This window comes from Brasilonema sennae CENA114 (assembly GCF_006968745.1).
Lineage (GTDB): Bacteria > Cyanobacteriota > Cyanobacteriia > Cyanobacteriales > Nostocaceae > Brasilonema > Brasilonema sennae.
Genome location: NZ_CP030118.1, coordinates 4,507,010 through 4,564,680, shown reverse-complemented (window position 1 = coordinate 4,564,680; position 57,671 = coordinate 4,507,010). Strand labels below are relative to the sequence as shown.

Sequence of the window (57,671 nt, the reverse complement as noted above, 5' to 3'; positions counted from 1 at the left end):
GCCGTAGGTTGAACGATTGGCGGTTTAACTGCTGTTTCAACGCTAGCAGCAGGTTTGAGTATCTTTTGGGACTTAAAAATTAGGGCGAGAATACAAGCCATACCCAAAGTTACAGTTACAACAACGACCACCTTAAGTAACAAGAAGCTGACGGGTCGTCTAGATAGATGCTCGCCTTGGTTTTGACGTTGAGAGTCTTGGTTAGGTGGCTTCTCCATAATGATTTGAATTTCTGAGTAAATTGCACTGCTTCGCCTGAGTCTTTAGGACTGAAATTAATTTTCGACACCGATTGGACAAAGCTATTCGCTTTAAATTGAACAGTTTAAATTGAATGGTCAAGTCTTCGCCACCGCCACTGTTAGGTTGGTGATGTCAAACTAGGGAATTGGATCGGGTAGTAGTTCAGTTAAGTAAAAACCATTGACGCTGACAGAATTTGTGTCCTGATTTTACTTTAGACTGCACACCTTACCTTTTGTATAAGGATCTGAAACAAAAGTGCTTTAGTTTTGAGCGAAAAAATTATAAATTACTGGGTTAATGTCTACAGGACTTACTCAACCAACTGGACAGGCTGAACGCTTGGTACCGTTTCTAATGACATGTCAGCTTAAAGGTTAAGACGGAATTGAGAACTTGGGTTCTATTGCCAAAATGAAACTTACGAATTTCTATTTACTTCTGGCTCCAAAGTCTAAATAATTATATGTGGCTCAAAACAATTTCACATTAATTTGGTGAACGCTCGCAAGTGTGGCTTTTTAGACAATGATGCTGTGACATTGTGCCAAACTCCATCTGCGATCAGAGACATAGCTCAGTTTCAAATTGCAAAATTCAGAGTAGTGAGAGCACCTCAATGGATTTTGTTTTACCATTTTTTACATATGATTTTTCAAAAAAAAACATAAATGCTTGACTTATGCGTAATCAATGAGTTTAAAACCCTTGAATTTGTAAATTAAATCTCAGAGTATTGAAGAAGAAATAGGCAATCTATAAGCCAGCGAATCAAACACAAATCCTGGATAAGTACGATGGCCTTGACAACAACAAATTTCAATTAATTGAAATAGAGGTCAAATGGTTGACCTACATAATCACAATCAAAATAAGGAGAAAAGAAATGTCTCTCGCACGAATTGGCCGCTTAATCTTGACGACGGGTGCAGTCACTGCGGTGGTGGCGGGCATGGGTACTCTGGCCCACGCCCAGAGCTGGGCGTATTGGACGGCTGCGGAGGGCTCCGACTACGCCGGCGTCCGCATCGACAGGAAATACATCGGTGCCTGCGACCTGGAACAAGATGGAAACGGCGTTTACGCTGAGTACAACGTCAGCGGCAGCTCAAGCACCTTCAGGATCGGGGACGGGAACGGGTCGCAGGCTGGGTGCGGCGTCGCCACACCCAGCCGCAGCATCACCAGGTTCCGTGTCTGCGAAGACGATACAGGTTCAGACACCTGCAGCCCATGGGAACCTGTTCCGTGACTGGCGTAACCGCCTGAATTAGCCTCATAAATAACCTCTTACGACACACTTTCACAAGGCATGGTGAAGCTCCGCCGTAAGCACCCTCTTACGGGGAGGACGAATTTTCCAATGTCAGTCTGTTAAGAGGTCTACGCACATCAGGTTCAGGAGTGGCCCCCTGTTATGCAGGGGGTCACTCCGTGTTGACGACCGTCCGTAGCTGCACCGGGCGTTGGGCCTGCTCCGACACTGACTTTTCACGGCAAGTCCTAAAACCCCTTGACAACTGGCTCACAACCTTAACTTGTGACCAATGGCCCCCAATAGCTTGCTATTGGGGGCTTATTAATTTACCGTGATGTTGTAACAAATACTATGTGCTACGTAAAGCTGTAACAGGATTTAGCTGGCTAGCTCGTAGAGCCGGGAGAAAACCAGCGCCCACCCCCACCAATAGCGCTGAACCTAAGGACAAAGCGGCTGTACTGCTTTCAAATTGGTAGGGTAAATCAAAAGTATCGGCAACCACCAACGTTAACCCATGCACTGTAATCAGCGCCACAGTTCCCCCTAACAAGCTCAAAACCGCCGCTTCAAGAATGAACTGCAACATGATGTCCTGCTTTGTTGCCCCAATCGCCAGCTTCAGACCAATTTCAGAAGTACGCTCTGCTACAGTGGCGATAGTAATATTAGCAATGCCAACACCACCCACCAATAAAGAGATGACTCCCACTGCTGCCAGTGCCATTGAAACGGATTCAAGGGTTTTCTGTTGCTCCAGGATGTCTTCCACATTGTTAGCAACATAAAATTTTTGACTTGGAAAGCGCTGCTCCAACAGTTTTTTTGCCTGGTCTTCCAAGTTCTTCAGGTCTTCGAGTTTGCGGGGACGCATCCAAATAGTTCCAATATCGCGACTACCCATTAAAGCGTTGTAAACTGAAATCGGCACTAGTAGCTGACCCTCAGGTGCTTCGTTGTTACCGGAATTAGTCTTTACCACCCCCACAACGATATAGGGTCGGCGATTAGCATAAATGCGCTTACCCGTTGGCTTTTGACCTTTGAAAAGTTTATCCGCCAGAAATTGATCAATGACCACCACAGGTCGATAGCTGGCAGAATCTGCTCTTGTGAAGAACCGTCCCTTCACTAATTGCTTAGCCGATGTGAGCAAGAAGTTTTGGGAAACACCCAACATCAAAGAATTCTTCGCCTCCTGATCTTGAAATACGGTTTGAGAAGAAGTTGGGGAACTGGACGCACTGATTGCTTGTAAGCCCAAGAGCCGTTTTTGCAAGAATTTCATGTCTTCTAGCCGAAGAAATCGCGACTCTGGGTATACTACGACCTGAGGGGCATCTCGCTCTGCCATTTGACGGGCAATCACTGCCCGACTGATGCTGCCGACCTGAAGCGTCGCTGTCACCGCAGCTACACCCATGAAAACGCCTAGGGTGGTTAGGGTAGAACGCAAGGGATTGCCGCTTAAAGAGCGGGAAGTCAGAGCTAGTAGGTCGAAAGGTGTGAGACTCATACTATTCGCTGTTACCTTCTGTCGAATTGTCTTCGGGAACGGTTGGCGTTCCTGGTTCCGATTTGGAATCAGCTGCGGGCAGCACCACTTGATCCCCAGGGCGCAGACCAGAGGTCACTTCCACATTAGTCAACCCCTCTAGCCCTAGAGTGATGTTTTTTTTCTGAGCCTTACCTTGTTTATCCCGCACCAATACAAAGGGCTTTTCTTCAGAGCGCTGAATCGCTTCCGTGTCCAAAACCACCACGTTCTGCCGCTGTTGCAAAACAATCTCGACATTTACCTGGCTGCCAGGAATCAGCTTGCGGGAAGGGGTATTAAGTCGCACTTTAGCAGATACCGTTGCTTGCCCCGCTTGTTGGCTGCTGCTTTGGCTCTCGTTCCCACTAGAGGTTGTTGCTATGGGAGACAAACTTTGCACCCGCCCCTCGAATGTCTGAGCATTGGGACCGATGACACTGATGCGGGCTGATTGGTTGACCCGGACTTTAGCCGCATTCAGGGTGGAAAGCTGGAGCGACACCAGTTCTTGGGTAGAGTCGCCTAGGGTGAGCAGATCAGTACGCACCTGAACCCCTTCCCCATCCTTGACTTTGATGTCAAGAACGTTACCATTAATTGGTGCAGTCACGACGTTGTTCTGGAGTTGCTGCTGGATTTTTTGCAGTTCAAGCTGAAGGCGCTGAAATTCACGGGTATCGTTGTTGACCGCTAACTGAGCATCCTGCACAGCAGATTCAGCCTGCATAATTTTATCCCGCGTTTGCTGTTGCGTATTTTGGATCTCAAGCTGAAGGTTCTGGAGTTCGATGGTATCGCTGCTGACGGTTAACTTCGCCTCCCACAAAGCAGTTTTCGCACGGCGAACCTGTTCCTCCTGCGTCCGAAGTTCATTTTTGGGAATGAAGCCCCTTTGATCCAAAGCTTCAAGCTCTTGGAGTTTCTTTTCCTCAGCTTTGAGTTGTTCCTCAGCTTCGACAACTTTCTGGCGGTTACGTGCTACGGTGAGTTCCTGTTTTTGAATCTGCAACTGCTTGTTTGTCTGGTTTTCCTGTTTAGCTACTTTTAGCTTTTCCTCGGCTTCAACAACTTTCTGGCGGTTACGTGCTAAAGTGAGTTCCTGTTTTTGAATTTGCAACTGCTGATTGGCGAGGATAGTTTGTCGGTCGGGGTTACGCAGTATAATCAGCGGCTGACCGGACTTGACTTGGTCTCCAAGCCGCACTAGCACCTGCTCAACTGCGCCTTCTGCTGGAGACTTGAGGGTCTGTTGACCACGCAGTTCAAGGGTGCCGCTCTCATTGATTGTAGTTTCAATGTTGCCGCGTTCTACGGTGACAACAGGCAGCGCCACCGATTCTGCAGGTCGATTCCGAGTCTGGATGTAGACCAGCCAGCCCCCGGTGCTAACCAGAGCCAAAACTCCTGACCAGGCTAACCATTGAACTCCAGATTTGAATGTCTTTAGAGTTGGCATTGAGATAAGCACGCTGCCAGTCAATGAAGTTACTTGTGATGGAATTAGCTACTTTATTGTCTAATACCTCTTCAATATTTTGATATTAAATCTAGAAATTCAAGGATTTGAAACTTATTTTTTATGCATAACTCAAGTAATTATGTTTTTTATTTTAAGCTTTCATATTTAAAAACAAAGGTACTTTTATCTTGCAAATCACAGTGTAGTGATGCGCTCAACTATTCACACGGGCTATATCTTTGATTGTAGATGCTGCCTTGTCACAGCCTCAACATCTGATAAAGCGACACAGGTGACTGCTACCAAGACTAATGTGAATTTTTGTAACGAGTTGCACAATTCCTGGACTTTTGATTCCGAGAAGTAGGCAGAGGTTCGCTGCGGAGCATTCAAACGAACTTCCAACACCGTCAATTCTACCAGGAGGAATTGCTGTGGAAAACCAAAGTCTTTACCTAACACCTAGAGAGCGCAAGCTGCTGCTGAAAAGCCTAGAAGCCGAGTTACGTCCAGAATATCGCCGTCGTATTGAAATCATGCTACTAACAGATGCGGGTCAATCTCAAGCACAAATCTGTGAAGCACTGTTGTGCGCTCAAGAAACTGCACGGTACTGGATTGCTATGGCACAGACAGGTCAGGCTCATAACTGGGGCGATCGCCCGATGGGACGCCCCAAGACTGTGAATGAGCAATATCTCGCTCGGTTGAAAGAACTGGCGAGCCATAGTCCGCGTGAGTATGGCTATCCATTTAAACGCTGGACAGCGCAATAGTTAAGCAAGCATCTGGTGAAACAATTGGGAATTAAGGTTAGCGCTTGCCACATTAACCGCCTGCTCAAGGAGATGGGGCTTTCCACTTGACTGAAAGACAACACAATTGAGAAAGAAACCTCTAGCCAACACAATTGCGGCAGGGTGTGGTCAAAACCTCTTGCTGAATGTAAATATTTGTAACAAATACTCTGGTTTTGCGTAAAATGTTTAAAACGAGTGCGAGAAGGAGTTAGAGGTTCACTTCAGCTCTTGAACAAGATTTGGAGTCTCAAGTAATGACCAAAGATGAACTTGATTCGTATCTGCTACAGCTTGCTTGTGTTGCACAGCGACACCCGCCGCATTCTCAGGAACGGCAAATCGCCTTAACAAAGCTAATTCACAGCATTGTGCGCTTTGGCAATCTTTGGTATCCATCCAAAAGTCAATTTTTCAGCAATGTTCAAGATATTTACAATGAAGCACGTCAGGAACTTTTTCTTTATATTTGTCAAAATATTGACAAATATAACCCGGAACGCGGTACGGTTTTGGTATGGGTCAATGTTCTTTTGGAACGACGATTTTTTAAAGATACTCTTCGTAAAAACCTCAGTCATAGTTCTGTGACAAAAATGACTCTTACAGACCTAGACAATCTTGCCTTACCTGAAGAATCAAAAGACCTCACAGAAATCGTCAAGGAATGTATAGAATCAGACCCAGAAGACATTTTTAAAAATGAGTATATGGAGCAATGTCCCCAAGCAACGTTTCAAGCATTAGCTATGCTCAGAATGTCTGGGAAATCATGGAAAGAGATTTCAGCAGAATTTGAAATGAAAGTTCCTACAGTCAGCAGCTTCTATTACAGATGTCTAAAAAAGCTTTCTCCTAAGTTAAAAGAATACTGTGAAAATCAGGTATATTAAGGAATAGGTATACAAATGAGAGGAAATTTATCAGAATCTTTAACCTTTACGGTACCGATAAGCTTAGAAGCTCACGCACTTGCAGAACGTTTCCGAAACAAACACAGGAATCCTCAGAAAGCCAAACAGGTTTATCTCAATACTTTGGCAGTATTTGCTGTTCAATTTTATTTGCGTTGTATGGGAATTAAAACTTCTTGGCAAGGAAGTTTAAGTTGGAACCCTCTCATACAAACTCTTATGGATATTGCTGATTTAGAAGTTATCGGTTTAGGGAAAATAGAATGTCTTGCGGTGTTACCTAACGAGCAAGTTCTTCATATTCTTCCAGAAGTTTCCTCAGATAGAATTGGCTATGTAGCTGTACAGTTTGAGCAATCGCTTGAAGAAGCAACACTACTAGGATTTGTTAAAACAGTTCCTGAAAATGGTGAGTTACTTATAAGTCAGTTAAACTCGCTTGAAGATTTGCTTATACACCTGAACAAACCAATTGAAAAAATTGAACAGCCAATTCACTTGAGCCAGTGGTTGATGAATGTTGTTGATGCTGGTTGGCAAACTATAGAATCGCTTTTGAATCCGCAACAATCAGAACTAGTTTTTAGATTTCGAGGAACTGAACACACTTTAGTTCACCCAGAAAATTCAACATCTAGTCTACAGAAAGGCAAACTCCTAGACTTAGGACGAGATTCCAAAAGTCAAATCATCGCTTTAGTGGTAGGACTGATCTCAGTCTCAAGAGAAGAAATAAATGTCGGTGTAAAAGTGTACCCAACAGGTGGTAAAAATTATTTACCAAAAGAACTTGAACTGATAGTATTGGATGAAGCAGGGATACCCGTGATGCAGGCAACCGCGAGAAACACAAAGAGTATTCAATTAAACTTTAGTAGCGAAATTGGAGAACGTTTTAGTGTTAAAGTTGCTTTAGGTGATGTCAGCTTTACAGAGCTTTTTCTAACCTAAAGATCACTAGACAAAATGACTTGTGCTTTTTGGAAGAACTATGTTTAAATTATTAAGGATTTGACGAAGTGTAAAACAAATGACAATTGTTTAATGTTATTTTGACACTTCAAAATCCCAAATTTCAAATGGGTCTATGGCGAAGTTAGTTGTTCTTAAGTTAGATGGTGATTTAGAATACCAGGGATTTCGGGTGACACTAGAGATTGGCTCAGATTTTGCTCCCCCAGAAATAGAAATCTCTGGCAAATTACCACCATGTCTCGACTTGGCTACCTACCTATGCCAGTGGCAACACAAGTATCGCAGTTTAGGAATGCCAAGTCGCATCAAGCCACAAGAAATTATTTACGATGGTTCTATCACAACACGAATTTCAGAATGCCGCCAAAAAACTAAAGTATTAATTGACTACTTACAAAGATGGTTTGATTCTCAGGAATTTCGCTGTATAAACAACACATTACGCGAGGAATTAAAACGAAACGAAGCTATTCGAGTACTCATTCGCACAGATAATCCGGAATTACAGAGAATTCCTTGGCATTTGTGGGATTTCTTTGGTAGATATTCGTTAGCAGAATTTGCCTTAACTACAACAGCATCACAAACCCCTCCAAAACCACCGCGTAAACCCAAAGTAAGAGTTTTGGCGATTTTGGGAAATAGTAATGGAATTGATGTTCAAATAGACCGTCAGTTGTTAGAAAATTTACCAAATGCTGAAACAGTTTTTCTGGTAGAACCACAGCGCAAAGAGCTAAACAATTATCTTTGGCAGCAGTGGGATATTTTATTTTTCGCCGGACATAGTGAAACTGCTGATAATACTGGTCGGATTTATATCAATAAAACGGATAGCTTAACAATAGAAGAGTTAGAGTTTGGTTTAAAAAGAGCGATCGCACAAGGTTTACAGCTAGCAATTTTTAACTCCTGTGATGGTTTAGGATTAGCATGGCAGTTCGCTTCTTTAAATATCCCGCAAATGATTGTCATGCGGGAACCCGTACCAGATGAAGTGGCACAGGAATTTTTAAAGCATTTTCTGGTCGCTTTTTCAAGTGGTAAGTCTTTATATCTGGCTTCACGGGAAGCAAGAGAAAAGTTGCAAGGCTTGGAGGATAAATTTCCGAATGCGACTTGGTTACCAGTGTTAATCCAAAATCCCAGAGTTGTCCCCCTGACTTGGCGAGAATTAAGCACTCAAAAAAGCGATTCATTACGTCAACTTCTGACTGTGCTTATGGCGAGTGTCCTTGTCACAAGTATAGTCATGGGAGTGCGCTATTTGGGAATGCTACAACCTTGGGAATTACAAGCTTACGACCATCTTATGCAACTGCGACCCCGAATTGAAAGCTCAGATCCACGTCTAATGATAGTTACTGTTGATGAAGCAGATATTCGTTATCAGAACCAGAAGGGGATGAAAAGGACAGGATCGCTTTCGGATAAAGCACTTGCTCAATTGCTGCAAAAACTTGAGCAGTATCAACCAACAACTATCGGTATAGATATTTATCGGGATTTCTCTGTAGACCCCAACTATGCAGATTTAATCACTCGCCTAAAGCAGGATGACCGTATTTTTGCAGTGTGCAAAATTCCTGCTGATGCTGATGACGCACCTGATGGTATTCACCCTCCTGAGGAAGTTCCAGAAGAACGCCAGAGTTTTAGTGATTTTGTGGCAGATTCTGATGAAGTCGCACGTCGCCAGTTATTGTATCTCACCCCTCCGGCAAAGTCTCCTTGTCAGGCAGAGAATGCTTTGAGCCTTCAGCTTGCACGTCACTATTTGCTTGACCAAGGTATCAAAGCAGATATCACCCCACAAGGGGACTTAAAAATTGGCAACGTTTTGTTTAAACCATTAAAGGAACACACTAGCGGTTACCAAGCAGTGGATGCATCAGCAGGATATCAAGTGCTGCTGAATTATCGTTCGCTGCGTCCTCAAGAAAACATTGCTGAGACTGTATCTCTTAGAGATATACTTAGCGGCAATAGCCAAATTAACTCAAAGTTATTAAAAAATCGTATTGTCCTTATTGGCGTTACAGCCCCAAGCACTTCTGATCATTGGAAGACTCCTTCCCACAACAAGAAAATACCAGGAGTGTTCGTGCAAGCGCAGATGATAAGCCATATCCTCAGTGCTGTTGAGGATGGTAGACAAGTTTTGTGGTGGTGGTCTGGGTGGGTGGAAGTACTCTGGGTTTGGATATGGTCGTTGCTAGGAGGAATGATAGCTAGGTGCTACTCAAAGCCAGAGTACCTTGGGTTGGCGGTAGCAGCAGCGCTATCAATATTATTTGGAATTTGTTTTGTCATCTTTACACAAGCTGGATGGATACCACTAATTCCGCCTGCTTTGACATTAATATTAACAGCTATGGCTGTAGTGTGGAAAATACGAGGATAAAATTCCGGAATACAGGTATTGCATCTTGATGTTATATAGTAACATCGGCATATGGATATTTAATTATGAAACTTGCTGGCGTTATCCCTGTGATACTCCTTTGTCTTGTGAGTTACTCTCCACAAGTGCAACCACAGGTTGCTCAACCAGTCAAGAATAAGAATGCAAATACACAGAACCGCCTTGAGAAATTGAACTTTCCACGTAGTGGTGCACCTGTCGGTCGCCGCCAAGGAGGGGCAAGACGTAATGGCTGTCCAGACTTGAAACAGCCCGTGACTGCATTAGTTCCAGGTGAGGGAACTGTCAATGAAGCGATATCTTTCTTATCATTAACAGTCTCCGAGTATCCAACCTTTTGGGTTTATCTTCCCGACTTACCCACTAACTTGCGTTCTGGAGAGTTTGTGTTTCAGGACGAGAGAGGCAAAAATATCTACAAGACACCTTTGAAGCTGCCTGATAGGTCTGGTATCATTGGCATTACTCTGCCACAAAATCCGCAATATGCGCTCAAGCAAGACAATAAGTATCAATGGTACTTCAAAGTTTATTGTGGCAACCCGGAAAACGCATCTGATTACTATTACGTAAAAGCATGGGTGCAAAAAGTTGCGCTTACCCCAAATCTTGAAAATCAGTTAAAAGCGGCAAAACCGAAAGAATACCCTGTCTATGCTGTTAATCAAATTTGGCAGGATGCTGTTACGAATTTAGCTGATATGCGCCGTACTAATTCAAGTTCATCTACACTTGCACAGGATTGGACTGATTTGTTAAAAGCCGTTGGTTTGGAAGAGTTTGCTACTGCGCCGATTGTTGGGCGTTATGGTATGGAAAGATAATCGTGATTTTGCACTCATGTAGATAAACAGAGTGTTATAATTTTGATAGAGAAAATGTTGTAGCATTAACCTATCATAAGTACAGCCCACCATAAATGAGGTACGGAATTCGCTGCTTAAATGAACTTCGTTCAAAGTCATCAGAATTTTGATTTCCAACCCCTTTTTGTGGTGAGGTGTAATAAGTATTTTATCAATTAGAACCAAGCACTTAACAGGGCGCTGACTTAACCAGAACTTCTTAAATGAGCCATATTTGAGATGAATCGATATTGGCAGGGTTGGTGTTGGAGGTTGGCGTTAGAGAATTTGTTAGTGGTGGGGGGGCGATAAGCCAGAGGCTTGACGCAGAGCGTATCGCGCAGTTTTGTACCTTAACCCAGTTCACCTCCAATGCTAGTCAAGATAAACAAATCTCAAATCTCTCTCTACACATCAAGTAACTCTAACGGAGTTGAATCACTAATTAATCAGGGAGTAATGAACGTGGAAACTATTAAAGGCACTTCTGGAAACGATAACCTAAACTATAGTGTACGAAAAGATGACCTATTAATATACGGCTTACAAGGCAATGACACTATCACAGGTGGATCGGGGGACGATACCTTAGCTGGGGAATTTGGCGATGACATTCTCACTGGTGGTGCGGGTCGTGATATCTTTGAACTTTATTACTCAGGTGGCGGTATCGATCGCATTACAGACTTCAAACCTGGTGAGGATCTTATTGTTGTTAGGACTGCCCCGCATAATAGCAAGGATGATAATGATAATTATCAGCGATTATTGTCCGTAACCAAAGATGTACTGAATGAAGGTGTTGCCATCAACTCTACTCAGTTTACAACTCCTCCACTAAACATTGGCTCGAGTAAAAGCGTTGTGCAAGTTAATAATGGCAGTTTAACGTACCATACAGACACTGGTGCTCTATTTTATGATACGCAGCAGATAGCCTTGCTAGCTCCTAAGCTTGGCTGGGGTGATATTACTTCTTCTATCGTGACTACAACAAGCCCAGTTTAAGTACTTTCAAGGGCTAGGAGATAAATTCTGTGACATCAAGAAGTTGGCTCACTCAGGCTTACCAGTTAGGATTGTCAGGCTTGCTGATTCTAGTTGGGTTGCTCCCAGGAAAAGGGGGCGATAGCACCTTAGCTCAGGTAACAGCCGATCCCTCTTTGGGAACTCAAGTTACAATCAACGGTACTACCCTGGAAATCACGGAGGGTAAAACCGTTGGCAATACAAATCTATTCCATAGTTTCAGCAACTTTAGTGTTAAGAATGCCGAGGTAGCCAGTTTTCTTAATGCCTCTAACATCAAAAATATTTTGGTACGAGTTACAGGGGGAAACGCCTCTGACATCCAGGGAACACTTCAGGCGAAGGGTAAAGCTAATCTCTTTCTCATAAACCCCAGTGGTATCTTATTTGGTCGGGATGCCCAATTAAGGATTGGCGGTTCATTTATAGCAACAACAGCCAATGCTATCCAGTTTCCTGGCGGTGGAGAATTCTCTATGACTTCACCCGTCAATCCGCTTAACCCCTTGCTGACAGTAAATCCCTCCGCATTTCTATTCAATCAAATTCCATCTGGATCTACTAGCTCGATTCAAGTAAATAGAGCAATTCGATTATTTGTTCCTCAAGGTCAGAGTCTACTACTAGTGGGTGGCGATGTGAAGTTGGACAGAGCGATACTACGGGCAGAAAGTGGTCGAATTGAATTAGGAGGATTAGCAGGAGTAGGAACAGTAGGGTTAAACATTGATAGTAGCAATGGTCGCAACAATTTCCGCCTAGATTTTCCCCAAGGAGTGCAACGAGCAGATGTCTCTCTCACCAATGCAACTAGAGTAACCGCTACTGGCACAGGCGGAGGCAGTATTCAGCTTTCAGGCAAGCGTATTATACTTAGCAATGGTTCAGAGGTTAGTGTTAATAACCAAGGCTCAGAACCCGGAGGAACATTAGTGGTGAACGCATCAGAGTTGGTAGAACTTTTGGAACGAAGCCGTCTGTTGGCTGAGACACTAGGATCTGGAAATGCCGGAGAATTGAGGATTGAAACTGGGCAGTTGATTCTTCAGGATGGAGCACAAGTCTCAGCTATCACTAGTAACAAGGGACGGGGAGGAACTTTGTCCGTGAATGCAAGGGACTCTATCCAAGTTATTGGAATATCGGCTGAAGAACGTAGTGGCTTGTTTACTTCAACAAGAGCGTCTGGAGATGCCGGAGACATAAGGATTGAAACAGGACAGCTGATTGTTCGGGATGGAGGACAGATAGCAGCTAGTGCTCGTATGCGTAGCCAAGGCAAAGGGGGAACGATTGACGTACGCGCCTCTGACAAAGTGGAACTGAGCGGAACGGCACCAAATGATGGCGAACCCAGTGGCTTGTTTGCTCGATCTCTAAGTAGCGGTGTTGCTGGAGACATAAGCATTGCTACTGGACAGTTGATAGTTCGGGATAAAGCTCAAGTCACTGTAAGTGCGGTAAACTCAGGGAATGCAGGCAACCTTCAGATTACATCTCCCTCGATCCGGTTAGACAACAAAGGAGCCATTGTAGCTGAAACCGCATCCGGTAAAGGTGGGAATATTACGCTGCAAGGTCTGGACTTATTGCTCATGCGCGGCAACAGTCAGATATCTACTACAGCAGGTAAAGCTGGTGGTGGTGGTGATGGTGGCAACATCATTATCAATGTCCCCAATGGTTTCATCGTTGCCAGACCCGGTGAAAACAGTGACATCACCGCTAATGCCTTTGAGGGCAGTGGTGGCAGAGTCACAATTAACGCTACTGATATTTTTGGAATCGCACCGCTAAGTAGCCAAGAACTTAAGAGGTTGCGTCCTGACGATTCAGACCCCACTAAATTACAGACAAACGACATCACTGCTATCTCGCAAACAAACCCTTCTTTAAGTGGCACTATAGAAATCAACACACCCGATGTAGACCTCAACACCGGCTTAGTCACCTTACCATCAGTACCAGTTGACACCAAACTCGCCCAAAGCTGCAACTCCCCCAACTACGCCCAAAGCAGTTTCATTATCACCGGGCGCGGCGGCTTACCTCCAAACCCCAAAGACATTCTCACACCTGACGCCGTGCAAGTAGATTGGGTGACTCTCAACCCAAACAGTGACAAGAGCAACACTCCATCTGTTTCGACACCAACAAAGCCTACGCCAGAACCCATAGTTGAAGCAACTGGGTGGGTGTTCAACGCTAAAGGCGAGGTAGTCTTCACAGCTGATGCACCCACCACCACGCCTCGCAGTTCTTGGAACAAGCCCGCTAAGTGTCGTACTTAAATTTTCCTTTCATGAACTTTTGTTAAGAAATAGAAGTTTTTGCATAAAACTCGTGTATTAGAAACCGAGAAGCAAACAGAGGTACTTTGAGTAGCACTAGATGTGGTTTACTTTGTACTAGTGCCATAACCATTGTTTAGCAACGCCAAACGCTTGGGGGGAGTGCAATGTCCGGAATGATTACTCGTTGGGGTTGGTTCTTAGGTATTGCCATAGGTGGTGCGTATGCTTTCTTTGCAAATTGTGCTCTTGCCCAAATCACTCCAGACGGCACTTTACCTAATAACTCCAACGTCACAGAGTCGGGGAACACCAGCGTTATCACTGGAGGAACGCAAGCCGGAAGCAACTTGTTCCACAGTTTTAAGGAGTTCTCTGTTCGTGCTGGTGACACTGCTTTCTTTAACAATGCTGCGGATGTTCAAAATATCATTAGTCGGGTAACGGGTGGCTCAGTATCTAATATCGATGGGTTAATTAAAGCTAACGGGACAGCTAACGTGTTTATAATTAATCCCAATGGGATTATTTTTGGTCCCAATGCCAGTTTAAATATTGGAGGTTCGTTTATTGGTAGCACTGCCAGCAGTATAAATTTTGCCGATGGTACTAAATTCAGTGCCACTCCATCACCAGATAAACCCCTATTGACGATAACTGCACCTATTGGACTCGGTCTGGGCACAAATCCAGGGGAAATTAAGGTACAAGGACTTGGGCACGAATTTGCATATGATTCGGCTATTATCAAGTATAGTTTTGCTGCTGATCCAGGAAAACCCCGTCCTCGTCTTAACAGTAGCGTTCCGGGATTGGAGGTAGAGTCGGGAAAAACTTTAGCTCTGGTGGGGGGTAAAGTATCTGTTGAGGGTGGTGTTCTCAAGTCACCAGCAGGACGGATTGAAATCGGCAGTGTTGGCAGCAATGGGGCTGTGAGTCTCGTCTCGGTACCAGAAGGTTGGAAGCTGGGTTATGAAGCCGCTCCCAGTTTTGCAGACATCCAATTCTCTGGGAAATCGTTCGTAAGTACTACAGGAGTGGGCGGTGGTGCCATTGCGATCGCCGGTAAAAACATCAATTTCACCGAACAGTCCATTCTACGAGCTGATACGCTTGGTGACAGAAATGGAGGAGAAATCAGCTTTGTCGGCAAAGAGATAGTTATCAATCAGTCTGACATCAGCTCTAATAGTTTCAGTTCGGGGAATACCGGACAAATAATAGTGGTTGCTAACAACTCTATCAGGCTTGAGAATAAGGCTGGTTTGGGTACTCGCGTACAAGAATCGGGAAAAGCTGGAGACATTACCTTACAAGCTGATTCTATTTTTATCGGTAACTACAGTGGGCTAAGCAGTAATACTGATGGTGCAGGTAACGCCGGACGGATGGAAATAAAAGCTAATTCTTTAGTGATTGAAGACCGATATGGTTTGGTTAACGGTACGGGGAACGATAGCACAGGTAACGGCGGAGAAGTCAACATTAATGTCGCAGGTCCTATGGAGCTACGGGCTTCAAGTATAGATACTTACTCTTTTGGTCAGGGTAACGCTGGAAAAATCGACATGAGCGCAAATTCTTTGCGGATTGAAGGCGGAGGGGCGATCGTTAGTCGTACAGAGAAAAATAGTACAGGTAAAGCCGGAGAAATCAACATTAATGTCGCAGGTCCTATGGTGGGAAATCGAGCAGGTATAGTGACCAATACCCAGACGGGTAACGCTGCAAAAATCAGCATTACTGCAAATTCCTTGTTGATAGAAAATTCGGGAGTCTATAGTCGTACGTTTATCACAGGTAACGCCGGAGAAATCAACATTAATGTCGCAGGTTCTTTTGAGAGCAAGTCTTCAGGTATATATACTGACGTTTATGGCACGACGGGTGACGCTGGAAAAATCAACATCTATGCAAATTCCTTGCTGCTTGACAGTTCGCGGATCAATAGCCAGGCGCTTCAAGAATATAGCACAGGTAACGCCGGAGAAATCAACATTAATGTCGCAGAGCGTATGGTGTTACGGAACCCTAAAGGTATTTTTACTAACTCCGTTGGTAAGGGTGACGCAGGAAAAATCAGCATCTACGCAAATTCTTTTGAGCTTGAAAATTCGCCCATCAATAGCAGTACAAGTAACACCACAGGTAAAGCCGGAGAAATCAACATTAATGTCGCAGGTCCTATGGTGATAAACACAGCAGATATCAGTACCAACACCTTGGGCACGGGTAATGCTGGACAAATTACAGTTACTGCTGAATCTTTGAAAATCAATAGCGGTGGAATTGTTGCAACAACCTCAGGTAGTGGCAATGCAGGAAACTTGAGTGTGCGAACAAAAACCTTGGTTATTGACAATCAAGGGAGATTAGAAGTTAAAAGTACTGGTGATGGCAATGCTGGTACTTTGAATATCGTGGCAGATACCATTCAACTTGATAATCAAAGTCGGATTAATGCAACGTCCACAACGGGTAAGGGTGGAGATCTTCGGCTACAGATAGGAAACTTACTTTTATTGCGTCGTGGAAGTTCCATCTCCACCTCTGCGGGTAATGATAACAAAGGTGGTGATGGTGGTAACATTACTATCAATGCTCCCTCGGGCTTTATCGTTACCGTCCCTAATGAGAATAGTGACATCACTGCCAATGCGTTTAGTGGCACTGGTGGGAAAATCACAATTAACGCTACTGATATTTTTGGAATCGCACCCCTCAGTAGCCAAGAACTTAAGAGATTGCGTCCTGACGATTCAGACCCCACTAAATTACAGACAAACGACATCACTGCTATCTCGCAAACAAACCCTTCTTTAAGCGGTACAGTAGAACTCAACACACCCGATATTGACTTAAACAGTGACTTAGTCAACTTACCATCAGTACCAGTTGACACCAAACTTGCCCAAGGTTGCAACTCTCCCAACTACGCGAAAAGCAGTTTCATTTACACTGGACGCGGCGGCTTACCACCTAACCCAAAAGATATTCTTACACCTGACGCCGTGCAAGTAGATTGGGTGACTCTCAACCCAAACAGTGATAAGGGCAACAGTCCATCTGTTTCCACAAATCCAACAAACCCCACGCCAGAACCCATAGTTGAAGCGACTGGGTGGGTGTTCAACGCCAAAGGAGAGGTAGTTTTCACAGCTGATGCACCCAATACCACGCCTCGCAGTTCTTGGCAAACACCAGCTAAGTGCCGTAGCTAGATTTTAGATCAACATAATTCATAACCGAGTTCAAGATGGAGGCGCTAACAGCGTTACTAGAAGGTTCAGAAGTAGAGAATGCAGTATTGCTTCTAGAATAAAAATACGTTCGCACACAAAATATGGTATTTAACAATAAATGTGTCATTAACGCCAGAACTTGAGCAGTTTGTTCAAACTCAGGTAGAAAGTGGTAGATACGCCTCTGCACAAGAAGTCGTCCTGGCGGCTTGGCATCGCTAAAATTTTAATTGATGCGATTCTACCGTACCTTAGGAGAATATTTATCATGAGTCAATATGTTTTACTTCGGATTCAAGCTATTCAAGAAGAATTAGAAGCATTAAAAAAAACTGTTATTCATCAACTTGAAGGTTCTCGAAATAAAACTCAAATCAAAGGGTTGTGGAAAGATGTTCTTGTCACTGATGAAGATTTAGAATCAGCTGAAAAAGCAGTTTTTCGGGATGTCATTCAGTGGGAAGATTAGGTGATAAATGGATACTTATGTGGTGGATACTCATGCGTTAGCTTGGTTTGTCAGTGAAGATAAACGATTATCGCCAACAGCAACACAAATTCTCTGTCAAGCTGAAACGGGAGAGGTTCAGGTTTTAATCCCTACATTAGTTCTCGCAGAACTGACTCATATAGCTCAAAAAAAGAAGATAGCGGTTACAATTGAAACATTACTTGAAAAAATTAATCAAGGAGATGGATTTAATATTGTCTCTTTTGATTTTCCTATTTTTCAGACAATGCTGCAACTACCGGAAAATTGGGATATTCATGATCGGATTATCGCTGCTACAGCGAGTTACTATCAAGCTATCCTGATTACGAGAGATGAAATGTTACGGGATTCTTATGAAGTTAAAACTGTTTGGGATTAAAATAAACTGCAATGCAATAAACAGTTGAAGGGATATAGGATTCCTATTTGAGTTTTGACGAAGCTAGGTACACCTTTATTTCTTCTTTCCTGTTCCCTGTTAAGAGTTCCCTGTTCCCTCCCCCTACGAGTTCGTTCACCCTTCGGGGAGAACCTCCGGTTCCGCTGCGCTAACGCCAGATGCCTACGGAGGGAAACCCTCTCCGAAGTTGCCACAACGCGGGGAACCCGCGCAAGGCACTTCTCTCTGCAGCACTGGTCTCACCAAATCAAACCGGATTCCTATATATAAAAATGGTAAAATTGAGCTTGGGGACTTCCAAAAAATAAAATAATCAAGCCATGAAAATGATAATCATTTGTACTAAATATACCCGCTTCCTTAGTGTGTGACAGTTCTGGGTGCGGAATGTGGGTTATAACCAATTTCCCAACAACACATAAGGTGCCCAAAAATAAGGACTATTCTCCTTTTTAAAAACGGCAAGTTGAGCAAGCTGGAGTGCTTCGGCTTTACTTACCCCATTATTTAACTGTCGATAAAACTCGCTCATCAAATCTGCGGTAGACTGGTCATCTACTGACCATAAACTTGCCAGTGTACTACGTGCGCCCGCCCGCACAGCCACTCCCGCTAATCCCAACGCTGCACGTTTGTCTCCTAACGCCGTTTTGCACGCACTCAGAACAAGTAATTCAATGTTACTAGACCGACTAGATTCACTCACTCGTAGTAAGCTATCAAATTCCCTTACCTTAAGTAGTTTATCCCAAGCAAGAATAAACGTTTTTTCTGGATCAGAACTGAACTCGCCATGAGTCGCCAAATGAACTACCGAGAAAGGATCTGATTTTAGCTCGTTTTGCAAGTTGTTTTCAGTAAACTTCTGATTCAACAGTTCTTCACTCCTGGGAACCTCAGACTTGATTTCTTCTAACTCCCGTGGCACATTCTGCAATGCAGGAAACCCAAAGCGTTGTTCGCCAACTCCAGCAGTTAAAGCATTTAACTGTACCTTTTGCAATGGTTTGGGTTCAAAAAGTTGCAAACCTGGCGTGAGAGCGATCGCATATTTTTCTATCAGATATTTCTGCTGCTGTTTATCATAAAGAACCCCCATCGGGATATTTTGCAATTCACTATCTAGTACAAACACTAAGGTTTTAATTTCATTCTTGGTTAACTCCCCTGACATTGGTCGAATTAACCAATCATAAATTTCCTGAGACTGCTCCTGAACCTGAAAAGTTTGTTCGACTTGCAATAAGTCTTTTCGCACCGAAGCGACAGTGCTTTCTACTTTCTCCCGAGGTATAGCTGTTGTATATTTACGAAGTTCTTTTTGTCCAGGCAACGTGAGAATAACCTCAATGCGGTCTGGTAAAATGATTGGATATATAATTGCTGCTTTTTTGTCTTGTCCAAGCGCAGTGTCAATCGTTACCCTAGGCTCCACGCAAGGTGAGCGGAAGAAGTTGTTCAGTTCCGCCTGCTGAAGCGATTCAATCACGTTACGGGCTTGCGTAAGATTGTATTGCGTAGTTTCAGCGTTTCCCTTGCTTTGCAACTGCAAATCCACCAATCCCCGATAGACAGGTTCCACACTTTCCCGGAAAGAAAACTGAATTTCCGGATTCATGGCGACTAAATCCCGACGCAGAGACTCAAGGGTTTTGAATGCTGAATCGTATGCTGCAGTCGCTCCTTTTATATCTCCCTTGACTTTGAGTAAACGTCCCAACTGCCATTGCCATTGATAAGCTATGTCCTGAGGCTCAAGAGTTTGAGCTATAAGTAGGGCTTGCTTGGTAAGGTTTTGTGCCTCAGAGAATTGCCCTGTTTTTTCGTACAACCCACCTAAAGTACCGAGGGCATAAGATTCTGCTCGTTGGTCTTTTAAGCTTTGCGCCTGCCCAACAGCACCCGACAACATTTGAGCAACATCCAGCCATGAAGGATTATCTGTATTAGTTTTCTGTCTTAATTGTGTTATACTTTGGGCATAATTAATCTGGGCATATACTGACGTTCTGCTCGGGGACAACTTACTTATTTCCGGTTGAATTTGAGATGCCAAAGCCAAAGCCGCAGGAAATTGCTGATTTTCCAGAAGTAAACTAAGTTGATTGAGTTGTGCTTGGATGCGCGTTGTGGGTTGTGCGACAAGGGCAGCTTGTTGGTAGTATTTTAATGCTGCTTGAGTTTGTTTCTCAGCTTGGGTTGTATTTCCCAGAGTGAGTTGAGTTTTTCCCTGAGCAAGAGCCGTGTTACCTAGACTGAGCAAAGTCTCACCGCTCGCGATTGGAGATTGCACCCGCTTTGCTACAGCTAAACTTTGCTCTAAGACATCCCTAGATGTGTTTAAATCACCAACAATTCGCAAGATATTGCCGAGACTACGCAATCCTGTTGCTTTAAGTGGAGAGTCTGGAAGCTTTATGAGAGATTGCTGAACCTCAATTAAAGTCTTGCTCGCCTGATGGTAAAGCCCTAAAGCTTGCATCGCTTGAGCTGTATTAATGCGGTTGCGGGTTAATGTCGCTTCATCGCCTATTTGCTTGTAAATCTTTGCGGCTTCTTGCCATGTAGAAAGTGCAGCTTGAGTTTGTCCTCTTGCCAATTGTAACCGCCCTTGTACATCTAGAGCTTGGGCGAAGATTGCAAAACGCTGTTTTGAGTTGTCGTCATTTTTTAAGAGATTTAGACTTTGGGTAATTGCATCTTCAGCTTCAGTCCACTGTCCCAGTTGCTGATACACTAGGGAAAGATTGCTCAAAGTCATTGCTTGATTGAGTTTATCGCCACTGGCTTTAAAGGCAGTTGCTGCTTGTTCCAAAACTTTAACTGCTTCAGCAAATTGTCCAGCCTCATACAGTGCTTTACCTTGTTGCACAGAGTTTTCGCTTTGAACCGTGTGACTTGCTGGACTCTGGGTAGTATAATTAACAGCAACAACTGCTGTCACCATTGGTGAAAGTACTATGCAGAGAAACGCAGTCAGGAGCGTCAATCCAGTCTGAGTCAGCCACCTTCTACGTGAACCTTTGAAGAGCATCAAGGGTTGTATTGTATGGAAAAATACAGACCGTTTTCTTGCCATGTTCTTTCGCTTGAATCAACAGAGATTAAAGGAACACCCCAGTCAAGACGAGCAGTAAAACGCTCTCCCTGTGACCAGCGTAATCCAAGACCGACGGATGCTAAAGTGTTAGGGTTTGGATTGTCTCTATTTGAACTGTTCCAACCAACACCGAAATCAACAAAAGGGATGATTTGTAAAACACCATTTATCTCGCGTACCCGGAAAATTGGGACTTGAACTTCAGCAGAAGCAAAAGCGCCATTATCTGTAAGTAAGAAATCTTGACGGTAGCCGCGAACATTATCCAAACCGCCTAAACCAATCTGCTCTAAAGGTAAAAGTGCTCTTGATGCCAGTTGCATATCTGCACGCAGTAACAGTACGGTGTCAGGAGCCAAAAGACGTACCCACTGAGCTTGTCCTTGCCATGAGAAAAAGCGGCTATCGGGAGGGTTACTATTAATTGTCGCATCTAATGCACCCAGTCCAATGTTAAATTGAGAGCGAGCGGCGATAACTTCACGGCTGTTACGAGAAGTCCATTCTTGAAAAAATCGTAACGCTGATACGCGAGTGCGTCCCTCCTCATCAGCGCCAGGCGAAAGTAAATTAGGGGGAACTCCCTCTTGTTGGAACAGCCGGGAAGAAATTTCACTTTCTCGTCTGGAGGCGGTAAAGCCAAGAGCAAATTCTTGTGTGGGAGTTTGGATGACTGGCTGGCGGAATGTGAGTTCGTAGTAGCGGGAAGCTGATTGTATATCTAGGGAATTGAAAGGACGTTCAATGATTTCGCTGGATGTCGTACCGTAGTAAAAAGAGAGAGTGCCATTTTGGGGATTGAGGGGAAACGTGTAGCTACCATCAAAGGCGTTGCTGCCATCGGTGTTGGTGTATGCTAAACTCAGACCATCTCCAAATCCGAGTAAGTTAGCTTCGTTCACTTGTAATCGGCGGCGGAAACTACCAACACTAGGCGATCGCCTATTATCCAAAACAATTTGGCTACTGAAAGTTTTTGCTTCTTGTATCTGGATTTGTAGTATGGTTGTACCGGGACGCGTTCCAGCGGTGAGTTCAGCAGACAGGTTTTGAATCAAAGGGTTTAGTTGCAGCAGTTGCAAAGCTTCGAGCAAACGTTCTCTATTGAGAGGTGGCGAAGTTGCTCTCACCAGTCGGCTGCGTACATAATTGCGTTTGAGTCGCCTGGTACCTGTGACTTGGATGTCTTCTAATTTACCTTCGATTACCTGGAGTTTGACAACACCATCTTGCGTTGTTTGAGCAGGGATATACGCTCCAGAAGTGATGTAACCTTTTTTGATGTATAATTCTGTGATAGCGGTACGAGCCTGATACACTTCAGTCAGTGAGATAGGTTTGTTAGTAAAGGGAGCAAGTACCTTGGCTAACTCTTCGGGACTGAATACGGTACTGCCAATAACTTCAAATCGTTTAACAATGATAGTTTCAGGAAACTTGCCAGGAATTGGTTCACTCTTGTTGGGAGTTGGACGAGACGGTGGAAGTAAGTCTTGTGGTGGAGGAAGTGGCTGTGGCGGTTTGGGTGAGGGAAATGGAGAAGGTGGAGGTGGTTGCACATCCTGCGGTGAAGGGAGTTGTTGGCTTTGGAAAGAATTGCCGTTTGGTAGTTGTACAGGAGGTACAACTTGTGCATATAGGCGTTTCGGAGTGAAGCTCAGCAATGCAAATATACTTATATATAGTAGCATCTCACTAAATTTTTGATACAAGTGCACCCGACTACCTTTGGCACCCCTCTCCTTAATAAGGAGAGGGGCTGGGGGTGAGGTATAAGTCATGAATGCAAAGCGCGTATTACTTTTCATGGCACTTTGATGGTGTTTGCCAAGAACTCTGGTGTTGTGTTGGGGCTTGTGCTGTAAATATGACTTCGCCCTTGGGACCGAATACCCAGCCAGTCGCTTCTACTATTGGGGCTGGTGTGGTAGGATTTGGAAGTGTAGAAATATTTGTTCTAGAGTTTTTCTCTACTTCAGGGTTGAGAGTTACCCAATCCACTTGAACGGCATCAGGCGTGAGAATGTCTTTCGGGTTGGGGGGTAAGCCGCCGCGTCCGGTGATAATGAAACTGCTTTTCGCGTAGTTGGGAGAGTTGCAACCTTGAGCAAGTTTGGTGTCAACTGGTACTGATGGCAAGTTGACTAAGTCACTGTTGAGGTCAATATCGGGTGTGTCGATTTGCACGGTACCACTTAACTCAGGACTTACCCCTGTGGCAGTGATATCACTATTGGGAGTAGCTGCATTCCGAAATTGTGTACCAAAGATACCAGTGGCATTGATTCGCACATTCCCACCACGGAAGTTAGCAGAATTGGCGCTGATGTCACTATTTTCAAAAGCAACGAGGAAATCGGTGTCAATATTGATGTTGCCCCCGATGACGTTTTCTCCTTGGGCGTTGGTTATGATGTTGCTATTGCGACTCATTATTAAATCTTGTGAGTTGATGTTAATTGTCGCCTGCTCAGAGTTGGGATCAACTTTAGCGCTTTGTGTGTTGGCGGTGAGTAAAGCATCGTTGTTTAATCGGATAGAGCGAGCATTTAATGTCATGTTGCCTGCGGTTCCTGTTCCGAAACTCTGCACGGTTACTCCTGCCCCATCTCGCACTAGTAAAGTATTAGTTTTGATCGTCAAATCTCCCGCATCCCCTGTTGAGTTTGGCTGTGCAGAAGCAAATAAAGCACTGCCAAACCGATTATCAGCGCTTATACCAATAACTTGCACGTCTTGGGCATCAACACTCAAATTTCCCCCCTTGCCTTTACCCAAAGTACTAGCAAGTACCTGTGCCCCATCTTGCACTAGTAAGGTATTAGTTTTGATCGTCAGATCTCCCGCATCCCCTGTTGAGTTTGACTGTGCAGAAGCACCCAAGTTACTGCCAAACTGATTATTAGCGCTTCTACCAATAACTTGCACATCTTGGGCATCAATCCTTAAATTCCCCCCTTTGCCCGCACCAAATGTACTAGCATTTGCCTGTGCCCCATTTCGTACTAGTAAAGTATTAGTTTTAATAGTTAAATTTCCCGCATTCCCTGTTGAGTTTCGATTTGCGGAAGCGCTCAAGAGACTGGCAACCCGATTATCAGGGCTTGTACCAATTAGTTGCATATCTTGGGCATCAACACTCAAATTTCCCCCCTTGCCTGCACCAAATGTACCAGCAAGTACCTGTGCCCCATCTCGCACTAGCAAGGTATTAGTTTTAATCGTCAAGTTTCCCGCATCCCCTGTTGAATTTCGATCTGCGGAAGCACTCAAGGCACTGCCACCCCGATTATCAGTACTTCTACCAATAACTTGCACGTCTTGGGCATCAACACTCAAATTTCCCCCTTTGCCTGCACCAAATGTACCAGTAATTACCTGTGCCCCATCTCGCACTAGCAAGGTATTAGTTTTGATCCTCAAATCTCCTGCATCCCCTGTTGAATTTGGTTCTGCGGAAGAAGCCAAGGCACTGACAACCCGATTATCGGCGCTGCTTGTCCCAATCAGTTGCACATTAAGAGCATCAACCCTCAAATTTCCCCCCTTGCCCGAACCAAATGTACCAGTACCTACTTGTGCCCCATCTCGCACTAGCAAGGTATTGGTTTTGATCGTCAAATCTCCCGCAGCCCCTGTTGAGTTTCGCTGTCCGGAAGCACTCAAGGCACTGCCAAACCGATTATCAGCGCTTCTACCAATCACTTGCACATTTTGGGCATCAACATTCAAATTTCCACTCTTGCCAGCACCAAATGTAGCAGCAGTCACCTGTGCCCCACCCGAAACTTGTAACGTGCTAGTACTGATATTGACATCGCCTCCTTGTCCATTTCCTTGTGCTTGCACATCATTAGCAATTTCACTCTCATTGTTAAGCTTTATTGCGACCGTGGCATTAACATCAATATTTCTCGCCTTACTATTATTAGAACCCAGTCCACTCTCTATCCCTGCAGACAGGGAACTCTCTCCCGTCATCTCTAAATTCCGCGCATTAACCGTAATACTTCCACCATCGCCAGCACGAACATATACTACAGCGCCATTGCTCAGAAAAACATCGCTTTTTTCTACACTATCGGGAAAACTCAAACTCAGATTATTACCATTCCCATTCAGCCCAACTGTTCCCACACTTGCTAACCCACCTAACTCGACTCGCCCACCAAAAGCAAATAATCCTCCACCATCCATATTGATATCACCGCCTACCAACAGCAAACTCTTGCCATCTGGTACGCGCAAACCCGTTGCTGTAAACGCTGAAGATGGATTTAAGCCGGAGTCCGCTATTGAGTTATTTTGGATAGATGCGGCACGAATTTGGTTAAATAGTAAAGCGGAAGGATTGACTGTCAACAGTGCAGGAGTATTCGGATTCGTTGCACTAAAAAAACCTTGCTCGCCAAACCCGATCGCATTGGCTGTCGTCCCTACAAACGAACCTCTAACATCCAAACTGGCATTTCTCCCAAAAATAATCCCATTCGGATTAATCAAAAACAGATTAGCATTACCCAAAACGCCCAGTTTCCCAAAAATCCTTGAAGCATCACTCCCCGTCACCCGACTCAGAATATTCTCAATCCCGCTTGGGTTAGCAAAATACGCCTCTCGTCCTTCACCGATATTAAATTGTGAAAAACTGTGAAACAAGTTAGCGCCACGAATCGCTCCACCATCAATTCTGTCAGCTTGCGGGCTTGTTGGTGTAACTACAGAACTTTCTGCTCCTAAAGTCCTATCAGCCACGGGTTTGAGTTCTTGAGCGAGAGTAGAATCTGTAGAAAATGCGAGTGGAAGCAACACGGCTGCGCTAAGCGCACACCAAGGAGCAATCCCTAACCTCAAGAAGAACCTGCACACAAGAGTATTCATCCTTAACAAGCGACACCCCCTAGCACTGCTTTGCAGTTGCACTCTTTTTTGAGTAAACCACATTTTCTGTTCGTCAAAGTAATATCTACTGACTTCTCAGGTTCAGCGGACAAGTTTTATGCAAACTTTACCAATTATTTACAAAAATTTATAAATTAAGTGATAATAAAAATCCCGCGCTGTCAAAGAATATTGCGGGGTGTGCTGTAATTGGTTGACCAACGCAGTGCCTCCTGAAAAACTAACAAGAGTCCGTTTTAACGGACTTGGACTTTGAGCCAAGAAATTTATTTCTTGGCGCAAGAACATTATGGTGCAAGATCTGAGTCAAGGGTTGCGCGTTAAGTCTGCTGGACAGAATCTCTGAGCATGCGCCAGCTTCAGGTTTAGTTCCGGTTTTTCCCTTAAGAAGTTGCGCTCATGAGGTGATGGGAGGTGATCAAGACAAACCTGTATCACCACTTCCGTAGTCTTTTGAAGCTATGTATAACTACGAAGGCACGGTTGATGTTTTGCTCAATTCGTAAAGATTTCCTATAACCCGCACACACGCGCTGGTAGCAGATATGCTTAAACTATAAACAGTTAGAAAAAGTTATTTGCCTTTTTTTGAGTACTCCGACGGTCATCAAATTATCCAAATTTGAGATAAACAAATAATACATAATTTGGTATATAACAGAGTCACCAATATGTTTAATGCCACTGAAATCTTGATTGATGTGTTTGTCGCTCAAATTCGTGAAGGCTACCGTCGCACCTACGGCTGCCTGAAAAATGATTATCAAGATATTATAGGCTGGGCAGGTAATATGGCGTTGGAAAATATTGCTAACAGTGACGCCCTTTATCATAACGTAGAACATTCTATCCTAGTTACTTTGGTTGGACAAGAAATTTTGCGCGGCAAACATATCCGTGAAGGAGGTGTTTCTAATGAAGACTGGTTGCATTTTATTATATCTTTGGTCTGTCATGATATTGGTTATGTTAAAGGAGTTTGCCGACAAGATCGAGAGGAGGAAGGTTTGTACGCAACAGGTAAAGATGGAAAAATGATTTTTCTTCGTTCTGGAGCTTCTGATGCGAGTTTGACACCTTATCATGTTGATCGGGGAAAGCTTTTTATTGATGAGCGTTTTGGCGGTCACAAATTGATAGATTCAGAAGTCATTAAGAGCAATATTGAATTGACTCGGTTTCCAGTACCAAGTGTAGATGACCACCAAGATACAAATGATTTTGCAGGTTTAGTGCGTGCTGCAGATTTGATTGGACAACTGAGCGATCCACGTTATTTAAAAAAAATTACCTCTTTATTTTATGAGTTTGAAGAGATTGGAATGAATCAGGTGTTGGGTTATCAAAATCCTGCTGATTTACGCAAGAACTATGCCAAGTTCTACTGGAATGTCGTATATCCTTATATCAAGGATGCATTGCGCTACCTCTCCCTCACACAGCAAGGAAAGCAAATTATTGCTAATCTCTACTCAAATGTATTTGTTATAGAACACGAAAAACTTCAAGAAGAGCCTTTGTACCTGATTGAAAAACTCCCTGCTTAAGAATTGATAATTATAAATTTTCACAACGAAAAAGCTTTCACTATTGATGATTGATAATTTATAATTCATCATTTATGAGTCATAACTGGTAATTGCTATGAATTGGTGGCATCGACTAAACAAAAATCCTTTAGCAAGGTTTGGGGCAACTTTACTGTTGGTTTTTTATATAGCAGTCATTTTGGCTGATTTTGTCGCCCCTTACAACGCTTACACCTCACAACCAAATGGTTCTCTACTACCACCAACGCGTGTTTACTGGGTTTCTAAACAATCAGGGCAGTTTATTGGACCTCACATTTATCCAACAACCCAGGGAGACACAAATTTAGAAACGGGCGATCGCCAAATCATCGTAAACTATAAAAAGCCTTGTCCCCTAAGACTATTTGTCACTGGGCCTGAGTATCGTCTGTTTCAGTTGAATTTACCTTTACCCCCAAAGTGGGAGGAGACAGAAATATTTGGTGGTATTCGGCTAAATATACATTTGTTTGGTGCTGTCGGTGAGGCAAAGTTTAACGTTTTAGGTACAGATGACCAAGGTCGAGATCAACTCAGTCGCCTGCTGTATGGTGGTCGTATAAGTCTGTTTATCGGTATTATTGGGGTTGCCCTAACCTTTCCTTTAGGGATGTTGATTGGGGGAATTTCTGGCTATTTCGGTGGCTGGCTTGACACTGTTATTATGCGGTTGAGCGAAGTGCTCATGATTTTCCCCAGTATTTATCTTTTGGTAACCTTGGGTGCGGTACTACCGCCGGGGTTATCGAGTACCGAACGCTTTTTGCTGATTGTCGTGATTACTTCGTTTATTAGCTGGGCTGGATTAGCACGAGTTATTCGCGGACAAGTCCTCTCTATTAAAGAGAGAGAATACGTTCAAGCTGCTAAAGCAATGGGTGCCAATCCACTTTACATTATCGTGCGTCACGTATTGCCGCAAACCGCCACTTATATCATTATTTCCGCGACACTTGCTGTCCCTAGCTTTATTGGGGCAGAAGCAGTACTCAGTTTGATCGGCTTAGGAATTCAACAACCAGACCCCTCATGGGGTAATATGTTATCTCTTGCAACTAACGCCTCAATTTTAGTACTGCAACCTTGGCTAATCTGGCCTTCTGCTGTGTTGATTATTCTCACAGTGTTGGCTTTTAACTTGCTGGGTGATGGGCTAAGAGATGCTTTAGACCCTCGCAGCCTAAGAAGGTAGCCTTTACTAGGCTATTCTACAGGGAACAGGGAACAGCTACCTACGCAGTGAACAGTGATAGCTGATAACTGATAACTGTTCACTGATTTAAAGTGGGCAGGAGGAGAATCGAACTCCTATGACCGCAAGGTCGCCACATTTTGAGTGTGGTGCGTCTACCAGTTTCGCCACCCGCCCTTGGGTGCAACTTCACTATTATACTCTATTTTTTGATTTTGCAACAACTTTTGATAATCTTGGCTACTTGCCCAACGGTCAATTTCTCTGGCACGCAGAACGGGTACTGGGTGAGTTAACTGAGCTGTGCGGGCAGCCTTGACCATCTCACCTATCTCGGTCTTACTAATATCATCATAAGCACGAGCTTGGGCAATAAAAGCATCAAGATTAAGTTGTGGTGCGATCGTGGGCGAACCACCAGCAAGTTTCATCAACACCGACATGACAACTTTCGGGTTTTGGGTTGCCAGCAATGCTGCGCGATCGCACGTAAACTCAGCACACCGTACCCATTCCAAAAGTTGCGCCTGTATTGCTTGAGCAAGAAATGCTCCAACATTAGGCACCACTGTCGCAGCTAATATCAATATATTGACTGGAGTTAGGTAAACACTGTGGTCACACTTAAGGTGTCCCAATTCATGAGCAATCACAGCCTGAATTTCTTCTTGTTCGAGCATATCGATCAGCGAGGTGTGCAGGACAACAAAAGGCTGTTTTCCCCGCATAGCAAAAGTGTATGCATTTGGTGCTGGATGCTGCCTAATATAAAGCTGGGGAGGTTCGATATCCAGTATCTTGCAGGCTTCTAACAGCGACTTATGAAGATGGGGCAGTTGTTTTTCGCCGACTAGAACACTAGAAGCGATATTTTCTACATAAAAAACCTGCTCCGCCAATGGACCCAAAAGATTCCGCACCATCATATCCAAACCAGGTATCTGCTTCAGTGCTTTGGTTGCGTCTAGATCTAGCGGATGACGAAATGAATCTGCTTTGAGACCAATCAGTTGAGTCTTTGGCGTTAACATGGCGGAATCTTGCTGGGCAAATAAGGGAAGTTAATAAATATAGGACTGGTCTTTTGAATAGCCCCACACAAACAGTATAGCCATAGCAAAAGGAACAAGGAAGAATTTCTTCCTTGTCCTGTCGCTTTTGTGGTTTTTTGTATCTAAATAGAGATTTGCGCTTGAGGCTCAATGGGGGTAGAAGCAACTTCCGCATTTACGTTTGCTACTGGCACCCGCTGGATTCTTGCTCCTAATTGCTCCAACTTTGCATCAAGTCTATCGTAGCCCCGATCTAAGTGTTGTAGTCCCTGAACTATGGTTTTTCCTTCTGCTGCAAGTCCCGCCAAAACTAACGCTGCTGATGCTCGCAAATCTGTTCCTAGTACGGGTGCACCTGATAACATCGGCACTCCTCGAACAAAGGCAACGTTGCCTTTAATACGAATATCTGCCCCTAAGCGATTTAACTCTGAGGCATGGCGCAAACGATTCTCAAACACAGATTCATTAATCAGGCTGTCACCTTCTGCCAGTGCCAGCAAAGCCATAAATGGCGCTTGCATATCTGTAGGAAAACCTGGATGGGGCAAAGTTTCAATATCAGTTGCCCTCAGCGTTTCTGCCCTCAGAGTACGTAAACAGTTAGGTCCTTCCTCAATAATGCGCACTCCAATATCTTGCAGCTTGGTAATGATTGGTGTCAAATGTTCTGGTATCACAGGCGAGAGGGTAAGCTCTGAACGAGTGATTGCTGCAGCCACCAAAAACGTTCCTGCTTCAATGCGATCAGGAATAATCGTATATTCAGTTGAATGCAACTGTGGAACACCAACAATCGTAATTTTACTGGTTCCTGCTCCGTGTATATTTGCTCCCATTGCAATACAGAAGTTCGCCAAATCAACGACCTCTGGCTCGCGTGCAGCATTTTCGATAATGGTTTCCCCATCTGCAAGAGTCGCCGCCATCATCAGAGTTTCTGTTGCTCCCACGCTGGCAATATCCAAATATATCTTTGCTCCCTTCAATCGGCGACTAGTACCAGGAACATAGGCATTACAAATGCCATGCTCAATCTGTACTTCCGCTCCCATTGCTTGCAGTCCTCGAACATGCAGATCCACAGGTCTTGTGCCAATAGCACAGCCCCCCGGTAAAGGCATTTGCGCGACTCCCAGTCGTGCTAGCATCGGACCAATAGCAAAGAAACTTGCTCTCAACTGTGTCACCAGTTCATAGGGAGCCTTTGATGTTTTGATTTCTCTGGCATCAACTTCTAAAATGTCTCCTGTTTGCTTCAAGCCAACGCCTAAAGCTGATAAAACCTCACCTATCCGTGTTACGTCTGCCAATAACGGCACGTTACGAAGCCGACACTCGCCTGAACAGAGCAACGCTCCAGCCATGATCACCAGTGCTGAATTTTTGGCTCCGCTAATTTTTACATGACCTTGCAAAGGATGCCCACCCCATATTTGCAGGACTGAGGAGTCTGCTGTCGAGGAAGATTTGGCATCTGGTAAGCCGCCAGAAGGAATAATAAACTTACCCTCCAAAAAAACTGTTGATTTTATAAGTTTGAAGTTGGTTTCGATTCTACACGATAGTTTTTGATTGTCTACACTTTTCAACTGAAATTGATAAATTTCATTTATGTTTTTTTGACAGCAGATAAAGAATCAACAACTTATCATACAATCTTTTCCGAAAACTAGATAATAGTAACAAAAATTACCTAAAAATCAATAAACCCCTGATCTAAGAAATTAGGACTTGACAGATCTAAACAATTGAGTGACAATGAAAAACTGTTAATCAACAATAAAATTTGCGGAACTGGCGGAATTGGCAGACGCGCTAGATTCAGGTTCTAGTGCCGAAAGGCTTCCGGGTTCAAGTCCCGGGTTCCGCATACGAAAGGGAAGTGCTGAGTAACAAGTAAAAAAGGTTATTTGTTGGTAGACTATCTTGACCAAATCAGTGAACAGTGAACAGTGAACAGTGAACAAGGGGTGGACGAGTCCGTTTCCTACCTGATAACTGATAACTGGTAACTGATAACTGTTAATTACCAGTCATGACTCAGAACTTTAATGTTAACAAGTTTACAAAATTCCCTAGTCAAGCAAATTCGCAAACTCCACTCCTCAAAAGAAAGACACCAGCAGCAGTTGTTTTTGGTAGAAGGGACGCACTTGTTAGAGGAAGCTTGTGCAGCGAATTACCCATTGGAAGCAGTGTGCAGTACACCAGAATGGCAAGACAGCCATGGTGTGCTATGGCAAAAAGCTTGTGATATTTGCGAACGAGCAGAAATTGTGAGTGAAGAGGTTTTAAAGGCGATCGCCACCACAGTACAACCAGATGGCGTAGTTGCGACGGCAAAAAGAAGCGATCGCTTTGGGGAAGTGCCGTTTACTGGTATAGTGCTAGCGTTGGAAACTGTACAAGATCCAGGCAACTTGGGTACGATAATTCGGACTGCAGCAGCTGCTGGGGCTTCTGGGTTGTGGCTGAGTGAAGATAGTGTGGATTTAGACAATCCAAAAGTATTACGTGCTTCTGCTGGACAGTGGTTTCGCCTAGCAATGGCGATGAGTCCTGATTTGAAAACGACAGTCCAGCAAAGTAGGGAAGCAGGAATGCAGGTTGTTGCAACCTTACCCAGTGCTACTTTGACTTATTGGGATGTAGACTGGCGCAAACCCAGTTTAATTTTGTTAGGGAATGAAGGTGCTGGTTTGTCAAAAGAATTGACAGCAGTAGCAGATTTACAAGTAAAAATTCCCCTGAGTCCAGGGGTAGAATCTGTAAACGTGGCAATTACTGCCGCTTTGATGTTGTACGAAGCACAAAGGCAAATTTTCAAAAGTTAAGAGGGAATAGGGAACAGTGAACAGTGAACAGTGAGACCAGTGCTGCGGGAGGGTTTCCCTCCGCAGGCAACTGGCGAACCCGAAGGGTGAACAGTAAAAACTGATAACTGATAACTGATAACTGGTAACTGATAACTGATTGTTTAGAGGTGCTCACTTATCCAAGTATGATCAAATATTGATTGATAAATCGGGTTCTGCACTTTTAAAACACCCTGTTGCTTGACGACTAGACCTGACAATAGCAACTCTTTTTCTTCTGGACTATCAACAGAGACGACTTCTTGTTGAGACAAAATTTGTCGATATAGTTTTAGTAGATGAGATGATTTTAGTTTGGTGTTGAGAATGCGATTGCGCTCTGCGCAGCGGCAAAGCCGATCGCGTATGGTTCTCAAATGCTCTGGTTCATCCTGAGATTCCCAATTCTTGATCACATAATTTCGCACTAAATTCTCAACCCATTGCGCTTCACCGTTTGTCGGAATAGGAGATGAACAACGGCGTATGAATTTACAAAGCTTTTGAGTCAGAAAAGGTTGACCGTTTGTCCAGGCTAACACTTCTTTGAGCACGATTTGTGGATTACTGACTTTCTCTGTTAATCCATAAAGCAAAGGTTGAGCTTCATGGATTTGAAAGCCATTGAGTTGAATTGCTTGACCAATATTGAAGGGTGTTCTTTGAAGATCAGTTATCAAATCAGAAGGTGTTGCGACTCCAAATAAAGCAAAAGTTAAACGTTGATACTCTGGATTAATACCGCGTTGATTAAAGCAGAAGCGAATCAAAGCAAAAAAGTCATTAACAGGAAAATTCAATCCCAAAACAGTATCAATTTCATCGACAAAGATAAATATCTTTTCACTCTCAACCTGAGCTAGTATGATTTCCTCTATAAACCGACTCAAGCACTGAATAGACGATAAATCTTTTTGCTCGTTCCACCACGCTTTCAGATTCACCTTTCCAAACAAATTAAAATTTTGCCATAACTCCACAGCAAATCCCTTGTACCATTGAGCAGGAGTGACGTTTTCAGAACCAAGGCGAGTGATATCAATCGCTGCACAAGTAAACCCCTCTTGCTGGAGACGATGCATCATGCATACCATGAGGCTTGACTTACCCATTTGGCGTGCATTGAGAATGTAACAAAACTCTCCGCGCTTGAGTGCTTGATACAGGAGACGATCTGCGGCTCGTACCACATAAGTAGGAGCATTCATCGGTAAACTACCGCCAACTTGATAATCAAAGGTTGAGGATTGTTCTGCACTTCTGAGCAAAGCGTTTTCAAAAACCAGTTCAGCTTGAGTCGCTTTCAGAATTTCTAATGTTTGAGACAGTTGGCGAGTACGTTCCTCGACTTTTTCTTCCAAGGTAGAGTTGGACTGGGCTAATGCATCTTTTGCCTGGTGCAAGGCTGTATTTTTGTGTGCTAATTCTTGGGTAAAGTGAATCCGTTCGTCTTCTGCGTGTTTGCGTTGGGTAATATCAGTAAAGGCGGCTATGGCATAGATAATTTTTCCCTTATCATCATAAATTGGAGTTGCTGACACCTCTATGGGAACCATTTTGTCAGCTTGCTGAAGCACTATATCATCAACGGTTACACTTTCGCCGTTAAACGCTCGTAAAATGGGTTGCTCCTCAAAGGGGTATAACTGATTTGTCCCCGCTACATAAGCTTGATAAATCTTAGGAAATTCACTTACTTGAACTTCAGGAACGATACTTTTTCCAAGTATCTGCTGTGCCTTCTTATTGGTATAATAGCGTTGACCGTTGGCATCAATGACAAATATTCCTACTGGGACAGCTTCCAGAAATTGAGTCAATTTTCGCTCACTTTCGCGCAATGCTTCCTCTGCTCGCTGGCGTTCAGTCACCTCTTGTTGTAAACGAGTTAATAATTCTGCTTGAGCGTGCTGTGCTAAACGCTCTTGTTCGTGCGCTGCTTTTATTCGTTGCACATGCTGCAGAGTTTTGTTGGTTGTGATTTCTAAATCTTGAAAATTAATCGGCTTAGTTAGGAAATCAAAAGCACCCCGATTCATAGCCGTTCTGATATTTTCTATATCACCATAAGCAGAAATAATAACTGCTTTAATGATCGGATATAACTCATTAAGTTTCGTAAGCAAAGTTAGCCCATCCATTTCTGGCATATAGACATCAGTTAAAACGATATCTATATCCGGTTCCGCTTGCAGCTTTTCTAGTGCTTCTAAACCATTTTGAGCAAAAATTAATTGGAATTGCTTTTGCCGAATTTTTTTTCTAAATGCCTGACAAAGGAGTATTTCTAAGTCAGGCTCATCATCCACAACCAGTATTTTTGGCGGCATAGTTTTTTCTCTGATTGGGACTCTTCATGCACTAAAGATTTTCTCTTTCAGTTTATCAAATTGAATTGGCTTAGTAATATATTCATCAGCTCCGTATTTTTTAGCTATTAGATAATTATCTTCATCGTCATAAGCAGTAATAATAAAGACTTTTAAATTAGGAAAATTTTGTTTGATAATTTTGAGTAACTGTAAGCCATTCATCCCAGGCATATTGATATCCGCCAATATCAGGGACAGGCATTCGATTAGTTTAGTTTGACTTTGTATTTTTTTCAATGCTTCCTCTGCAGACAGGGTAAAGTCTAAACTAATCAGGTTTTTTTTTAGTTCTCTTCTAAATTTTTGCTCGAATAAAAATTGAACATCTTGTTCATCATCTACAACCATTATTTTCATGTTTTCATCTGTTTTCTTACGGAACAACTTTAGGTAAAGTGATGATAAACTTTGTATAACTTCCCATTTCTGTTTCCACCCTGATATTTCCTTGATGCTGCTGGACAATAATATCATGAGTAATAGATAAACCTAAACCAGTTCCCTCACCAGGTGGTTTAGTGGTGAAAAAAGGATTAAAAATCTTATCTAGCGCTTTCTGAGGAATGCCTTCGCCATTATCTCGGATGTGTATCTCTACCTCCTCACCCAAATCTTTCGTCCTGACAAAAAGGATAGGCGAAAAACCCTCAGCCTCGTGCTCTACATCCACATACAAACGCTTTTTCTTTTTACACGCTGCATAGCAGGCGTTATGAATGATATTTATAAAAGCACGACTCATGCTCTGCGGCACAACATTGAGTTTACCAAGCTTATCATCATATTCAGTTTCTATGTTCATGTTAAAGGAAGGGTTTTTGGCACGCATTCCGTGATAAGTTAGACTAATAGCCTCAGCTAGCAAGGCGTTGATGTCAGTCAGTTGTCGATCGCCAGTTTGCCCCCGTGAATGCATGAGCATCCCACGCACTATATTATCTGCTCTTGTGCCATGCTCATTGATTTTTTTAGCATTTTGTTTCAAATCATTTAATATTTCTTCTATGTTTTCCCTAGATTCTGGATCTAGTCGGTCTTTTTGACTTGAAATCTCTTCAAGCAGTTCCTGGGTTAATTCTACAGAAAGTTCAGCAAAATTGTTAACAAAGTTTAAGGGATTCTTGATTTCATGGGCAATACCTGCTGTCAAAGCTCCTAAAGAAGCCAATTTCTCCTGTGCGATAATTTGAGATTGAGTCGCTTTAAGCTTTTGCAAGAGATTTGCTAATTCCTGATTCTTCTGTTGTAATTGCTGAGTTCTCTGTTTCACTTTTTGTTCCAGAGTTCGGCTATGATCCTCTAACTGCTCGTAAAGACGGGAATTTTCAATTGAGATGGCGGCTTGAGCAGAAAGGATTCTTAACACTTCAACACGTTCTGGAGTAAATGCACCTGTTGTAAGATTATTTTCTAGATATAAAATGCCGCTGAGTTTGGCTTTATACAATAAAGGAGTGCAGAGAATGGATTTGGATTGAGCGGTGAGAATGTAGCGATCGCGGGTAAATTGTCCTTCATGCAGAGCATCATTTAAGACCACATTTTCGCGAGTGCGGGCGACATAGTTAATGATGGCGGTTGATAAAAAAGGATGTAAATTATGGGTATTTACTGAGTTTATTGGTATTGATTGCAGAATGGTAACTTCATCCGAATCTGCACTTCCTGTAGCTTCGATCACCCAGTTATCCTCCTCGTTAAGAGACTTTGTTTGGGAATGCAGAATCAGAAAGCCTTTTTGTGCTCCTGCATTCTCAATCACGATTTTCATCAACTTTGCGAGTAAGTTGTGTAGAATGATTTCGCCAGAAATCGTTTGTGTTCCTTTAAGTACACTTAGTAAATCTAATACATAGGATATATTTTGCCCCGTTGTTGATGTGGATAAAGTCGTCTTAAGATCAGTTTTATGAGCTTGACTCAGAAATTGTGGGTATTCGGCTTCCAAATCTTTTACTTTGGCTGTAGCCCCCCAGAGTTGATAGGCGTAGTGAGCATCTTGTAAATAGTGACGAGCAAGATGATCTTGGTTTCTATCTATATAAAACTTTGCTGCTAATTCATAAGCGAGGGCTTCTTCGTTGATATATTCATGTTCGTGTGCTAAAGCAATAGCGCGATCATAATATTCCCTAGCCTCTCTATTTTTGCCCAACACGCGATCACGTTCAGCCTCCACTAGATAAAATTTGTGTAGATAATTCATGGGAGCATGATCTGCCCATTTTTTCATTTTCTTCTGGTTATTAGTAACTTGTTTTAAAAGAAATTTTTGTTTTGACTCAGCAACATCCTTGAAAACGGCGAGTCGTGCTAAAGAATCATAGAGATAGAATAGAGGAACAAGGAGTGAGGCTGTAGCACTCCCTAAATACTTTTGAGCGATTTCTGCATTTTTAACAGCTTCATGGTAATTATGAAATAAATAACAAAGAATCATTTTGTGGAAATAGATATTGCAAATTGCGGTTTTATCATTCGCTTCTAAATGAAGTGGAAGCATTTTCTCTTCGTTGTAAAACTCACCCAGGAATTGACAAGAACACTTATCCTCAGATTCATCCATTAATTGCGAGATAGTTCGGTGTAAGATTTGTAAATAATTGAATATCGTTTGTTGTTTTAGCTGATTCATAGTCTGACTATATGAACATATCTGCTGTTCTAGTTTTCTCAAATTTTCTCCAACGCAATATGCATTAAAAGAATACATAAATGCTGAATAACCGCAAAATTCAAAATCCCCATTTTCTTTCCCTCTTTTATAGGCTTCTATCAGCGGTTCTAAGGTTCTGTTTCCATGTTCTTTCCAATTTTTAATAAAGCTATTAATAACATGCATAGCTCTATTTTTTTTACGTGTCATATTGAATTTATCTAAAGTTTTCATAGCGAGTTGACCAAATCTATATCCAGAATCAATATCTCCCACAACTCCACAAAGAATCATCCCGTAAGCAGCATAGACAAAAGCAGAGTCAAAAGTATTTCCATATTTAATTAATAAATTAATTTCTTCAAACACAATAAGAGAATACAGCGGTGGAGAAGTCAAATATGCTGCTACTCTTACTTGAGATAATAAGTCTATTGCTGCCATTTTGTAGGAATTAGTCATTGTTGGTAAGTCAATCAAGTCTTCAATTCGATGTCCTACCAAAGATATCTTTGTCTTTAGTAAACCAATCCAAATATTCGATTGACTCAGTTTATCTGGAAAATTCACTCCCAAAGATTTCACGACTGGTAGCACAATTTCTAAAGCCTGCAATGGCTGATTTTGTGCCATATAAGCTTGGATTTTCACTTCATATATTTTTATTGTATCCAGCAAAGTTTTAGCGTTACACAGTACCACCTCAGCCAATCTCTCCATCTCCTCAAAATTAGTGTTGAGATATGCTGCATCTGTTGCTTCCACATACAACGCCAGTGTTAAATCATACTGCTTATCCCAGCTATTTTCTGCCAACAAGTCCATGGCAATTTGCAGATATCTCAATGCTGGTTCATACGCGACTGATCCTTTCGCTCTTTTAGCAGCCATTAAATTAAGCGAAGCTAATTCATCTCGATATGATTGATGATTTATTAATTCAATGCTCAAGTTTAATTGGTTAACAATATCAAAATTTTTCCGTTCTCGCTTATCTTGTGGAGTATTTTTCAGCAGCAGTTGACCTACTTTTTGATGAACCGCGCTTCTGTGTTCTTGCGGAATCAAAAAATATGCTGCTTGCTGAATTCTGTCATGGGCAAACTTGTATTCACCCTTGACAGAGTCTGTTTCTTGTAACGAATCTGGATCAATCGACTTGTAAGCATCTTTCAAGAGTAAGATGAAACCTTCTTCAATTGGTTCACACAGTGATTTCAATATTTCTTCTGGTAATTTTTCAGAAATATTTGCTATTGTTTGAATATCAAACTGATGACCTATGCAAGCTGCTAGCTTCAACACCTCTTGCGTATCCGAAGATAACTTCTGAATCTTGCTCACCATTAGTTCAACGACGTTATCTGTAAAGTCTCTCGCTTGAATTTGCTCCAAATTCCATCGCCATCTTCTCTCATAGGTAACAGGAGATAAATCAAAGTCTACTAATCTTTCTTGATATAATGATTGCAAAAACTGGTTGACAAAGAAAGGATTGCCATTCGTTTTACGAACAAGTAATTCTGCTAGACATTTTCCTTTATCAAAAGAACAATTGAAGGTATCTACGATTAACTGATTAACATTTTGTAAATCCAAAGGCTCAAGGTGAAGATAATTGACAATCGTCCCAGATTTTTGGATTTTATCTAATGTTAGCTTCAATAGATGTTTCCCATCCACTTCATTATCACGGTACGCACCAATCAAAAACAAATATTGACTATTTTCTGCTGTCATCAGCAGTTGTATCAATTGCATTGAAGCATTATCTACCCACTGTAAATCATCTATAAATATGACTAGTGGATGTTCTGGTTGGGTAAAAACTTGAATAAAATGTTTAAAGATTAGATGAAAGCGATTTTGAAATTCTGTCGATGACAATACAGGAAGTGATGATTGCTTACCAACAATTAATTCTACTTCCGGGATGACATCAATAAGCATTTGACCATTAGAGCCAAATGCTTCTAATAATTTTTTTCTCCATAAATTAATCTGTGATTCACTTTCGGTTAACAGTTGTTTGATTAATTGCTGAAAGGCTTGAATCAATCCTGAATAAGGAATATTGCGAGAGAATTCATCAAACTTACCAGAAATGAAATAACCTTGCTGTTGAGTCAATAATTTATAAAATTCTTGAACCAAAGCTGATTTTCCAACTCCTGAATATCCAGATATCAACATCATTTCACTTCTAGGAGGTGTATCATGATTTCTATCACTCACTCTCCCAAATGCTGTGAGTAGAGTTTCAATTTCTCGTTCTCTGTGATATAGTTTTTGGATAATTTGAAATTTCTGAGAAACATCTTGGCAAGCGATGGGTAAATTTGAAATTTTACCGTTTGTCACGAGTTGGAATAAACTTTCTTCTAAATCTGCTTTGATTCCCCAGGCACTTTGGTATCTATCATCAGCATTTTTCGCCAACAATTTCATCACAAGATTGGAAATAACCAGGGGAATCTCTGGATTGACTTCATGAGGAGGTACAGGTTGTTTAGCAATATGACAATGTACTAACTCCATCAAATCAGTTGTTTCAAAAGGCAATTGACTGGTTAGCAGTTCATAAAAGGTTACTCCTAAAGAGTAAAAATCAGCACGGTAATCGAATGAACGATTCATTCTACCAGTTAACTCTGGCGAAGTATAGGCTGGGGTACCTTCTAAAGTATCGACATTTTTAGTTATGAAACTTTTTTGATAAAAAACTGTCGAAATACCAAAGTCAATAAGTTTGAGTTCCCCGTTTTCTGAGTTATAAACGATATTGGAAGGATTAATATCTTTGTGGATAATGTTAGCCGAGTGTATTCTAGCTAAACTATCAACACTCTGTATGCCTATTAAAATGAATTCTGCTAGTGTTAATTTTCTAGTCTGAATGAAAGATCTTAAAGATTCGCCACCAAAATCCTCCAAAATAATAACTAAAGTCCTCTGATATTTAACTAACGTGTACGCATTTATCACTCCAAATATATTTAACGAACTAATTATTTCAAATTCCTGTTTGTACCTAGCCAGTTCCTCAGGAGTGGGATATTTCTTGTTCAAAACCTTGAGAATAACAGGTTTTTTATCCTGAGTTCGGATACCTCGATAAACCAGGGTATTAGCACTTTCGTAGATATGCGTACTAACTTCAATGCCAGGAATTGTAATCATAATCCAGGATGTGTTTATCTAATTCTGTATCTTGTATCTTTACAAAATTTATCTCGTTTCCATCCATAGCATGGAAACGAGATAAATGGTATTGTCAATAATAGACCTCTTGCAAAAATGAGATTTTACGACGTTCTGTTCCCTGTTAAGCGTTCCCTACTTCTGCAAAAAGTCTAATAACTATCCAACAATTTAAACAGTTCACTTAACTGATTTTCCCTCAAAATACGGATAAACTTCCGTCTCAAACAACTCTTAAATATCTGGAGAATTTTTCTTGACCTTTTTTGAATTCAAAATTCAAAATATGCCCAAAGGGCACGCCAAAGGCGAACAAAGTTCAATCCGGAAGAATTTTTTTGAATTAATTAATGAGGGTCAGAGCCCCCACCATAATCTTTGATTTTGTGGTCAACAATAGCGTAGAGAGTTCAAGCTCCTACTAATTGTCTTTAATTTTGAATTTTGAACTTTGAACTTTGAATTTGAGCCCGAAGGGCGAGTGACTTGCTCTTGATAATCTTCGCGCACGGGACAGTTATAAGTTGCTGTACGAGGTGCAATTTTTGGTAACCAAGTTGTATGTATTGTATAACTAAAATTTAGCTCGGGATGATCGAGTTTGCAAACAGATCCTTGAGCAAGATTCTTGGCATCAAAAATCCAGATTTCATCGCTGTTTTCTGAAGCAACGGTACAAACAATGTAACCATCTGTTGAACTTCCAGCACCATGAACGCGGGGTACAAATTGCGGAGATAAAATCATGTGATTGTTCGATTTACCATCTTCATAAGTAACAGGGAACTCATAGGCGTAAGCAATCTTCATGTCTATTGTATTTAGACGGAATAGACACGAAGGTTTGTTTTGTCGATTGTTTGCTTGAAGTAATTTCTTTGGTGACACTATCCGCTTTTCATTATCTTTGTACAAATCGAAGATAAATTTTGTGAATAGTTCTTGCCAAAAACCTGAAGACTGCCAGTAAATATTTTCTAGCTGTCCTGATGGTAGACCTGTTGATAAGCGATCGCAGTAAGTGTAAAGTCCTACACCCCAAGTATACCTCGAATGAGATAACACATTTGATTCAACAATCTCTCCGCTTTCACCATCTATAATATAGCGACTATTACGGCTAACATCTGTGACGCTAGTCAGCATACCTACTAGATTCGAGGGTACGGAAGTTTCAGGGTTAGAGGCGAAATTATCACTCTGACGCACCCACTCAGCGACATCTGCACTGTTATGGGTTACGTGAAGCGTAATTTTGTTGTCTGGATTCTCGTACTCTGATACATGGATTGTAGCCTCTGGAAGAACTATCTTCTGCGCGACAACTTTCACTTCCTGCTGACTCACTTGGGGGCGTTGTCCGTTTTTCAAGTCTGCATAGAATGAAGTATTAGATGATACTGGTTCATTTAGAACTTCTCTCACCAGATTTTCTAGCTTCTTATTCTTGATAATTGGTTTGGTAATCAGCTTGACTTTCGATCTCTAAGTATAGATGCTTATCAAGACTCATTGTTTTGTTGTGATAAGAATGCATCTCTAACTTCCTTGCGAGGTTCATTTAAAACATCGACATAGTAACGTTCTGAAGAAGCTGCAACTTGAATAGTTTTTTGCTCACATATCCAAGAAAAATATTCCAGAGCAATTTTATGTTTTTCCACTGTATTCAATTCTCCACTTATATTGAGCTTTTCCTGTAAATCAGGAGGTGCTATCAGATCAAATTCCTTGGGTTGTTCTAATATTAAAGAGTCTAGTAAACCCTCAAATCCCACAAAAGCCAGACGGTAAATTATCAATTTACTAAAATAACCATGAAAGTAACCGCCATGAACATCTATCCCTGTTGAACTGTTGTTAAAAGAGTCAAAAAAAGCCTTGAGAAGCCTTATGTACTGCCAAAGTTTCAACGGAGATTTTTGATTTGGACAAATGAGAACATTGATTGTTTTGCCATCACGACCTGGGTAGTCAGTTTTATCTTGATATTCTGTACAATCAAAATAGGTAAACAAATCAGCGATTGATTCTGGATCTTCACTTTTAGGAACTAAAGATTCCGGGTCTTTCTTATTCTGTAAAAGGTTTCGCTCTTCCTGCTTGTTTAAAACCTTAACCCCAAGATATTTAAGTAGATGGTCGAATTTTTTCTTAGAAACAAATAGCTGATTATTTGCTGACAATCTCTGCTTTATCTGCTCTAAATTCACAATTCCATAAACATTTTTGTCTGGTAAATTAACTGTCACATTACCAAGTCGATATCCTTGAGTACGAGTACTAGCTGGAAAAGAGAAATAACTAGCTGCTGTTGAAGCAAGGCGTAATGCTACATCTCCCTCGCTACTAAAGAGATAAGCTTCTTCAAAACGACGCAAAGAAGAGCGTAAAAAATTAGTCCGTCCTGAAAGAATAGTATTTACTGGAATGTCTGGAGAAACCAAAATCAACCGACCTAAACTGAAAACACGACCAATATTAGATGATGGTTGTTTGTTCAAATTCTTGACATTACCAATAGATTTTTGATCAAAGACGTCAGAGAGAACTCGCACGACTTCTGTTGTGATGAATCCACCCATACTATGACCAATAAATGTCAACTTAATTCTTTTTTGATCCCACTCCTCTTTTGCTTGTTTTTTTGCTTGTTTTTCATCATATAAAAAAGCTTGGCTGGAAAGAAAATGTTGGGTATAACGCTCTATTAAACCTTGATCTAATTGTCTAATAAATTCTATCAAATCTGGCACTGCATAATATCTTGCGCGATATTCATCTCGGAAATAAACAATAATTCTCAAAAAGAATAAACTTCCAACAAAAGAAGCTACACACAGACCTGCCAAAATCAAAATTCCAAACCAAGAATACGAGAATAAAAATAATAATAAAATACCAAGACCAGTAATTGCTAACCCACTATATAGTAAAAATTGTAGTAAACTCGGTAAAGAATTAAATGCATTCTTCAGGCTAGAAGGAACACTTTCCGATGACCATCGGTAACCTAAATAAACAAAGCTACTTTTTCTATCTTTCAGAGCATTGTCTTGTTGATTCAGATATTTGCAAACTTGTTCCCAATCTTCGCGTACATAGTCTTTCTGTCCATCCTTAACACCAGTATTATAACCATGAATTTGAATAACCAATCCTAACTCTTCTGTCTGCGATTGACTGTTTTGATAAAGATGGTCTATAACATCATCAATTGTCGGCAAAGTTTCATCCACTTTCAACTTATCATCTTCTATATTGATAGGTGCGGTGCTGCGGATAAAGTAACCGGGAATAGTTAGATTTTTGCCATCAATTTTCTGATTTTTTACAAGGTCATCTATCAAAAGATCCATATTTGCTACCTAATTTTGTGTTAAGGTTTAAAAATTTTGAGAGAAGTTGGAGCGGAGGTTTCCTCCGTAAGCGATAGCTCCTCGCGGAGCGAGGCTCCAATCTTCCGTGATTTTGAATTCTTGGTCGGGAGCGTGGGGTCTTGAATGCGTGAACTTTGTAAGCGCAAAGCGTGCCGTAGGCATACACGTAGTGTGTCCACAGGGCTTAGGGGCTGACGGTCTTCTCCACAGGAAAGCTTTCTGCGCTTGCCGTGAGCAGAAAATTAAGCGTATCTGGACTCTTGAAAGTTTGGTATCTCACATTTTGCACCAAGAAAAATTTATTGTATTAGATCACTAAGTATTAAACCAAAAATCCTTTATGAGCGCGAGAAAAGCCAAGAAAAATTATCTAGCTTACCCTTGCATCTTTATTAGCTTATACGGTTTTCTATGGATAGATACAAGATATGATGTATGCTTGTGACAATTGACAAGCGATGGCACGGAGGGCGGGCACTGCGTCCCATCGCTTTATATACGAGTCGATATCATCATAGCTCCACACGTTCCCACACCAGTTCAAAAACCTTCAGGACTCCATCAGTTTCGGTCGGTGGCGTTTTTAGTGTGACTCGATTCCCATTCAATGTGAACGTTCGCACTAAATCTTTGCCAACCCGATTGGGAATCGATGCTATCTCGACGTGATGAGTAACCGTCCAAGCTCTAAGCCGCATCTGTCTGTTCGTCGCTCGGTTGTAGCACAAAGTCAAACTCGGCTGTATAGAAAGGTTTGCTTTGGTTGTATGCGTTGAGTTTGTCGGGTGCTTCATGTTTTTGCAGCTTGAGGATGGCAGATCTGACCGCGAACGTTGTATCTGAATCGAGGTGCGGATCTCCATCAATATGAATTTGTGTAGTCAGGGGTATATAGCCTGCAGCACTCAACTTAAAATGGATATGGCCTGCTCGCAGGGTATGTCGTCCCAAAAGCCGCAGCAGGTCACCGCACGGTCCGCTTGATGGAATAGTGTACCCTATTGGCACAACCGTTTCAAATGCGTAGGAGCCGTCGGAATTGGTTCTGAAACGACCTCGGAAGTTACCCTTTGGCTGGGATGCTTCTTGAAGGTCATAGAGTCCCTTTGAATTTGACTGCCAGACATCAACAAGCGCATTGGCAATTGGTTTGTTGTTCCGGTCTAAGACGCGTCCTGATAGGAAGAGGGTATTGCCGTCGGGATCGATTCCGAGGCGATCGCCCATGTTGCGCTCTGGTGCATCCGCTACATAGACAGGACCTTCCACATTACTTTCGGTAGCTGTGCTGCTGTTGTTATGCAACAGAACCACTAGCTCTGAGATTCCCAGCACGTCGAGCAACATATGAATTTCCCCATTCGGTATCTCTTTTGTGTAGCGATCTGCCCGAATGATAAAATCGCGCAAGAGCGATAACTCTTGTTCCGTCAGATTCACCTCCTGCACGAAGGCGTGCAGATGTCGAATCAGGCTGGCATAAATCTCATAAAGGCGTGGATGAGTCTTGCCTTGATCACCGTGCTCAATCACGGCTTGAGTGATATTTTCGAGAGTAATGTTTCTCATCTTTATCTGCTCCGTGAAACTTATCCATAGTTGACTACTTTAGTTAGAGTCTTGTTTTACAACTACTTTTAGCATTGGTCAACTCATTTTACAGACTAGTTTGGTGTTCACTTCCTACTGCTGTATTTTAATGATAAGTCTTTAACCAGACACGATATCAGGCATTGCTGGATACCAGTTCCCTACCTTCGGTGCAGCACAACCTCACCACGCGGCTGACTTGGGTTTTTAGCTTGGATTTATATCACACTTCAATTGAAAATACTCTTGATACAACCGACAACTAGGTGTAGCTAGATTGTCATCCAACTTAATCAACCCCATACTTTTTAACTTATGAGCAAGAACAGGTTCTAACTTTACAGGTTTACTAGCACTCATCACTGTAGAAACAGCAAATGCTAATTCTGGTTGCACCTTCAAAGTTGCCCAATAAGGCTGGATATGACGGTAATAAATGCTTGTGGGTGTGGCAGCAGTTTGCAGCAGTTGCCCTAAAGCAACCTCTCCACGACTAAGGTGATAAAGTGTCAGGTGTACTAATGAAGGATGTCCGCCAACGATGTCCGTTACTAACCTTGCTTCATCATCTGTCCAATTGAGTCCAAAGCGCTGGGCTAACTCTTGCACCTGCTCTAAACTAAAATAGTTTAACTCAATCGGTAGTCCGACATTAAATGGAGACTGATTCAGCTGGAGGGGAACATAAACTTCAGTTGAGTGAGCCACAATCAAGCGCAGCTTTTGCCAAATAGGTTGCCTTTTGGCGTCTTCGTACCAGGAACGCAACAAGGGTAAAAATTCTTGTGCCACTTGTGGATGCTCAAAAATCTGATTCACTTCGTCCAACGCCAAAACCAGAGGAGAATCAATCTGCTCTAAGACATAATTTCGTAAATAAAGCGAGCAGCTGACTTTGCTGCCAATATCTTCATCCCAAAACTCGTCTAATCTTGGTTCAAGCTCAAGCTGACAAGAGATGTTGGCACATAACCAACGCAAAAAGCGGTTCAAATCGCTCAAGATAGTTTGATCAACTTGCTCCTGCAAATTCAGGCTCACTGTATGGTAGCCGATCTGCTTGGCATACTCAACAATCCTGATCAGCAGCGAGGTTTTACCCATTTCTTGAGGAGCTTTCATGCGAATTAAGGCTCCTGGGTTGATAATTTCTTTATAAACCTGTGTGGTAATCTCTGGTTGTTCAATGTAATAGGGAGAACCAAGCGGGACTAAACCACTAGGAAAACGAGGTGACATTTCCTGCTGGAAATTGGGAGAATTTCTTACAGAGGGACGTTGTTCCAAGGTTGTTTTTGGAGAAGCTTGTGTAGTCACATACGACTCTAGTAGCGTCCGACAGTTTTTTTTAGTCACACGGTTGCCGATCAGTTCAGACAATTTTTGACATAATTTTCGAGCGACATTCTTAGTAAAGTAATTAGGACTATAGCCTCCCTGTTGAGCAATTTGGTTGTAAGTTTGACTTTGCCAAATACCTCGTAAAACAAAAATTTCTGTATGATTAAGGGGGCGATTTTGATATTCCAGGAACTTGCCATTGAGCATCTCAATGAGTGAATCGAGAGCCGTTGTTTTGGAAAAAACTGAGGTGACTACTGGCAATCGGATGTTTGTTTGCACACCTCTAGCATTTGGGGTGGAAGCCAGCATTGAGAAATCTGTCTTCTGTTTGCGTTTAGTCCATACATTTTGCTGTGACAAAATCATAGATGGTTCAGCAGGATTCTGGAAAATCATTGGTAGCCAAGTGGCACAGGGATATTCCACCTCTAATCCTTGCAGTCTTTCGCGTGCAGAACGCACTGCATTGTATAAAGACTTTCCAGTTGAAAATTCTGCCAGAAAATACTTTAAAAATTCTTGAGCGACGACATCCGGTACAGGCTCACGCATGACAATCACTTGTGGAATTTGCAAATCTTGGAGTTCCTGCGCCAACCCTAAACCATCACAAGAGTTGAAAATCGCTAGCTTCAACCCACGACTAATAGCTTGTCTTAGACCATATCTTAACTGCTCAAGGGTAATTGTATCTGTTTTATTTATTTGCAAAAATCCTTTTTCTTGACTAAAACTATGACCCGCAAAAAAGAGAATATCCCAATTTTGTTGCCATAGCTGATCGTTTAAATGACCGAGATTTGGCTCTATTAAAAATCTAACTTCTGCTTGAGTTGATAGTTTATCTAAAAGAGTTTTATCCTGACTAATATCAATTCCCTGACTATTCCCAAAAATTGCCAAAATTCTCACTTTACCTGTGCGATTATTTACCAGCAATTTATTAGTGTTTTGATACTCTGGCGCACTCAACGCCACTTCTGCATATGGGTAATCGTCAAAAAATTTCCACAGATGCCAAGGAAGTCGTCGCAGTAAATGGTCGTTGGTTTCAATAATGAAGCGAATTTCTTCAGAGGGTTTTAATTGTGTACGTAACTGCTGGTCTATTTTGCGAAACTTTGTTGAGTTAAGCCATGTATTGATTTTTTTTGACAACAGCTTACACAAGCCATGAATATCAGCTTCAGAAATATTAGTGATACAATCTTCTGCAATTTCAAAATTATCATCTACTTCGTTATCCAGACGCCAACTCAAGCGTTGATAAAAAGCATAATAAACTGACTGCCAAGTTTGGTATAGTTCATAAATTTTTGGTGCGGCTGGTAAGCTGGCAGTGAATTTCATCTGGTAGGGGTTGTCTGCTTCTCCAAGCTGAGCCGTCACCGTAGCACAGCCTTCGTGTAGGTTCCCTTGACCTAGGCTTAAAACAACTAACCTACTCATAGGAGTTTGATCAAATAAAGGTCAACTGTAGACGTGACGAATCATTGGCAAGGATGGAGATAATCCGGCGTACAAGTATCTTAACTTTTAGGACGGTTTCCTTTAGCATAGAACAAAAATCTGTATAATGAAGTAAACATTTTTACATTTTTTGTACTTTACTTTTTATCCTTTTTTGCTCACAATAACAAATCTAATCGATTTTTACTAATCAGTTACGCACCTTGGTTATTTTAATAAAATTTTGATAGAAATGTAACATTGTTTTGAAAGCTTATTATAACAATTCATAATTTCTTATTATTGTAGAAAATAGAAACGTTAAGTCTATTGAAAATATTCTTTTGTAGTATACTGAATTTCGACAAGATCGATCAAGATTTTCAGGCGAAACCCCCGCAATTCATAGCTGGAGAATGACTAAATACCCCCCATGAGCATTTGCACACCAGCAAGAATGAAAATGTTTCTCTTTAATCTGTCTTATTTTTCTCTTATTGGTAAAACAAAATCAAATGGTCTAGCTGTTGTTTCGCTTCCAGAGTGATTAGGCATAAGCTCTTACCCACTGCACTCTTTTGTATCAAGTATTACCCAAAAACACGGCTGCTCCCAGAGGGAGCATCGCAACCAGAGGCACGCGCTTGCACATGGACAATCGTCCTTGATAATTTACCAGAAATTTAACGGCTCTCTTCTAGGGCAAAATATGCAAGTTATCGCGCAACAGCTTATCATGACTGCTTCAGTTGGAAATTTTCATCAAAATCTTTCAGTGAGGGATACACAATAGGAGGCGTTGCATTAATCGTTAACAACCGCTGCTTATACTCTTCCAAATAAGCTTGGCGACGCTCATCCCCGATGCGACTTGCGCCCCAAACAATGAAAGGTGGCAAAACATCGAAACCTACAAAGCGAAAAATTCCGTGATTAATTGGATAGAGGATCGTACGAATCTCACCATTGATCCCTATTTCGGTGTACATGGTTAATCCACCACCTGTGGTGAGAGACAGCATGGCTTTTTTTCCTTGAAAAACTCCATTGTCATAAAACCTCCCGCCACCATAAATTTTTCCCATTGCAAAAACTCTATCAACCCAACCCTTGAGGATCGCAGGAAGTCCAAACCACCAAAGTGGAAACTGAAAAATCAGCACATCGCACCACTCCAGTTTCTCCATCTCCGCTTTGATATCTGGGGCAAAGCCATCAATTTGAGTGGCATACATTTCTTCACTTTGCTGATTATAGTACTTTTGTTCTTTATGAGAAGTGAAGTTGCGGCGGTCAGAAACTGGGTTAAACTGCATGGCATAAAGGTCAGAAATAATCACCTCATGTCCAATGGTATGCAGTACTTCCTTAGCATAGCGAGTCAGTGCACTATTGAAACTGTTGGGTTCTGGGTGAGCGTGAACAATAAAGAATTTCATCTTGACATCCCTCAACACTTATCCGAGTCTAATATGCTGCTTATAATACAGATACTAAACATGGATAAACGGATAAGGGGAGTCAGTGCTGTGCGTCCTGATACTCCCCTAAAATTTTTAAGTTGTGGGCTTCTGAATTGTTTTTGCCGACTGGCTAAATAACAAATCTCTTGACTTTTCTACATCGAGCGCCTGATTTTTGAAGGCTTCTGCCTTTTCGTAAGCACGAATTGTTGCTGGACGCGCTTGAATTGTTTCAAACCAGCGCTTTAGGTGAGGAAAGTTCTCCAAGTTTTGAGCTTGGCGCTCATATGGCACAATCCACGGATAGGTAGCAATATCAGCGATTGAGTAATCGCCAGCAATAAACTCTCTATCAGACAGCCGCTTATCTAGGACAGCATACAAGCGTCCTGTCTCATTCACATAGCGGTTGATAGCATATTCAATTTTTTCGGGTGCGTATTGGCTGAAGTGGTGATTCTGTCCCGCCATCGGTCCCAAACCGCCCATTTGCCAAAAAAGCCATTGCAGGACTTCAACGCGTTCGCGCAAATCTCCTGGAATCAACTTCCCTGTTTTTTCTGCCAAATACAGCAAGATAGCACCAGACTCAAAAACTGAAATCGGTTCACCACCTCCTGCTGGTTCATGATCCACAATTGCGGGGATACGATTGTTAGGAGAAATTTTGAGAAACTCAGGCTTAAATTGATCCCCCGCGCCAATGTTGACAGGAACAATTGTGTAAGGTATTCCCACTTCTTCAAGGAAGATTGTGATTTTATGTCCGTTTGGTGTTGTCCAGTAATAAAGCGAAATCATTAGTTATATTTCCTGATGTTTAAATGAACTGTTTGTCACGAGTAGCTTATCTGATATATCGCTTTTAAGGCGCTTCAAATCTGTGCCATACCGCCATCGACAAACAACTCGATGCCGTTCACAAAGCTGCTGTCGTCTGAAGCTAGAAAGACAACGGCTTTGGCAATCTCATCAGGCGTGCCTACTCTTCCCAACGGGATGGCGCTGGCTTGACTGTCCACGAATTCTTGCAACTGCTGGTCATTCAGTCCCAAATGATCGTAAGCAGGAGTCGGAACCACACCAGGGCTAATGGCATTCACTCGGATCTTGCGTTCTCTGAGGTCGAGTATCCAATTCCGAGCAAATGATCTCACGGCGGCTTTGGTGGCGCTGTAAACACTGAAAGCTGGCGTACCTTTTATAGAAGTCTGAGAAGCATTCAGGATAATAGAAGCGCCCTCTGGCAACAGTGGCAGTGCCTTCTGCACAGTGAACAGCAGACCTTTGACGTTAGTGTTGAACGTTTTGTCAAAGTGTTCTTCGGTGATTTCGCCGAGTGGGACGAGTTCTCCACCGCCAGCATTGGCGAAGATCACATCAAGGTGTCCTTGCTCTTGCTTGATCGTGGCGAACAGGCGATCGAGGTCTGCAAGATTCGAGGCATCACTCTGAATACCCGTGACGTTTTTACCGATCACTTTCACGGCAGCATCAAGTTCAGTTTGGCGACGACCCGTGATGAAGACATAGGCACCTTCGGCGACAAAGCGCTTGGCAGTGGCAAGACCGATGCCACTGGTACCGCCGGTGACAAGAGCGACTTTTCCTTCTAGTTTTTTCATGATGATGAGTCCTGTGATTGCTGATTGGGGTTAGCTTATATCTTGCACCTAACCGTATAAGCCTGGGCTGAGTCAAAAGCAGCGCAAGAAAGTTACATAACTTTTATTGGCTTTTACCGGTAAAATATGGGCTTCAGGTTTAGTATTGAGTGTTAAAATACACTAGTTTTTCTAAGTGCAAAATGTGAGTTAGCAGTTAAAGGACATGGTTGAAATTGTTTGACTTGGTAGATGATTTTGGTGCGATTGACTTTGCTGCAAAGTCAATCGCTCATGAGTCAATCAAATAGTAGTACTCTGGTGACTTGCTGTCTACCCATTGTTTGCTCGTGATGTCTTTTACTTTGGCGAGAATACGTGGACAGTTCTCATCTCAACTCTCATAAGGGTTTCCCAGTCTATCCACAAAAACGTTATGGGCAAATGGCAGACGTCCGGGATCCCGACGTGGTTCTGCTGCATATCCAACTGGTACAAGAACTGCGATCGCAATATCTGGATTATCCGCAGCACCAATCACTTCCTTGACTTTCTCTTCAATCCAACCATTCATAAAGCAGGTGGACAAGCCCAGACTTTCTGCTGCTAGCACCAAATGAGTTGCAGCGATTATGGCATCTTTGATGGCATACTCCCGACGCTTGTCTCCAAGTCCTGCTTGATACTGCGGGATATTGGTTTTAAAGTAGTTTACCGTCTTCTCATTCCATGCACCCGTTTCGAGTCCCTGATTCAAAATCGGTGTTAAGTCTTGTTCTCCAGCAGTCGCATCAGCAGCAAAGACAAATGTCACAGGCGCTTCAACGACTTGTTTTTGATTCCAAGATGCTGCAGAAAGAGCCGCTTTTTGTGCCTCATCTTGCACAAGAACTATCCGCCAATCTTGAATGTTATAGCTACTGGGCGCTGCTACGGTGAGTTCAACGAGTTGCCTAAGTAGTTCCGGGGATATGGGATCTGATTTGAAAGTCTTGATAGAACGACGCTGAATAATGGCGCTGGGTACATCTAGAGGTTTAGTTTGAAGGTTGAGTTCTTGAACCATGAGATTTATCCGTCAATTTTCACAAAGATTATAAGCTTGGATCACAGCTGTTCATCATTCGTACATCTATAAGAACAACGAATTATTTGGCTCCTACTAAAGAGGGATATTGCTCTTCTACTGTCGGATAATCGGTGTAACCCTTTTCTCCACCACCATAAAAAGTCGTCGAATCTCCCTCAGTCAGCGGTGCATTGAGAGCAAAACGCCGGGGTAAATCGGGGTTTGATATATATAGTGTGCCAAAAGCAACGAGCTCTGCTTCTTCTTTGGCTAGGACTGCATCGCCTTTTTCGCGAGTGTATGCCCCATTAACGATAAGTGTACCGTGATAGCGATCGCGTATATGACTGGTTGGCACCACTATTGCTCCATGTTGGATATCGCGATCTATCGCCTCAAAAATATGCAGATATGCTAAATCAAACTGGTTCAAGGCTTGGGCAGCATAACCAAATGTTTCCAGTGGATTGGAGTCTTGCATATCGTTAAACGTCCCACTGGGAGAAAGGCGTACCCCAACCCGTTTTGCACCCCACACTCCAACAACTGCTTCGGTTACCTCCAACAGCAGTCGGGCACGATTTTCTACAGAACCGCCATATTTATCTGTACGTATATTCGTACCATCCCGGAGGAATTGGTCAAGTAAATAACCATTAGCACTGTGAACTTCTACACCATCAAAACCAGCTGCCAGAGCATTTTCTGCCCCTTTACGATATTGTTCGACAATTTCAGGAATCTCCGACGTTTCCAAAGCACGAGGAGTTACATATGGTTTCATACCTTCAAAAGTCAGTACCTCACCTTTAGGTGCGATCGCAGAAGGTGCTAACGGTAACTCACCATTCGGTTGAAAATCAGGATGTGAAATGCGTCCTACATGCCATAGTTGCAAGTAAATTCTTCCTCCGTGCTGATGCACTGCATCCGTGACTAACTTCCAACCCTCTACTTGTTCTTGCGAGTGAATTCCTGGTGTATAAGGATACCCTTGCCCTTGTGGAGAAACCTGAGTGGCTTCAGCGATAATCAGCCCTGCAGAAGCGCGTTGAGTATAGTAGGTGGCGTTGAGTTGGTGCGGTACATTACCCTCTCCTGCACGATTACGAGTTAAGGGAGCCATCACTATGCGGTTGGGCAGTTCTAGATCACCTAGTTTGTATGGCGAGAGTAAGTTTATGTTAGCGTTCATAAATTGAATCTCCAAATTTTGTGCTTAGCCAAAAATCAAAACTCCTAGTTAATTCAGTCATCACTCAGACGGATGAAATTGATAACAGGTAACTGATAACAGTCAACAGTGAACAGTAAACAGTGAACTGTGATAACTGGTAACTGATAACTGATAACTGTTAAACAACTGACTGCACAACCCCGCCATCCACCCGCACAGCTGCACCGTTAGTGGCTGAGGCTATTGGACTGGATAGATAAACAACCATTGCTGCAACCTCATCAATTGTTGCAAAGCGTTTGATCAGCGAAGTTGGGCGAACATTTTTGAAAAAGTCAGCTTCGACTTCCTCAGAACTAATACCACGGTCTTTTGCCATTTTTGCGACAAAATCCTCAACGCCTTCTGAGCGAGTTGGTCCTGCTAGAACAGAGTTGACTGTGACTTTAGTCCCAATTGTCGATTGTGCTAAACCTCTTGCAATGGCAAGTTGAGCCGTTTTTGTCATACCATAGTGAATCATCTCAACAGGAATTTGTATCGCAGATTCACTGGATATAAAAATAATACGTCCCCAGTCTTGTTCCAACATCTTTGGTAGGTAGTGGCGACTCAAACGGACTCCACTAAGAACGTTAGCTTCAAAGATGTTGAACCAGTCTTCATCGGTGATATCTGAAAATGGCTTTGGCTCGTAAACACCAAGATTGTTGATTAGGATATCAATGTGAGGAACTTGTTGAAAGACTTCCGAGGCTCCTTCTTTTTTTGCAAGATCACCAACCACACCGGAAACTTTTGCTTGTGGGTTGCTGTGTTGAATTTTGGCGATTGCCTCCTCAACTCGTCCAGAAGATCGTCCAGTAATAATAACTGATGCCCCTTCTTGTGCAAGTCCTTGCGCAATTGCAAAACCAATACCTGCAGTTGAACCACTTACCAGCGCGGATTTACCATGCAACTTCAAGTCCATTGCTTGAACTCCAACAAATGATCGGATTTACGCATTATGCAAGTCTTGTTAAAACTGATTATCAAAGAGCCAAGACTGACTGTCCTACACCAGTTCAAATCGTCATTCGTGAGTTATTGATGACGAATTGAACTACAGATACTGTGCTAAAGTCTTACTCAACGTTGTCTTTGGCACTGCACCAACTACAGTATCGACTTGCCGTCCACCTTTGAACACTATGAGCGTAGGAATGCTGCGAATTCCGTAATTGCTGGCAATAGTAGGATTTTCATCTGTATTCAGCTTCACTACTTTTACCTGTCCTGTATATTCAGCAGCAATGTCATCTACCACCGGACCAACCATACGACAAGGTCCACACCACGGTGCCCAAAAGTCCACTAACACTGGAACTTCACTGTCAAGAACTTCTTGCTTGAACGTGGCATCTGTCACATTTGCAATGGATGACATAATTTTTTCTCCATTAATTCGTTAATTCGATAATATCGAATAATTAAAATATAGTCAACTTGATGAGATAATACAAGTATGAGATTCTTGTATCACCCAGACCGAAAACATATTTCCTTACCAGCAGTGCTTTACGCTTTGGGCGATCCGGTGCGGCTGGAGATTGTGCGGCGGCTGGCAGTTAAGGAGGAGCAATGCTGTGCTGACTTTGATTTTGCCATTGCCAAATCCACCATGTCCAATCACTTCAAGATTTTGCGAGAGTCAGGCGTCGTTTTGACTCGCAAAGAAGGAACACAGCACATTAATATGTTGCGCAAAGAGGATTTGGAAGGACTTTTTCCAGGGTTGCTGGACGCTGTGTTGCGCTCAGCTAAGCCTTTGTCTGCTAATATTCGCCAAGAAAACGTAATTGGAAGTAGCACAGAACTAATCTAAAATTCTGCTATGTCTTCAAATTATCGAGAATTTCAACCTTCAGCGCGTCTGGCTTCAATGATCGAATGCTTTTGGATGCTCGAAGCTGCGGAAGATAACTATCAGTCGGTATTGCCGGATGGATGTACAGACCTATTGTTACGATTTACACAGCAAGAACAGCATTTTGATATCGTCGGGGCGATGACACAGCCGCAGCGTGTCGAAGTGCTTGCAGGCGCTGCTTTTGTCGGCATACGCTTCAAGCCCGGTATGGCGTATTCGATATTGCCTGTGCACGGTGCGACGCTCACCGATAAAACTGTACCATTGCGATCGCTTTGGCAAGGTGACGCCAACAGCCTTACAAAACAATTAATCCATGCGGAGAACGGCGAAGAACAGGTACATGCATTGGAAAAAGCTTTAGAAATGATTCATCCACCATCGGCAGCACAAAGGGCGATTGATACGCTTGTAGAGCACGATGGCCAGATGTCCCTGGATGAGCTATGCGATATTGCTGAAATGGGCGAGCGTCAGTTTCGCCGTCTTTGCCTTGAGCGCACGGGGCTTGCGCCGAAACTGCTCGCCCGTATCCTTCGCTTTCGCCGCGTCACACGCTTGCTCGACGATAACAATGCGATCAGCATGGCAGTTTTGGCTGCCGAATGCGGTTACTTTGATCAAGCGCATATGATTCATGATTTTCAAGTGTTTGCAGCAACCAGCCCGACACGTTATCTTGCGCGATCCTCCTAAGTCCGTTTTTTACAATACGTTCAAATATCACTCGTTTAATGTAATTAAACGATAGACGCAATCAATTCAAAATAATTGACAATGAACGATAGTTGTAACCCAACATCACAAAATCATGTTTCTGCCCAGCCGCGTTATGGCATCGATGCGCCTGGGTTCATCCAAGGCTTTTTTCTAGTTGGTATATCAGCGTTTCTCGCCGGATTTTTTATCCCCAGTTTTAATCTCTTTGGCATCCATGTCGCTTTTCTTGGTTCATTGCTTTGCTTTACCGCGCTAATACCGCTTGCCCTAGGTACCTCAATGGCTATCTATGGTCTGCGCGGAAAGTTTAATATCCGTGACCTGATGCTCAACATGATCGCCTGGCGTGGCGATGAGCAGGTGCTCGATGTCGGTACCGGACGCGGTCTGCTCGCCATCGGTGCGGCGAAGTGCTTGAGCAGCGGAAAAGCGATCGGCATCGATATTTGGAGAGCGCAGGATTTATCTGGCAACACGATGGAAAATACGCTGCGTAATGTCGCGCTGGAGGGTATGCAGGGTAAGGTAGAACTCAAGAAAGAGGACATTCGCTCTACCAGCTTTGCTGATCAATCGTTTGATGTGATTCTGTCGCTGCTTTGCTTGCATAATATCGAAGATGAGAAGGAACGTGATGTTGCTTGCCATGAAATCGCGCGCATCCTGAAACCGGGCGGTACAGTATTAATCGCCGATTACATTCCAACCGGCGGCTATGCTAAAGCCCTTGCTGCCGCAGGGCTTGCCGTGAAAAGCTCCAAATCCCATTTGCGTGCAGCGTATGCGCTCATGTGGATTGTCACCGCAACTAAAGAAGGAAATCTATAATGAAGCTCGGCTATATTATTTTATACGTAGAAAACGTGTTGCAAACTGTGGAATTTTACGAGCACGCCTTCGGCTTGCAGCGCCGCATGGTGACGGAAGAGAATCAATACGCTGAACTAGAAACCGGCGCGACGAGACTCACGTTTGCCGCCAATGACTTTGTGAAAAACCTGACCACAGTTCCAATTGACGCCACAGCACCACACAAACCCGCGCCGCCTATCGAAATCGTGCTGGTGACAGAAGACGTCGAGCCTGCGTTTCAAAAAGCTATTAGCGCCGGTGCGGTGGAAGTCAAAAAGCCGGAACGCAAGCCTTGGGGA

General features: G+C 42.7%; 40 protein-coding genes, 2 tRNA genes and 1 pseudogene (2 of these 43 running past the window's edge). 19 read left to right on the top strand and 24 right to left on the bottom strand.

Going from position 1 to position 57,671, the window contains the following annotated elements:
* The 3 genes from DP114_RS35135 to DP114_RS19135 all read right to left on the bottom strand — a co-directional run.
* Positions 1-218, bottom strand: the 5' portion of a protein-coding gene (locus tag DP114_RS35135) for an ABC transporter permease (RefSeq protein WP_246162585.1). The gene continues 814 nt to the left of window position 1, outside the view; 218 of the gene's 1,032 nt are visible here — the first part of the coding sequence; the start codon lies at positions 216-218; its stop codon lies beyond the left edge, outside the window.
* A 1,632-nt stretch (positions 219-1,850) separates the two neighbouring features.
* Positions 1,851-3,017 carry an ABC transporter permease gene (locus tag DP114_RS19140; protein WP_171976874.1) on the bottom strand — a complete coding sequence of 389 codons (1,167 nt, stop codon included), beginning with the start codon at positions 3,015-3,017 and terminating at the stop codon, positions 1,851-1,853.
* A 1-nt stretch (position 3,018) separates the two neighbouring features.
* Positions 3,019-4,494 carry an efflux RND transporter periplasmic adaptor subunit gene (locus DP114_RS19135; protein WP_171976873.1) on the bottom strand — a complete coding sequence of 492 codons (1,476 nt, stop codon included), beginning with the start codon at positions 4,492-4,494 and terminating at the stop codon, positions 3,019-3,021.
* 437 nt (positions 4,495-4,931) lie between these two features.
* Here DP114_RS19135 and DP114_RS19130 point away from each other — a divergent pair.
* The 11 genes and pseudogenes from DP114_RS19130 to DP114_RS19080 form a co-directional block, all read left to right on the top strand.
* A pseudogene (locus DP114_RS19130) lies at positions 4,932-5,360 on the top strand (helix-turn-helix domain-containing protein); the annotation flags it as partial.
* Positions 5,361-5,551: 191 nt separating this feature from the next.
* Positions 5,552-6,187, top strand: coding sequence for a sigma-70 family RNA polymerase sigma factor (locus DP114_RS19125; RefSeq protein WP_171976872.1), 636 nt, complete (start codon positions 5,552-5,554; stop codon positions 6,185-6,187).
* Positions 6,188-6,202: 15 nt separating this feature from the next.
* Entirely contained in the window at positions 6,203-7,159 is a 957-nt protein-coding gene (locus DP114_RS19120) for a DUF1822 family protein (protein WP_171976871.1), read from the top strand.
* 136 nt (positions 7,160-7,295) lie between these two features.
* Positions 7,296-9,587, top strand: a complete 2,292-nt coding sequence (locus tag DP114_RS19115; protein ID WP_171976870.1) for a CHASE2 domain-containing protein — start codon at positions 7,296-7,298, stop codon at positions 9,585-9,587.
* 65 nt (positions 9,588-9,652) lie between these two features.
* Positions 9,653-10,432, top strand: a complete 780-nt coding sequence (locus tag DP114_RS19110; protein WP_171976869.1) for a DUF928 domain-containing protein — start codon at positions 9,653-9,655, stop codon at positions 10,430-10,432.
* A 486-nt stretch (positions 10,433-10,918) separates the two neighbouring features.
* Complete coding sequence (locus tag DP114_RS35965) at positions 10,919-11,461, top strand: calcium-binding protein (RefSeq protein ID WP_246163492.1); 543 nt, start codon at positions 10,919-10,921, stop codon at positions 11,459-11,461.
* A gap of 29 nt (positions 11,462-11,490) precedes the next feature.
* Positions 11,491-13,773 (top strand): filamentous hemagglutinin N-terminal domain-containing protein, encoded by a 2,283-nt coding sequence (locus DP114_RS19100; RefSeq protein WP_171976868.1) that lies wholly within the window; start codon positions 11,491-11,493, stop codon positions 13,771-13,773.
* Positions 13,774-13,940: 167 nt separating this feature from the next.
* Positions 13,941-16,994, top strand: a complete 3,054-nt coding sequence (locus DP114_RS19095; RefSeq protein ID WP_171976867.1) for a two-partner secretion domain-containing protein — start codon at positions 13,941-13,943, stop codon at positions 16,992-16,994.
* Positions 16,995-17,135: 141 nt separating this feature from the next.
* The gene (locus tag DP114_RS19090; protein WP_246162584.1) at positions 17,136-17,237 is read left to right on the top strand and encodes a ribbon-helix-helix domain-containing protein; all 102 of its coding nucleotides are present in this window, start codon (positions 17,136-17,138) and stop codon (positions 17,235-17,237) included.
* Between the two features lie 46 nt (positions 17,238-17,283).
* Complete coding sequence (locus DP114_RS19085) at positions 17,284-17,484, top strand: hypothetical protein (protein ID WP_169266565.1); 201 nt, start codon at positions 17,284-17,286, stop codon at positions 17,482-17,484.
* 7 nt (positions 17,485-17,491) lie between these two features.
* Positions 17,492-17,887 (top strand): type II toxin-antitoxin system VapC family toxin, encoded by a 396-nt coding sequence (locus DP114_RS19080; RefSeq protein WP_169266566.1) that lies wholly within the window; start codon positions 17,492-17,494, stop codon positions 17,885-17,887.
* 415 nt (positions 17,888-18,302) lie between these two features.
* Here the strand turns inward: DP114_RS19080 and DP114_RS19075 are convergent, their stop codons facing one another.
* The 3 genes from DP114_RS19075 to DP114_RS19065 all read right to left on the bottom strand — a co-directional run bounded on the left by DP114_RS19075 (position 18,303) and on the right by DP114_RS19065 (position 25,952).
* Positions 18,303-20,987 (bottom strand): CHAT domain-containing protein, encoded by a 2,685-nt coding sequence (locus DP114_RS19075; RefSeq protein WP_171976866.1) that lies wholly within the window; start codon positions 20,985-20,987, stop codon positions 18,303-18,305.
* Positions 20,942-22,699 (bottom strand): ShlB/FhaC/HecB family hemolysin secretion/activation protein, encoded by a 1,758-nt coding sequence (locus DP114_RS19070; protein ID WP_171976865.1) that lies wholly within the window; start codon positions 22,697-22,699, stop codon positions 20,942-20,944. Before DP114_RS19070 ends, DP114_RS19075 begins: the two co-directional genes overlap by 46 nt.
* A 106-nt stretch (positions 22,700-22,805) precedes the next feature.
* Positions 22,806-25,952 carry a two-partner secretion domain-containing protein gene (locus DP114_RS19065; protein ID WP_169268628.1) on the bottom strand — a complete coding sequence of 1,049 codons (3,147 nt, stop codon included), beginning with the start codon at positions 25,950-25,952 and terminating at the stop codon, positions 22,806-22,808.
* A 629-nt stretch (positions 25,953-26,581) separates the two neighbouring features.
* Here DP114_RS19065 and DP114_RS19060 point away from each other — a divergent pair.
* Together DP114_RS19060 and DP114_RS19055 are read left to right on the top strand one after the other, a co-directional pair.
* Complete coding sequence (locus DP114_RS19060) at positions 26,582-27,457, top strand: Npun_R2479 family HD domain-containing metalloprotein (protein WP_169268828.1); 876 nt, start codon at positions 26,582-26,584, stop codon at positions 27,455-27,457.
* Between the two features lie 97 nt (positions 27,458-27,554).
* A complete protein-coding gene (locus tag DP114_RS19055) occupies positions 27,555-28,673 on the top strand; it encodes an ABC transporter permease (protein ID WP_171976864.1) in 1,119 nt (372 codons plus the stop codon).
* A gap of 93 nt (positions 28,674-28,766) precedes the next feature.
* Here the strand turns inward: DP114_RS19055 and DP114_RS19050 are convergent.
* The 3 genes from DP114_RS19050 to murA form a co-directional block, all read right to left on the bottom strand.
* Positions 28,767-28,850 (bottom strand) — tRNA-Leu (locus DP114_RS19050).
* Entirely contained in the window at positions 28,829-29,704 is an 876-nt protein-coding gene (locus tag DP114_RS19045; protein ID WP_169268826.1) for a M48 family metallopeptidase, read from the bottom strand. The genes DP114_RS19050 and DP114_RS19045 overlap by 22 nt, the downstream gene beginning before the upstream one ends.
* Positions 29,705-29,847: 143 nt before the next feature.
* Complete coding sequence (gene murA, locus DP114_RS19040; RefSeq protein WP_171976863.1) at positions 29,848-31,242, bottom strand: UDP-N-acetylglucosamine 1-carboxyvinyltransferase; 1,395 nt, start codon at positions 31,240-31,242, stop codon at positions 29,848-29,850.
* Between the two features lie 274 nt (positions 31,243-31,516).
* Between murA and DP114_RS19035 the strand changes: the two genes are divergently transcribed.
* A tRNA-Leu gene (locus tag DP114_RS19035) sits at positions 31,517-31,598 on the top strand.
* 181 nt (positions 31,599-31,779) lie between these two features.
* Positions 31,780-32,562, top strand: coding sequence for a TrmH family RNA methyltransferase (locus DP114_RS19030; RefSeq protein WP_171976862.1), 783 nt, complete (start codon positions 31,780-31,782; stop codon positions 32,560-32,562).
* A 143-nt stretch (positions 32,563-32,705) separates the two neighbouring features.
* Here the strand turns inward: DP114_RS19030 and DP114_RS19025 are convergent, their stop codons facing one another.
* The 15 genes from DP114_RS19025 to trxA all read right to left on the bottom strand — a co-directional run bounded on the left by DP114_RS19025 (position 32,706) and on the right by trxA (position 55,317).
* Positions 32,706-34,913, bottom strand: a complete 2,208-nt coding sequence (locus DP114_RS19025; protein WP_169265302.1) for an AAA-like domain-containing protein — start codon at positions 34,911-34,913, stop codon at positions 32,706-32,708.
* A 24-nt stretch (positions 34,914-34,937) separates the two neighbouring features.
* Complete coding sequence (locus DP114_RS19020) at positions 34,938-35,312, bottom strand: response regulator (RefSeq protein ID WP_171976861.1); 375 nt, start codon at positions 35,310-35,312, stop codon at positions 34,938-34,940.
* A 16-nt stretch (positions 35,313-35,328) separates the two neighbouring features.
* Positions 35,329-40,791, bottom strand: a complete 5,463-nt coding sequence (locus DP114_RS19015; protein ID WP_171976860.1) for a trifunctional serine/threonine-protein kinase/ATP-binding protein/sensor histidine kinase — start codon at positions 40,789-40,791, stop codon at positions 35,329-35,331.
* A gap of 411 nt (positions 40,792-41,202) precedes the next feature.
* Positions 41,203-42,237, bottom strand: a complete 1,035-nt coding sequence (locus DP114_RS19010) for a carotenoid oxygenase family protein (RefSeq protein WP_171976859.1) — start codon at positions 42,235-42,237, stop codon at positions 41,203-41,205.
* A gap of 77 nt (positions 42,238-42,314) precedes the next feature.
* The gene (locus DP114_RS19005; RefSeq protein ID WP_171976858.1) at positions 42,315-44,171 is read right to left on the bottom strand and encodes an alpha/beta hydrolase; all 1,857 of its coding nucleotides are present in this window, start codon (positions 44,169-44,171) and stop codon (positions 42,315-42,317) included.
* 533 nt (positions 44,172-44,704) lie between these two features.
* Positions 44,705-44,890 carry a lipocalin-like domain-containing protein gene (locus DP114_RS19000; RefSeq protein ID WP_246162583.1) on the bottom strand — a complete coding sequence of 62 codons (186 nt, stop codon included), beginning with the start codon at positions 44,888-44,890 and terminating at the stop codon, positions 44,705-44,707.
* Positions 44,880-45,761: a dioxygenase family protein gene (locus DP114_RS18995; protein WP_171976857.1), complete on the bottom strand. Its 882-nt coding sequence runs from the start codon at positions 45,759-45,761 to the stop codon at positions 44,880-44,882. Before DP114_RS18995 ends, DP114_RS19000 begins: the two co-directional genes overlap by 11 nt.
* Positions 45,762-45,989: 228 nt before the next feature.
* On the bottom strand, positions 45,990-48,575 hold the full coding sequence (locus DP114_RS18990; RefSeq protein ID WP_171976856.1) for an AAA-like domain-containing protein: 2,586 nt from the start codon (positions 48,573-48,575) through the stop codon (positions 45,990-45,992).
* 734 nt (positions 48,576-49,309) lie between these two features.
* Positions 49,310-50,014 (bottom strand): NAD(P)H-dependent oxidoreductase, encoded by a 705-nt coding sequence (locus tag DP114_RS18985; protein WP_171976855.1) that lies wholly within the window; start codon positions 50,012-50,014, stop codon positions 49,310-49,312.
* A gap of 117 nt (positions 50,015-50,131) precedes the next feature.
* Positions 50,132-50,839, bottom strand: a complete 708-nt coding sequence (locus DP114_RS18980; protein WP_171976854.1) for a glutathione binding-like protein — start codon at positions 50,837-50,839, stop codon at positions 50,132-50,134.
* A 74-nt stretch (positions 50,840-50,913) separates the two neighbouring features.
* A complete protein-coding gene (locus DP114_RS18975) occupies positions 50,914-51,663 on the bottom strand; it encodes an SDR family oxidoreductase (protein ID WP_169265310.1) in 750 nt (249 codons plus the stop codon).
* 373 nt (positions 51,664-52,036) lie between these two features.
* On the bottom strand, positions 52,037-52,708 hold the full coding sequence (locus tag DP114_RS18970) for a nitroreductase family protein (RefSeq protein ID WP_171976853.1): 672 nt from the start codon (positions 52,706-52,708) through the stop codon (positions 52,037-52,039).
* Positions 52,709-52,790: 82 nt separating this feature from the next.
* Positions 52,791-53,906 carry an alkene reductase gene (locus tag DP114_RS18965; protein WP_171976852.1) on the bottom strand — a complete coding sequence of 372 codons (1,116 nt, stop codon included), beginning with the start codon at positions 53,904-53,906 and terminating at the stop codon, positions 52,791-52,793.
* Positions 53,907-54,066: 160 nt separating this feature from the next.
* Positions 54,067-54,861, bottom strand: coding sequence for an SDR family NAD(P)-dependent oxidoreductase (locus DP114_RS18960; protein WP_171976851.1), 795 nt, complete (start codon positions 54,859-54,861; stop codon positions 54,067-54,069).
* A 132-nt stretch (positions 54,862-54,993) separates the two neighbouring features.
* Complete coding sequence (trxA, locus tag DP114_RS18955; protein WP_169265314.1) at positions 54,994-55,317, bottom strand: thioredoxin; 324 nt, start codon at positions 55,315-55,317, stop codon at positions 54,994-54,996.
* Positions 55,318-55,395: 78 nt separating this feature from the next.
* Here trxA and DP114_RS18950 point away from each other — a divergent pair, with 78 nt between their 5' ends.
* From DP114_RS18950 to DP114_RS18935, 4 genes are all read left to right on the top strand, one after another.
* Positions 55,396-55,755: an ArsR/SmtB family transcription factor gene (locus DP114_RS18950; RefSeq protein WP_171976850.1), complete on the top strand. Its 360-nt coding sequence runs from the start codon at positions 55,396-55,398 to the stop codon at positions 55,753-55,755.
* Between the two features lie 9 nt (positions 55,756-55,764).
* Positions 55,765-56,496 (top strand): AraC family transcriptional regulator, encoded by a 732-nt coding sequence (locus tag DP114_RS18945; protein ID WP_171976849.1) that lies wholly within the window; start codon positions 55,765-55,767, stop codon positions 56,494-56,496.
* Between the two features lie 81 nt (positions 56,497-56,577).
* A complete protein-coding gene (locus DP114_RS34445) occupies positions 56,578-57,348 on the top strand; it encodes a class I SAM-dependent methyltransferase (RefSeq protein WP_216669921.1) in 771 nt (256 codons plus the stop codon).
* On the top strand, positions 57,348-57,671 hold the 5' portion of the coding sequence (locus DP114_RS18935; protein ID WP_171976848.1) for a VOC family protein. 66 nt of this gene lie beyond the right edge of the window; 324 of the gene's 390 nt are visible here — the first part of the coding sequence; the start codon lies at positions 57,348-57,350; its stop codon lies beyond the right edge, outside the window. The genes DP114_RS34445 and DP114_RS18935 overlap by 1 nt, the downstream gene beginning before the upstream one ends.

Excerpts from the sequence above, each read along its gene's own strand:
- DP114_RS19140 (WP_171976874.1), bottom strand. The coding sequence starts at position 3,017 with ATGAGTCTCACACCTTTCGACCTACTAGCTCTGACTTCCCGCTCTTTA.
- DP114_RS19135 (WP_171976873.1), bottom strand. The coding sequence starts at position 4,494 with ATGCCAACTCTAAAGACATTCAAATCTGGAGTTCAATGGTTAGCCTGG.
- DP114_RS19125 (WP_171976872.1), top strand. The coding sequence starts at position 5,552 with ATGACCAAAGATGAACTTGATTCGTATCTGCTACAGCTTGCTTGTGTT.
- DP114_RS19120 (WP_171976871.1), top strand. The coding sequence starts at position 6,203 with ATGAGAGGAAATTTATCAGAATCTTTAACCTTTACGGTACCGATAAGC.
- DP114_RS19115 (WP_171976870.1), top strand. The coding sequence starts at position 7,296 with ATGGCGAAGTTAGTTGTTCTTAAGTTAGATGGTGATTTAGAATACCAG.
- DP114_RS19110 (WP_171976869.1), top strand. The coding sequence starts at position 9,653 with ATGAAACTTGCTGGCGTTATCCCTGTGATACTCCTTTGTCTTGTGAGT.
- DP114_RS19095 (WP_171976867.1), top strand. The coding sequence starts at position 13,941 with ATGTCCGGAATGATTACTCGTTGGGGTTGGTTCTTAGGTATTGCCATA.
- DP114_RS19085 (WP_169266565.1), top strand. The coding sequence starts at position 17,284 with ATGAGTCAATATGTTTTACTTCGGATTCAAGCTATTCAAGAAGAATTA.
- DP114_RS19080 (WP_169266566.1), top strand. The coding sequence starts at position 17,492 with ATGGATACTTATGTGGTGGATACTCATGCGTTAGCTTGGTTTGTCAGT.
- DP114_RS19075 (WP_171976866.1), bottom strand. The coding sequence starts at position 20,987 with ATGGCAAGAAAACGGTCTGTATTTTTCCATACAATACAACCCTTGATG.
- DP114_RS19070 (WP_171976865.1), bottom strand. The coding sequence starts at position 22,699 with ATGCTACTATATATAAGTATATTTGCATTGCTGAGCTTCACTCCGAAA.
- DP114_RS19065 (WP_169268628.1), bottom strand. The coding sequence starts at position 25,952 with ATGTGGTTTACTCAAAAAAGAGTGCAACTGCAAAGCAGTGCTAGGGGG.
- DP114_RS19060 (WP_169268828.1), top strand. The coding sequence starts at position 26,582 with ATGTTTAATGCCACTGAAATCTTGATTGATGTGTTTGTCGCTCAAATT.
- DP114_RS19055 (WP_171976864.1), top strand. The coding sequence starts at position 27,555 with ATGAATTGGTGGCATCGACTAAACAAAAATCCTTTAGCAAGGTTTGGG.
- DP114_RS19045 (WP_169268826.1), bottom strand. The coding sequence starts at position 29,704 with ATGTTAACGCCAAAGACTCAACTGATTGGTCTCAAAGCAGATTCATTT.
- DP114_RS19030 (WP_171976862.1), top strand. The coding sequence starts at position 31,780 with ATGTTAACAAGTTTACAAAATTCCCTAGTCAAGCAAATTCGCAAACTC.
- DP114_RS19025 (WP_169265302.1), bottom strand. The coding sequence starts at position 34,913 with ATGCCGCCAAAAATACTGGTTGTGGATGATGAGCCTGACTTAGAAATA.
- DP114_RS19020 (WP_171976861.1), bottom strand. The coding sequence starts at position 35,312 with ATGAAAATAATGGTTGTAGATGATGAACAAGATGTTCAATTTTTATTC.
- DP114_RS19015 (WP_171976860.1), bottom strand. The coding sequence starts at position 40,791 with ATGATTACAATTCCTGGCATTGAAGTTAGTACGCATATCTACGAAAGT.
- DP114_RS19005 (WP_171976858.1), bottom strand. The coding sequence starts at position 44,171 with ATGGATCTTTTGATAGATGACCTTGTAAAAAATCAGAAAATTGATGGC.
- DP114_RS19000 (WP_246162583.1), bottom strand. The coding sequence starts at position 44,890 with ATGCGGCTTAGAGCTTGGACGGTTACTCATCACGTCGAGATAGCATCG.
- DP114_RS18995 (WP_171976857.1), bottom strand. The coding sequence starts at position 45,761 with ATGAGAAACATTACTCTCGAAAATATCACTCAAGCCGTGATTGAGCAC.
- DP114_RS18990 (WP_171976856.1), bottom strand. The coding sequence starts at position 48,575 with ATGAGTAGGTTAGTTGTTTTAAGCCTAGGTCAAGGGAACCTACACGAA.
- DP114_RS18985 (WP_171976855.1), bottom strand. The coding sequence starts at position 50,014 with ATGAAATTCTTTATTGTTCACGCTCACCCAGAACCCAACAGTTTCAAT.
- DP114_RS18980 (WP_171976854.1), bottom strand. The coding sequence starts at position 50,839 with ATGATTTCGCTTTATTACTGGACAACACCAAACGGACATAAAATCACA.
- DP114_RS18975 (WP_169265310.1), bottom strand. The coding sequence starts at position 51,663 with ATGAAAAAACTAGAAGGAAAAGTCGCTCTTGTCACCGGCGGTACCAGT.
- DP114_RS18970 (WP_171976853.1), bottom strand. The coding sequence starts at position 52,708 with ATGGTTCAAGAACTCAACCTTCAAACTAAACCTCTAGATGTACCCAGC.
- DP114_RS18965 (WP_171976852.1), bottom strand. The coding sequence starts at position 53,906 with ATGAACGCTAACATAAACTTACTCTCGCCATACAAACTAGGTGATCTA.
- DP114_RS18960 (WP_171976851.1), bottom strand. The coding sequence starts at position 54,861 with ATGGACTTGAAGTTGCATGGTAAATCCGCGCTGGTAAGTGGTTCAACT.
- trxA (WP_169265314.1), bottom strand. The coding sequence starts at position 55,317 with ATGTCATCCATTGCAAATGTGACAGATGCCACGTTCAAGCAAGAAGTT.
- DP114_RS18950 (WP_171976850.1), top strand. The coding sequence starts at position 55,396 with ATGAGATTCTTGTATCACCCAGACCGAAAACATATTTCCTTACCAGCA.
- DP114_RS18945 (WP_171976849.1), top strand. The coding sequence starts at position 55,765 with ATGTCTTCAAATTATCGAGAATTTCAACCTTCAGCGCGTCTGGCTTCA.
- DP114_RS34445 (WP_216669921.1), top strand. The coding sequence starts at position 56,578 with ATGAACGATAGTTGTAACCCAACATCACAAAATCATGTTTCTGCCCAG.